This window comes from Aeromonas sp. Y318-3 (assembly GCF_027706185.1).
In the GTDB taxonomy this organism is placed as follows: Bacteria; Pseudomonadota; Gammaproteobacteria; order Enterobacterales; family Aeromonadaceae; genus Aeromonas; species Aeromonas veronii.
On the sequence record NZ_JAPDCN010000013.1, the window covers coordinates 1 to 57,671 of the forward strand.

Sequence of the window (57,671 nt, forward strand, 5' to 3'; positions counted from 1 at the left end):
CCTTTGGTGAGCGCGTGACTGACCGTGGAGAAATGGCCCAAGCGTTGTCAGGCTTTATGGCTCGCGCAGCCGAGAAGCTGCGGGCCGAGGGGATGTGTTGCCAGCGGGTGCACCTGTTCGTGCGAACCAGCCCCTTTGATGAACGAGCTCCTTACTACCGTGAGCAGGCGGGCATCCGGCTGGTCTGCCCTAGCGATGATACCCGGTTGCTGCTGCAGCAAGTGAACGTGCTGCTAGCGCAGATTTGGCGCGATGGTTACCGCTATCAGAAGGGGGGCGTCATGCTGAGTGAGTTCACCCCCAAGGGGCAGCAACAGGCCGATCTGTTTGCCCCGTCCTCCGCTCAATCGGACGCGCTGATGGCAGTGATGGACCAGATCAAAGCCAAGGGATTGGGGCGCGTAGGCTTTGCCAGCCAAGGCGCGGGGTCGCCTGAGTGGATGATGCGACAAGAGCACCTGAGCCCCTGCTACACCACCCGCTGGGAGGACCTGCCGGTAGCTAGGTAAGTGGATACAGTAATGTGCCTACCGTTTGCTAGATGTGGTACCCCACGTGGTACCCCAAGCCCAAAAGCACAAAGTGTTAGCTTCGCCAAGAAGCTAACCCTTTGTTTTATATGGTGCCGATAAGGGGGATCGAACTCCTGACCTTCGCATTACGAATGCGCTGCTCTACCAACTGAGCTATACCGGCTTGTTGCTCTCCACATTCATAAAAAATGACCGGCAAGTCAATTGAGCCAGCTCGATTTTATGAGTTGGCTCATGGTGTTAGAGCCCGATTTACAGATCGACAAACTCGGGGATATGGGCCCGGCCGCGGCTTTCGAGAAATTCGAGCAGGGCACGGGGGGAGCGCACCAGGATCCGCTCTTGCGGGAAGCCCGCTTCGGTCACCAGACGATGGCAGTGGTCAAAATCGCCAAGAGTAAATGCCACGTGGGAATCGGAGCCGAAGGTGAGATAGGCCCCCAGATCTCGCGCGGCTTCGACGATGGCACGGCAATTACCTTCGCTACCCGGGCGCGAGTGAATGAAGGAGGAGTTGTTGATCTCCAGCGCTACCCGATAGTCGGCCGCCGCCTTGACCACTGCCTGAATGTCGATGGGAAATGAGGGGTTGCCCGGGTGGCTGATCATATCGACCCGGCCACTCTTGATGGCGTTGATCATCGCCTGGGTGTGGGTTGCCTGATCGCAGGGAGGGAATACCTGCTCATGAAAGCCCGCCATGATCATGTCCAGACGCGACTCGTAACGCTCGGGAAAATCGATCTCCCCCTCCAGGTTTTTGATGTTGGCCTCGATACCCCGCAGAATCCCTACCCCATCCACCACTCTTGGCAAGATCGGCAAGTTGGCAAAGTGCCAGACATGAGGGGCATCGGCCATCTCGGGCCCGTGATCCGTGGTGGCAAACAGCTTGATCCCCTTGGCCCTGGCTATCGGCAGATAGTCGTGGATGGTGCTGTAGGCATGGGTGCTGGCAATGGTGTGAGTGTGGGTATCGACCGGGTACTTCATCTTCTCTCCCCTCATATTTTGAAAGGGCAGCATAGCAAAGAGCGGCAGCTTGGGCCACGCCAGTGCTTGCCACACTTTGTCACAAAATACCGCGAAGCTGACATAGTCTGAGGGGCTCTGGCTGGCATACTGCCCCCGTCGATACATGCCTGAACTCGCATCGACAGTTTGCTGTCAGGATGACGCGAACTCACTTTCCCCACCGTCGCGCCCTGCGGCGGTTTTTTTTGCCTGCAAACCGCAAACCGGTAACAGACGCGCAAAAAAAGGCCCAACTAGCATGGTGCAGGTTGGGCGAGACTTAATGTTTAATTGCAGTGGCATAGATATAGAGTCCTGCTTTTTGACTAAGTTCCGCCCACTTTGCTTTTTTCATCGAAAAACATTCCGCTAACACTCATTCACATTCCCTTGACACTTCACGTTATGAAACGTACTTTTTAAACATTCGTTTAAGTGAGGTGTCCAGTGAGTAAAATCGATACCAAAAACCGTATTCTCGACGCCGCTGAAGTGCTGTTTGCCGAGCGGGGATTCGCCGATACCTCTTTGCGTCTGATCACCAGTGAAGCCGACGTTAATCTGGCGTCGGTGAACTATCACTTCGGCTCCAAGAAGGAGCTGATCCAGGCGGTACTCGACCGCTATCTGAGCCTGTTTATGCCCGATCTCGATGCGCGCCTGCGGGTACTGATGGAGCAGGAGCAGCTGACCCTGCTGCAACTGTTTGAAAGTTTTGTCGAGCCGCTGATGAAGCTCTCGGCAGTGCGGGCCAACGGCCCGGCCATCTTCATGCAACTGCTGGGGCGCGGCTATATCGACAGCCAGGGCCACCTGCGCCGCTTTATCACCGCCCACTATGGCCCCATTTTGCAGCGGATCACCCAGGCCATCTCCAAGGCCAATCCGGCCCTGTCGCCCGCGGATCTCTTCTGGCGCCTGCACTTCACCCTGGGCACCGTCGTATTCACCATGGCCTCTGCCGATGCCCTGCGCGACATCGCCCTGGCCGATTTTGGCCAGCAACTCGATGTGGAAGGGCTGGTGCGCAACGTTATTCCTTATCTGGCGTCCGGAGTCGGGGCGCCCGTGGAGTCGACCAGGCTCTCCCTGGCCGTGTAACAACCAACAATAAATCAACGGAAACAGTGAAATAGAAGGAACTTCGGTATGATCACATTGCTTGTCCTGCTGGTGCTGGCGATAGCCGTTGTGCTCGGCGTGCCCTCCATCCGTAAAAAGGTGGTAACCAGTCCGGTGTTCGGCATCTTCAAAAAGATTCTGCCGCCCTTGTCAGCTACCGAGCGGGAGGCCATGGAAGCCGGCTCCGTCTGGTGGGATGGCGAGTTGTTTCGCGGCAACCCCGACTGGAAAAAACTGCACGGTTACGGCAAGGCCGAACTGACCGCAGAGGAGCAGGCCTTTATCGACAATCAGGTCGAAACCCTGCTCGCCATGGTTGACGACTTCAAGATCGTCAACGAAACCAAGGACCTGCCGGAGCCGGTGTGGGACTATCTGAAGAAGGAAGGCTTCTTCTCCCTGATCATCCCGAAATCCTACGGCGGCCGCGAATTCTCGGCGATCGCCAACTCCACCATCGTCACCCGCATTGCCACCAAGAGCCTGAGCGTGGCGGTTACCGTCATGGTGCCGAACTCCCTCGGCCCAGGCGAGCTGCTGATGCACTACGGCACCCAGGCCCAGAAAGATTTCTGGCTGCCGGGGCTGGCTAGTGGCAAAGAGGTGCCCTGCTTCGCCCTGACCGGGCCGGAAGCGGGCTCCGATGCAGGTGCCATTCCTGACAAGGGAATCGTCTGCAAAGGGATGCACAAGGGTGAAGAGGTGCTGGGTATTCGCCTCAACTGGAACAAGCGCTACATCACCCTGGCGCCGCGCGCCACCGTGCTGGGACTTGCGTTCAAACTCTATGACCCGGAAAAACTGCTGGGTGACAAGGAAGAGCTGGGCATCACCTGCGCGCTTATCCCCACCAGCCACCCCGGCGTGCGCGTCGGCGATCGCCACTACCCCATGGGTCTGGCGTTCCTGAACGGCCCGACTTTCGGCAAGGATGTGTTCATTCCGCTCGACTGGATCATCGGCGGCCCGGATTACGCCGGCCGTGGCTGGCGCATGCTGGTTGAGTGCCTCTCCGCCGGTCGCGGCATCTCGCTGCCTGCTCTGGGCACCGCTTGCGGTCACATGGCGAGCCGCACCGTGGGCGCCTACTCCTATGTGCGCAAGCAGTTCGGCATGTCCATCGGCAAGTTTGAAGGGGTGCAGGAAGCGCTGGCCCGCATCGGTGGCCTCACCTATCAGCTGGAAGGGGCACGTCGCATGACTGCAGGTTCGCTGGACTTGGGTCAGGCGCCGGCCATCGTCACTGCGATTTCCAAGTACCACATGACCGAGATGGCGCGCCAGATCATGGATGACTCCATGGACATCCACGCCGGCCGTGCAATCCAGCTGGGGCCGAAAAACTACACCGGCTACGCCTACATGGGGATTCCGGTCGCCATCACGGTGGAAGGGGCCAACATCCTGACCCGCAACCTGATGATCTTCGGGCAAGGGGCTACCCGCTGCCACCCATACGTCTTTGCCGAGCTGGAAGCGGCGGCCGATACCGACGTGGAACGCGGTCTCGAGAAGTTTGACGCCCTGCTGATGAAGCACATCGCCTTCGGCGCCGGCAACTTCTTCGGCTCCCTGTTCCAGGGGCTGACTCTGGGTCAGTTCAACAGCGCGCCGGTAGCTGGCGAAACCGCCCGCTACTACAAACAGCTGTCCCGTATGAGTAAAGGGCTGGCCCTGTGCGCCGACGTCTCCATGCTGATGCTGGGTGGCGATCTCAAGCGCAAGGAGATGATCTCCGCCCGTCTGGGTGACGTGCTGAGCCACCTCTATCTGGCCTCCGCCACCCTCAAGCACTACGAGGATCAGGGCCGCATGGTCTCCGATCTGCCGTTCGTGCAGTACGCGGTGGAGCGCAACCTCTACCTGATTGGCAAGGCGTTCGAGGGCTTCTTCCAGAACTTCCCGAACAAGGTGGTGGGTGCCGTACTCAAGCGCGTGGTGTTCCCGTTCGGCGTCGGTTACAAGATGCCGGCCGACGATCGCTGCCACGCCATCTGTCTGGCCATGATGAAGCCGGGCGAGTTCCGCGACCGTCTGACCGCCCTCTGCTATGTGGGCAAAGACGAGGCGGATCCGGTCGGCCTGATGGAGCGCGCCTTCCAGGCCATGGTCGCTGTGCAGCCCTACGAGAAGAAGCTGGTGCAGGCCCAGAAAGAGGGCAAACTGCCCCGCAAACTGGCACTGCCGGAGCTGGTTGCCGCCGCACTGGCCGGTTCCATCCTGAGCAAGGACGAAGCGGACAAACTGCTGGCCGCCGATGCCCTTCGCTACGAAGCGATCCAGGTAGACAACTTCGCCCCGGGCGAGCTGGAAGGCTTCTCCCAGCAAGCAAACAAGCAGCCAAACAAGGTCGAACACGCCGCCTGATCCCCTGGCAACCCTGTACCAAACCGGCCCTCGTGGCCGGTTTTTTTGTTTGTTAACCATGCATTTACAAGCCGGGAGAATTCCAGTTAAATGCTTGAGTCCCTGTTGCAGGGACTTTGGAAGCAAGGCCAGCGGAATGGCCGATAACAACAACTCAGGAAGAGTGAATGAACCTCGCCAAAACGGCGATCGAACGCCCCATCTGGGTGGCGGTCTCGATCGTGCTGATTTTCCTGCTGGGCCTGCTCAGCATCCGGGGACTGCCGATCCAGCTGTTCCCCGACATCGACCGTCCACACCTCAACATCTCGGTGAGCTGGCGTTCAGCCTCTCCCCAGGAGATGGAGTCGGAGATCACCGACCCCATCGAGCAGGAGATGCAGGGGGTACAGGGGCTCAAGAGCCTTGTCAGCAACAGCTATCCCGGCTTTACCGAAATCGACATGGAGTTTGCCCTCGGCACCGACATGCAACGGGCCCAACTCGATGTGATTTCGCGATTGAACCGGGTCTCGGGACTGCCGGACAAGATTGGCGGCCCCTACGTCAACAACTACAGCAGCAACGATACCCTCACCTTCTTCTTCATCCAGCAACTGCCCGGCGCCAAAGGGGTGATCGATGATCATCAGGCGTTGATCGAGGCGCGGGTCAAACCCGAGCTGGAACGCATCGAAGGGGTCTCGACGGTCGCAGTCGAGGGGATCAACGAGCGCCAGATCCAGATCCGCTTCGACCCCTACCGCGCCGCCGAGCTGGGAGTGGAGATCCCGGTGCTGGCCAGCCGGGCCACCACCGGCTGGGACGTGTCGGCCGGTACCCTCGACATCGGGCGCTGGGAGTACAAGCTGCGCTTCGCCGGTCGCTACGATGTCGAGACGCTGGGAGACAAGGTGGTGGACTGGCGCAATGGCCTGCCCATCTATCTGCGGGATGTAGCGGAGGTAAGGGTGGCCAGGGAAGAGAACCCGGTGCTGCGGATCCAGAACGGCAATACCGCCATCGCCGCCCAGATCTTCAAGGAGAGCGGCGCCAATGCCCTGGCATCCCTTGAGGCGATCAAGGCCCGGGTGAACGAGCTCAACCGCGAGGTGCTGGAGCCGGTCGGGCTGCACATGGAGCAGTCGTTCGATGCCTCCCTCTACATCAATCGCGCCGTCAGCATGGTCACTGCCAACCTGGGGCTCGGGGTGCTGCTCTCTTGCGCCATCCTCTGGCTCTTCCTGCGCCAGCTCAAGGCGACCCTGATGATTGCCCTCGCCATCCCCATCAGCATCATGCTCACCTTCTGCCTGCTCAAGGTGATGGACCGCACCCTCAACATCATCTCGCTGGCGGGCATCGCCTTTGCCGTCGGTATGGTGCTCGACGCCGCCATCGTGGTGCTGGAGAGTATCTACCGGCGCCACGAGCGGGGGGATTTGAGCAAGGCGGAGGCGGCGCTCGAAGGTACCAGCCAGGTGTGGACGGCGCTGGTCGCCTCCACCCTCACCACGGTCGCCATCTTCCTGCCGGTGCTGCTGCTCAACGATGTGGAGGGTCAGCTGTTTGCCGATCTGGCGCTCACCATCGCCTGCGCCGTGACAGTCTCCATGCTGGTCGCCGTCATCGTGCTGCCTGCGGTGGCGGCGCGCTGGATGGGGCGTGAAACGCTGACCGATCCCTATGAGTCGCTGTGGCAGCGCACTACCCGTCATGTGATCCGCTGGACCTCGACCTCACGCCAGCGCTGGGCGGTCATCACCCTGATGATGAGTCTGCCGGCACTGGCCACCTGGGCGCTACTGCCCAAGATGGACTATCTGCCGGACGTGAAACGGGACGCGGTGGATGTCTGGATGAACTTCACCCCCGGGGTCAACCTCAAGGCCCAGCGCGAAGAGGTGATCGATACCCTGATCGCCCGCCTCGCCCCCTACATGAAGGGGGAGAAAGAGCCTGCCCTCAAGAACTACTACATCTTGCGCTACCCGGGGGGCGCCCAGATTGGCGTGCGCCCCAAGGACGAGACCCGCATCAAGGAGCTGGAGAGCCTGTTGATGAAACAGCTGCTGGTGGGTATTCCCGACACCCGGGTGTTCGGCGGTCAGGGGTCGCTGTTTGGCGGCTTTGACAGCGAGAACGGCGTCTCCCTGCTGCTGCAGGGAGGCAACCTGCCCGAGCTCTATCAGGCTGCCCGTGCCAGCATGGGGATCCTCAACAAGGACTTGCCGGGAGCACAGATTCGGCCCGAGCCGAGTCTCGACTTCACCGCCCCCGAGCTCAAACTGGTGCCGCAAGATCGGCGTCTCGCCGAAGTAGGTTGGGATCGCACGCCCCTGCCCACCATCATCCAGACCTTTGGCGACGGCTTGCGGGTTGGCGAGTATTTCGACGGCGAGGATCGGCTCGACATCATGCTGATGGGGCAGAGCTCCGCCAATCCGGACGAACTGAAGGCAGTGCCGCTGGCCACTCCCTCCGGGCGCATCGTTCCCCTTGGCGAGCTGCTGCGGGTGGAGCATGACATGGGCCCGGCCAGCATCTTCCGGGCCGATGGGCGGCGCAGCATCAGCCTGCAGATAGCGCCCCCGGCAGGCATGACCATGGAGCAGGTGCTCGACACCCTGAAAAACCGCAGTTTTGCCGCCATCCGCCCCCTGCTGCCCGCTGGTGGCGAGCTGCGCATTGCCGGCAACGCCGACAGCCTGCAACAGGCGCTCGACAATCTGGGGACCATCTTCCTGTTTGCCGTGGTGATCCTGCTGGTGCTGCTGTGGGGGGTGTTTGCCTCCCTCAAGGATGCCCTGCTGGTGTTGCTCACCCTGCCCCTTGCCTCGGTTGGCGGCGTGCTGGCGCTGCAACTGAGCGGGCTGCTGGTGCCGCTGCCGATGGATCTGCTCACCATCATCGGCTTTGTCATCCTGCTGGGACTGGTGGTCAACAACGCTATCCTGCTGGTGCATCAGACCCGCACCGCCGAGCGGGACGGCATGAGCCGTCAGCTGGCGGTAGCTGATGCCTTGCAAAGCCGGATGCGCCCCATCGCCATGACCAGCCTCACCAGCATCTTCGGCATGCTGCCGCTGATGCTGAGCCCGAGCGAGGGGAGCGAAATTTACCGCGGGCTCGCCACCGTCATTGTCGGCGGCATGAGTTGCAGCACCCTGTTTACCCTGATCCTGTTGCCTGCCTTCCTGCGTCTCGGGGAGCAGGTGGCGATCCCACAACCCCTGCGCCAGCGGGCCTGAGCAAGGAGCTCATCGATGACACATATGATTACCCGAATGTTGGCTGGCGCTGCGCTGATTGCAGGCAGTGCGCTACCGGTATTGGCCGATCAGGGCAAGATGGTGACCCTGGCGGATGTGACCCAAGGGGATGCGGCCGCCAATATCTGGGTCAGCGGCACGGTGGCGAGTCGCCAGCAGGCGGCACTCAGCGCCGAAGTGAGCGGCCGGGTGGAATGGATCGCCGAATTTGGCAGCCGGGTCAAAAAAGGGGATGAGCTGCTGCGCCTCGACAGCGCGGCGCTGCGCCTCTCGCTGGAGCAGGCTCGCGCCGAGCAGGCGAAATGGCAGAGCAACTTGCGCTTCGCCCGCGCCGAATCCCAGCGGATCACCCGACTGCACCAGCAAAAGAGCGCCTCCCAGAGCCAATACGACAAGGCCAGTTACGATGTGGAGCAGGCCGCGCTGGCCGAGCGGCTGGCCGCCATACAGGTGAACCAAATTGAGGAACAGCTGCGCCGCAGCCACATCTATGCCCCGTTCGACGGAGTGGTGAACAACCACTTCATCCAGCCCGGCGAGCATGTGGACGCGGGCGAGCAGGCGCTGGAGCTGGTCAACCCGGATCAGCCGGATATCCGCCTGCAGGCCCCCATTCTCTGGGCCCAGCAGCTGGCGCCGCAAACCCGGCTGCGGGTGGAGGGGGAGCAGCTGAGCGGTCACGGCGTCTATTACCAGCGGGCCGCCAGCGCCGATCCCAAGTCGCGCCTCATCGAGCTGCGCCTCAAACCGGAAGCGGGCACTTTCATCATCGGCTCGCCGGTACGGGTTGCCCTGCCACTGGGGGAGCAACAGAGCATGCTGCTGCCCCGGGACGCTCTGGTGCTCGGCACCGATGGCAGCGTGGTCTATCAGGTGGCGCGAAGCGGCAAGGCGCTCAAGGTGAATCGGGTGCCGGTCACCGTGCTGTTTGGCGACAGCCAGCAGGTGGCGGTGAGCGGCGCCCTCAAGCAGGGGGATCGGGTGGTGGTGCGCGGTGCCGGCAGCCTGCAGGATGGCGACACCATAGCGCTGTTCAAGGGCTAACCACGCCCGACGCCGGCTGGCCAATCTTTACCCGCTTGACCCGGAACATACAGCCAAACGGGCCACAGTTTGCTATCTTGGCGGCCATCACTCGCGTTTAGAGCAATCAACACCCATGAGCATTATTTTGGGCATCGATCCGGGTTCGCGGATCACCGGATACGGGGTTATCCGGGTCGTGGGCGGCAAGGCCGAATACTTGGGCTCTGGCTGCATCCGCACCGATTGCGGCGAGCTGCCGGAGCGCCTCAAGCAGGTCTATGACGGGGTATGCGAGATCATCACCCAGTTCAAACCCACCGAGTTTGCCATCGAACGGGTCTTTATGGCCCGCAACGCCGACTCGGCCCTGAAGCTGGGGCAGGCCCGGGGCAGCGCCATCGTCGCCGCGGTCAACGCCTATCTGCCGGTGAGCGAATACTCTGCCACCCAGATCAAGCAGGCAGTGGTCGGTACCGGCGGCGCCGCCAAGGAGCAGGTGCAGCATATGGTGACCCATCTGCTGAAACTCTCAGCCACCCCGCAGGCGGATGCGGCAGATGCCCTCGGCGTCGCGCTCTGCCACCTCCACACCCGCCAGAGCCTGATCAAGATGGCCGGCCGCGCCAGCAGCTCGGTACGTGGCCGCTATCGCTGAGCCCTTGTGTCCCCCCACGGCTAATCTCGGTATCGTTAAATAAAAAACCGCCCCGGAACTCCGGGGCGGTTTTGTTTTGGGCGCGGAATAGAGAGCAATCCGGAGAGCAAGGTCATGCACGCCAGCTCCATCAAAAGTTGCAATCGAGCGACACGTGCGCCGACGTGACGAGCAACTCGATTATCATCGTAAACCCGTACCGTATTGCCATCAGACACAACGCCAAAGAGGCTTATAAATCACACTCTTGGCAATAGATACTTGCTTTCAATTAGTCGTGGCCGCAAACAATACAACCTCGAGTTACAAACTGATATGAATCACGCCAAGGAAGAATTAGATATGGAAAAAATCGGACTTTCCGCTATCGCCCTTCTGCTATGTGGTTGTTCTGCTGCTGGCGTCGTAATAAGCAACGACCCTTGGCAAAATCTGGCCCAAGCAGATGTGCTGATTGAACATGGGCGGGCAACCGCTGCAGAAAAACTTATCGTCGAAGCCAGACACCTTTGCAAGGAAGACGCGGTTTGCCATGCCATGGCAGATAGAGAATATGCCCTGCTACTCCTATCTTCTTCCGTTGGTTCTACTTGGGCAGAACACTATAAAGAACAAGGATTTATAGATCAGACAGTCAACCTGCAAAACAGGACAATCAAGGCAGCAGCATATCTGGAGCAGGCCGCCACTCAGCTAAATACAACAACCGCTTACGACAAGCTGAGCAATGTGCAGCTACTAAAAGCCTCTGTCTATCAGGAACTGCAGGATCAAAAAAGTACCTGTTCATCCCTGGCTCAAGCGCTGACAGCCTACCAAGATAATCTGCGCCATAACCCAGGCGCAGCCCCGCAGGGGGTGGATGGTTACGCCTCGCTGGGAGACTATATCATCGCACGGCAGAAAGCCGTTCGCTGTATGTAAACAGGTATCTTATGGTTCAGTGCCCCTTGCCAGCATTGGCAAGGGGTTCTGTGTTAAACCACCTCCCCCAGCGCGCCGATCAGGGAGTCGAGCCCTTGGTCAACCTTCGAGCGCGGGCAGCCGACGTTGAGGCGGATATAGCCTGTGCCTTCCGGGCCGTAGGTGTCGCCGCGCATGATGGCGACCCGGTATTTCTCCACCAGCAAGGTTTGCAGCGCATCCATCCGTTCGGTGGAGTCGATGCCGAGGCCGCGCAGGTCAATCCAGGCGAGATAGGTTCCCTCGGGCACCCGATAGTCGATGGCGGGGAAGGCGGCGTTGAGTCGCGCCGCCACATGGTCGAGGTTGCCGTGCAGATAGCTTTTCAGGGCATCGAGCCAGGCAGCGCCGTCCCGATAGGCACTGATATGGGCCAGCACCCCGAGAATGGGCGGCGATGAGAGGCCATGGGCCGCCTTGAGCCGCTGCAGATAGGCGGCCCGCGCCGCTGCGTTGGCGATAAAGGCGTAGGCGCCGCCAAGGGCGGGAATATTGAAGGATTTGGAGCCCGAGCTCACCAGCGCCCAGTGATCGTCCGGTGCCACCTCGCTCCACGGCAGATAGCGGGCAAAGCTCACATCCATATGGATGTCGTCCGAGATGACCTTGACCCCGTGGCGCTGGCAGATGGCGGCCATCCGGCCGAGTTCATCCCGCGTCCAGACCCGTCCAGTGGGGTTGTGGGGGCTGCAGAGCAGCAAAATCCGGCAATCGGGGCGAGCGGCTTGCTGCTCGAAACATTGCCAGTCGATCTGGTAACTCCCCTGCTCTTTTTTAAGCGGACAGGGCAACAGCACCCTGTCGTTGGCAGTCAGCATATTGCCGAAGGCATCGTAGGCAGGGGTATGCACCAGCACCCCTTCCCCCGGCGCCGACCAGAGGCTCACCAGCTGGGCAATCACATAGATGACCGAGGGGCCGTAGACCAGCGTCTCGGGGTCGAGGCTCGCCCCGTAGCGGTGAGCAAACCAGTCGCTCACCGCCCCCTTGAAGTCGTCGTGATTCCAGCGGCTGTAGCCAAATACCCCGTGCTCAAGGCGGGTTGCCAACGTCTGGCGAATGCAGGGGGCGGTCTCGAAATCCATGTCGGAGATGGTAAAGGGGAGCAGATCGGCATGGCCAAAACGGTCGGCTACATAGTCCCACTGGGTGCAGTAGGTGCCGTGGCGGTCGACCACGCGGTCGAAGTCATAAATATCGTGCATGAAGTTTCTCCCTCCATAAACAGGAGACATATTGGGAGAGGCAAACAAGGGGGGCTTGCGCCCCCCGTTCGGATCTTATTGGCCGGTTCAGGCCCCCATCAGGCTCTGCAGCTGGTTTTTCACCAGATGCACCTGCGGGCCGATCACCACCTGCAGGTTGTGCTCGTCGAGCTTGATCACCCCGATGGCGCCGTTCGCTTTCAATACCTTGTCATCGACCCGGCTCATATCCTGCACCGACATCCGCAGGCGGGTGATGCAGTTATCAAGCGCGAGGATGTTATCAGCGCCGCCCAGCGCATTGAGGATGATTTCACCGTTGTAACCGCTGTTGCCTGCCTTCTTGCCTGCGGGCTGGGCAGCCTCGCTGGTTTCAATTTCGCGGCCCGGGGTCTTCAGGTTAAAGCGCACGATGGCGAAGCGGAACACGCTGTAGTAGATGGCAAACCAGATAGCGGCCGCGACCGGCACCAGATACCACTTGGTGGCGGTGCCTTGCAGCACGCCGAACACCAGAAAATCGATGAGGTTGCCGTCAGTGTTGCCGATGGTGACGCCGAGCAGCCCCATGGTCATAAAGCCCAGACCCGTCAGGATGGCGTGAATAACGTAGAGCACCGGTGCCACGAACAGGAACAGGAACTCCAGCGGCTCTGTGATGCCGCCGATGGCGCAGGCCACCACGCCGGAGACCAGCAGCGCCTTGATCTTGCCGCGATTTTCCGGGCGAGCGCAGTGATACATGGCGAGCGCCGCGCCCGGCAAGCCGCCGAGGAAGGCAGGCATCTTGCCCTGCGAGAGGAAGGAGGTGGCAGAGACCGAGAAGCCGGAAGTATCGGCGCAGGAGAGCTCGGCGTAGAAGATATTGAGGGCGCCGCTCACCTCGTGACCGCATACCAGCTGGGTGCCGCCCGCTTCGGTAAAGCGAATGAGCGCCACCAGAATGTGGTGCAGACCGAGCGGCAGCAGCAGGCGCTCACCGGTACCGAACAGGAAGGGGCCGAAGGGACCGGCGTGGGAAATGAGTGCCCCGATACCGTTGATACCGGCGGCAAACCAGGGCCAGGCGAACGGCACGACCAGACCGACGACACCAAGCACCAATACAGTGATGATGGGCACGAAGCGGGCACCGCCGAAGAAGGCGAGCGCATCGGGCATCTTGTAGGTGTAGAAACGGGCGTGCAACTTGGCGACGATCACCCCGACGATGATGGCCCCCAGGATCCCGGTGTCGATGGAGCTGATACCGAGGATCGATTTCACCCCGTAGGCCTTCTCCGCCGCCGCGTCACCGATGACGTTGGCCACGGTGAGGTAGAAGTTGATGGAGAGGTTGAGCGCCGCATAGCCAACGAAACCGGCAAAGGCCGCGACCCCCTTCTCTTCCCGCGCCAGCCCGAGCGGAATGGCCACCGCAAACATCACCGGCAGGTAGATAAAGGCTACCAGCCCCACCTTGGTCATCCAGAGGAACAGCAGTTGCAGCACGGTATTGTCGAGGAAGGGCATGCTCTGCTTGACCGCATCGCTGGTGAGCGAGCTGCCGACACCGAGCAGGATGCCCGAGAAGGCCAGCAGGGCGACCGGCAACATAAAGGTCTTGCCGAGGCTCTGCAGGAACTCCCAGATAGTGGATTTGGCTTGAGGCTTGGCCATGAAACGGCTCCTTGTGAATAGACAGCAATATCTGCGGCTGCCCTCCCCCGCTCGAGGCAATCTCGACGCAATCTCGAAGCAAAAGGCGCGGGTCAGCATCAGGTTTTGCTGGATGATAAAACGTTTTATCAAACTACAAGTGCCGACAAGATCACAGAAAAAGGGGGCTGACTGGCAGCAGGTTCCAAATTTGTGAGCCGGATCGGCCCAATGGTGATGTAACGTTTCACTTGAGCATCTGAGCAGGTATGCTGGGGCCTCGCTTTCAACTGTCCGTCGTCCGTTCGCCCTATGTCGCCCAAATCCCTCTCTGCCAAAGCCACCAAGATCACCGATGTCGCCCAGCGGGCGGGAGTGTCGGTCACCACCGTCTCCATGGTGCTCAACGGCAAGGGGCGCATCTCCCCGGCCACCGCCGAGCGTGTGCAACAGGCGATAAAAGAGCTCGACTACGTGCCCAACAGCGCCGCCGCCAACCTGCGCAGCCAGCAGTCCAATCTGGTGGGGCTGATCCTGCGCGACATCACCGACCCCTTCTATACCGAGGTGACCGCCGGGGTGAGCGAGGTGCTGGAGCAGCAGGGCTATCTGCTGTTTCTGACCCAGTGCGGCCACAGTCCGGAGCGGCTGCAGCAGAGCATCCACTCCCTGTCACGGCAAGGGGTGGCGGGCATCATCTTCAATCCGGTGCGCGGCGCGGCGGCAAAAACCCTGGAGACCCTGCTCGACTCCGAGCTGCCGGTGGTGTGCGCCGCCCGCTCCTACTATCGTGATGACGTAGATTTTATCGGCCCTGACAACACCCACGCCGCCAAGCAGGCCACCACCTACCTTATCGAACAGGGCCACCGCCATATCGCCTACGTCGGCGGACGGACCGACTCCCTCACCCGCGCCGAGCGCATCGGCGGCTACTGCGCCAGCCTGCTGCAATATGGCCTGCCCTTCAAACCTGAGTGGGTACTGGAGTGCGAACGCACCCAGCGCAGCGCCGCCGACACCATCGCCCAACTGCTGCACCAGCACCCCAAGGTGACCGCCGTGCTCTGCCACTACCCCGAGGTGGCGCTCGGCGCCATCTATGGCGTTGAGGCGAGCGGCCGCACCGTGGGCAAGGATAACTACATCGGCCAGCAGGTGGCCCTGCTCGGTTTTGACGACGTTGCGGAGGCCGAACTCACCTCCCCCGCCCTCACCTTTGTCAGCTCACCGGCCCGCGAAATCGGCCGTCAGGCGGCAAGGCGCCTGCTGACCCGGATGCAGCAACCCGAGCTCGCTCCCAACCGCCATATCATCACCCCCAACTTGCAGAAGCGAGAATCAGCCTGAACTAGCTGGACAAGCCCGAGCTCACCCCACCCGCCATATCATCATCGCTCACCAGCAAACCGCAGAAGCGGGCATCGGCCAGAAGCACACGGCTGCGGCGCGCGGGCAAATAACAAAGAGGGGGCGCAAAATGTGAGCCTGCTCACTGCGCTGGCAAGGAGAGATTGAGAGTCAAGTGGAGAGGAATATGATGGGCGCCCGCATCTCTTTACGAGCCCCTTTATGAGCAACCCGCACGACCAGAATCCGCCAACTGAAATCCATCGCTGTGACAAATGCAGGGAGCGTACCCGCCATATCGTGGTGCTGGTCGCCCGCGATCACAGCCAGGACATCATGCCCAAGGATCCGCGCAAAGCCTTCTGGCAAGCCTTTACTTCCAGCAGCATCACCAACTGGGCGTTTGGTGAAACACTGGCCCACCAGACCACCCATGTAAAACATCTGATCTGCGAACGCTGCGGGGAGAAGTTTCTGGAGTATTGAGTGGCTGCTGCCCCTGACAAGAGGCAAAGCTCAGCTTGCGGTCGCCGCACCAAGCGGACATATAACACCCACTTAATGAGCAATTTATTGATCTTTGGCAGGTTTTTGCCCGACTGCGGTTTTACCCTGCCCCTCTCTCGATTAATATGCCCCACTTGGCAACCACTCTTGCAGAGATAACCCTGTGCAGCCGTTTCGCCATCCACCACATCGCCGGAAAACAGCAGCAGGCTGGAGGCTGTAATCCACGGGCGGTAGCGTGGGGTTTGTAGGTTGGTGCAGGGCGAAGCCCAACAACCGATATATTGATAGAATATTCGCTAACGTCCGATTACGCTTCGCTAATCAGACTTACGGTTCTTAACCAACATGCTTGCGATTCCTTAATAGTAACTAAAAAAAGGATATTTATGAAATTCAAAACCGAACAAGAAGAATTCTGGGCTGGAGATTTTGGTAACAGTTATATCTCTAGAAATAAAGGCCATGAATATTTAGAGTCCAATGTTGATTTTTTTAAAAAAGTCTTTTGCGCCACTAAAAATATAAATACAGTTATTGAATTGGGTTGTAATATAGGCTTGAATTTACAAGCATTACATCAGATAAACTCAAAATTAAAGCTGTGTGGATATGAGATAAATGAAAATGCTGTTAACAAAGCCAGGGAATTAAATATTGCATCAATTCACCATGAAACAATTATAGAAAATATCCCAGCTAACATTAAGTATGATTTAAGTTTCACTAAAGGGGTCTTGATTCATATCAACCCAAATGAATTGGATAATGTATATAACAACCTGTATAACTTATCAAATAGATACATTTTGATTTGCGAATATTACAACCCAACACCTGTTACAATAGAGTATCGTGGACATGGCGAGCTATTATTTAAGCGAGATTTTGCAGGAGAATTGATAGATAAATACAATTTAAGACTGGTTGATTACGGATTTATCTATCATCGCGCCCCCCGCTACCCACAAGATGACAATACATGGTTTTTACTTGAAAAAAGTTAAAGCAACTTACTTAAAAATGCAAATTCCATTAGGGGCTAATATATTAATGTTCATCTAATAAACTAATCCTAATAGTGCGACACCTTCATTGTGCCATAACCATTACTAGGGAAAAGAGACACTGCATCCATGAAGAGCTTCACTCCAGGCACTATGCTCGTGATCGGCGTCGCAGCGGCAATGGCGGGAATTGACTGGCTCGTGCATCGCTATCGAACCAAACGGCTGCAGCAAAGGGCTCGGTTGGGCCAAACGGGTAGGTAAGATCGGGCTGCCAAAGATATGGCAGCCCCACGCCATCAAGAGAGCATGCTTCTTAGCATCCAGGCGGTTTTTTCATGAATATCGATACGCTGGGTCAGCACATCGGCGGTGGGCTGGTCATTAACGGCATCGACCAGATCGAACAGTTTTCTGGCGGTTCTCGCCGTGGCTTCTTGCGCCAACACCAGATGTTTGAGCATTTCACTGGCACAGGGCACCCCTTCGACCTCCTCAATGGAGGAGAGACGGACAAACTCCTTGTATGTGCCGGGTGCGGGGAAGCCCAATGCGCGGATCCGCTCGGCGATAACATCCAGCGCATTCCACTGCTCGATGTATTGATCCATAAACATATTGTGCAGGCTGTTGAACTGCGGGCCGGTTACGTTCCAGTGAAAATTGTGGGTCATCAAATAAAGGGTGTAACTATCGGCAAGCAGTGCCGACAATCCATCTGCAATTTTCTTGCGATCGGCGGCTGAAATACCTATATCCATTTCTGGTAAAACCACACTCTCTTTTTTCATCACGCTAACTCCTGTTATTGGCTTTCGGCTTGATAAATTTGGCCGATGCTTTTGCAACAATCATCCCGCCGACCGACGCTACGGCATTCAGGCGATAGATACCGTGACGCTGGTCGACTATTCTGGCCGACAGCGCTACTTTGCTGCCGATATCGATGGGAGCAATAAAACGAACGGTCAGCTCCGCTGTTAATCCTCTTATTCCCCGTTGCAGCAACGCATGTGTCATCACCGCATCGAGCAGGGTGCTGGTCATGCCGCCATGCAAAATATCGCTGTAACCCTGATGGCGCTGGTTGGCAATAAACAGCCCTTCCGTCGTCCCTTCCTCCCCCTGATCAAAGCGAATTCCCAGTGAATCCGGATTATGAGTGCCACACACCATGCAACGGGCGTGGGACATCATGGTCTGTTGATAGTTCTCTGATTGATATTCATCCACTTGATCTATTCACTCGCTATTTGGCCACTCGCATGTTGAGAACAGAGTGCTAGGAGAGCAGCTCTTCGATGGCGGCATGTGCCTGGGTGCCATAGATGATGGAGGGGCCGCCTCCCATCAATACCGCGACATCCACGGTGGCAATCAGTTCCGCTCGCGAAGCGCCGGCCTTCACGGCTCCGGCAACATGGGCGGCAATGCAGCCATCGCAGCGGGAAGCGATACCAATACCGAGGGCGATCATTTCCCGATATTTCAACGCCAACGCCTCGTCCTCTTTCATAACGGCTTTGTGCAGCGCAATAAACGCATTCATGGTATCCGGGCTGCTCTTGCGATAAGCAGAGCCAAGCTGGTGTTGTTCTTTATTGATCTCTCGATAATTTTTCATCACGTTATTTCTCCGGTGTGAAAATCTCACCTTTATAGAATGACTGCACTGTCATGCTGATTAACCAGATGATCAATACAATCAGGGCACACACCACTGTTTTGGCCAGATAATATGGAATGATATTCCCGGTTGCGTCGGCAAACATGGCCGAGGCTGCGGAAAACGCCGCCAGTGGAAATGAGTACGCCCACGAAGAGAGAAAAAATTTCAGTTTAAAAAAAAGTGAGGGTGTTGTACATCAGCAAGATAAATACAAACAGCGCAAAATAATAAATGACATGGGCAAACAGGTCGCTGGAACTGGCTATTTCGCTATACGAGATAAATCCGATGGAAGGTGGTGCCAGCAGAATAAACATGGTGGGCATCAGCTTCTCGGGCAGGCTCTCATGAAAGAACAGCCGATAGAGCACTATGGTCAGCAGAGAGAACCTGAAAATAAGGCCAATGCTGAAGAAGAACAGGCTGATCTCGTGAAAGCCAAGCGGCACGCCCCCCAGGGGCACCACGATATTGCCGACAATCGGTATAAACCATGCCGGGTTGGTGTGGGTGATTGTGAAATGGTCGCGATGGATCCAGTTGCTCATGATGTAGAGGGTGAAGAGCAGCTGCAAGCTGGCGCCCGCCGACCAGAGGGCCAGCGCTGCATCATGCCAGCTGGCCCAGTAGGCGGATTGCAGCAGCAAGCTGATTGAGATGGTCGGGAAGAAGTTGATCCTGACCGGGTGTTTCAGCTCATGCAGGAACTCGTCATTGTGTCTGAGAATTTTCCAGCCATACATCACCAGAAACGTCACAAGTAGCAGGGAAGACAAGACCCCGAACAGGAACCCTGCCGACTGCAACAGCAGCAGATCCGGAAACGCCTTGCGACAGGCAATCGCCGCCCCCGTCAGCCCCATGATGATTGAAAACAGTGTGACAGGCATATGTGCAATCTTGGTTATGGAGGGGATTTGCTTACCCTCTTGATTCAGGTTTTCCATCAACGTTCCCCTCCAGTTCGGCCTAGCGGTTGTGCTTACTCTTCACAACATTTCTTGTGGTTGTGCTGACGGTTACCCTGACAGCCCTGCTGTTGTCCGGAGGCTGACTTGCAGCAACCCCCTTTGCCAAGGCGGCCACGGGGAGCGCATTGACGGCTTCCCTTGCCGTGATGGCCAGCCCCCTCTGCGCAGCGCGATGCACTGCCCTGTTCAGCGGATGTCAGCTCGGTCAGATTGCCCGACTCATTGCTCAGCATGTCGGCCATAGCGAGACGCCCCTGACTGGCCTGATAGACGGCAAGCCCACTGCCCAGCAGCTTGCCAAGCATCTTGCTACCAATATTTTTCAACACGATACGACGGGCCCCCTGCGCCTGAAGCAGCTCCGCCAACGCACTTTTGCACTCGTTGCCAGCCACCGGATTGGCGATCTCTGCCAGGGTGCTCCTCTGTTCATCTACGAATACAAAGCGCTCTGCCTTGGCAAAATGTCCTGCGATATGGTCGTCATTCATCGGAATGGCTGTGATGATGGTCATTTGACCTCCTGCTATCACTGTTGATATTCCGGCCCTGCCCCTTGCCATTCTGCACTCGTCCCCTTGTTCAGGATCTTCCCGCAGGCTTGTCGGTTGGCATGGCCATGTTCCCAGCCTCTTGCAGCAACCAGATGAAGAGCCGTACGCATCAACTTTTACTGGTTTAGTCACGCATCATTCGGCTCGATAAGCGTCTGCTCATGATGCTGCCGTAATTGGCATATGCCATGTATACGCTCGGTTTATGGCATATGCAACAAACTATTTTTACCAACGAAGAGGTTCAGGGACTCGTTAAGGCCCGCCCAAGCATCATTCCAGGGCGCGCCAATCCGCTATCCGCGAGGGCAAAAGGCAGGGGGAGAAATGGCGCATAAAAATCCTAATCCGCCCGGCGAAATGGCGACTTTTTGTGAGAAGGGTCACATCTGACGGCCCCGTTTAACCACATATAAATCCAGACCATGCTGATGATTAATTTATTGATATGGCGTATTGCAAATCTGATGGCGAGCCTAACATCAATTCATTTATCTGTTTTTAAAGAAAAAATGAATGGTTGACTAAAAATGGCGAGTCCTGCCTGAAAACGGGATCTTCATCACATCGCGTTTTACTGCGCACAAAAATCCAGTGATTAGCACATTTGTCCGATAGGGAGGGGGCGGGCGAGCCGCGATAATGATCAGGTCATTTTTATCCAGTACGTCGATACGTACTCACGCATAGCTTCCGTCACCGGAAGCGGGGAGAGCGCTATGATCACCACCTTGATCAATGAACATCTGATCAACCTCGATTTGAAAGCGACGCGTAAGGAAGAGGTCTTCACCGAGATGGCCCGCCTGCTGGCGTCGCAAGGCAAGGTCAGCGACGAGCAGGCCTTTATCAAGGATCTGTGGGCCCGCGAAGAGCTGGGCAACACCGGCTTTGAAGAGGGCGTGGCCCTGCCCCACGCCAAGAGTGCAGCGGTCTGCAACCCGGCGGTCGCCATCGGCATTAGCCGCAACGGCATCGAGTACGGCGCCGAAGATGGCAAGCCGTCCCACATTTTCTTTATGATCGCCTCCCCCGATGGCGGCGCCAATCACCATATCGAAGTGCTGGCCGAGCTCTCCGGCAAGCTGATCGAAGAGGGCTTTATCGCCAAGCTGCTGGCGGCGAAAACTCCGGCCGATGCGCTGGCGCTGCTGCTGGCCAAGAAAGAGGAGCAGAGCGCGGCCCCGACCACCAGCAAGGGCTTTATCATCGGTGTCACCGGCTGCCCGGCCGGTATCGCCCACACCTATCTGGCGGCCGAGTCGCTGGAGCGCGCCGCCAAGGAGCTGGGTTATGAGGTGAAGGTGGAGACCAACGGCTCCATCGGCGTCAAGAACAGCCCAACCGCGGACGAGATCGCTCGCGCCAGCGCCATCGTGGTCGCCTGTGACAAGCAGGTGGACATGGCCCGCTTCGCTGGCAAGCCGCTCATCAAGACCGGCGTCAAGGCCCCCATCAAGGATGGCAAGGGTCTGATCGAGCAAGCCCTGAAAGCCCCCGCCTATGTGGCTGGCAAAGAAGATAAAAAAGGTGAAGAGAAGAGCGCGGGTGGCAGTTCCGATCTCTATCGCTACCTGATGAACGGCGTCTCTCACATGATCCCGTTCGTGGTGACCGGCGGTCTGTTGATTGCGCTGGCACTGGCCATCGGCGGCAACCCGACCTCGAGCGGCATGCAGATCCCGGAAGGGAGCATGTGGAACCAGATCCTCAACGTCGGCGTGGCCGCCTTCACCCTGATGATCCCCATACTGGCGGGCTATATCGCATACGCCATCGGTGATCGTCCGGCGCTGGCACCGGGCTTTATCGGTGGCTGGATCGCCAACAACGGCAGCTTCTACGGCGCGGATGCCGGTACCGGCTTTATCGGCGCCATCATCGCGGGCCTCCTGGTCGGCTATCTGGTGCGCTGGATTGCCACCCGCCAGTACCACAAGATGGTGCAACCGCTGGTGCCGATCCTGATCGCCCCCATCGTCGGTTCCCTGTTTATTGCTGCGGTATTCATCTTCATTATCGGCGCCCCGATTGCCGACATGATGACCGGCCTCAACGCCATGCTGCTCTCCATGAGCGGTGGCAGTCTGGTGCTGCTGGGTATCGTGCTCGGTGGTATGGCCGGCTTTGATATGGGTGGCCCGGTCAACAAAGTGGCCTTCCTCTTCTCCGTCGGCATGATCGCCTCCGGTCAGACCCAGTTTATGGGTGCCATGGCCTGCGCCATCCCGGCTGCGCCCCTTGGCATGTCGCTGGCGACCGTGCTCGGTCGCAAGCTGGGTATCTTCGATGCCTCTGAAATCGAAGCGGGCAAAGCCGCCGGTGCCATGGGTCTGGTGGGGATCTCCGAAGGGGCGATTCCGTTCGCCGCCCGTGACCCGCTGGCCGTTATCCCGGCCAACATTCTGGGCAGCATGACCGCCGCCGTGATGGCCTTCCTGTTCGGCATCACCAACAGCGTTGCCCACGGTGGCCCCATCGTGGCCCTGCTGGGTGCGGTCAACAAGCCGCTGCTGGCCCTGCTCTGCATGGTCTGCGGTGCCATCGTGACCGGCGTGGTGGCGGTTGCCCTGAAAAAACTGCGGGTCAAAAAGAGTGATGAGGTAACTCTGGCCAAGGCGGCCTGAGTACCCCTCGCCATCGCGGCTCGTAGAGCATAAAAGAGGCCACCCCACGGGGTGGCCTCTTGTTTTTTGGGGATGGCTGGTGGGCCGTATTCCCCAATATCGACACTCACGAAATGGTGGTCGATAAGCACTCTTCCTCGTCTCTCCCCTTTCCTTTCCCTGGCTCCCTTCTGGCCTCTCCCCTCCTCAGCCCAGCACTCACACAGAGCGCCAAACTGGCTGAAATGGCAGCAATCCGGCGTCAGCGGTGTGATGTTTCTCACGCTTTGTCCGCGAAAGCGCAAAAACTAGGAAAATTTCCTAGCCCCACTAGGGATGGCTCTCAAGCCATTTTTTGCCCCTCTTATTAGAGTCATCCCACCTGATGTCGTGACCCGCACCGCGACGGGCAATGTGCCCCGTCATCCCGTGCCGGGCCCGGGTTTATATGGATGGAGCGTCGAGCGCAGCAACGGCTGACAGCCCCGACGTTCCGTTCCCCCTTCCGTGGCGTGACCTCGAACAACCTATCTACAAATGAGGGGCGCGGCGGAAATACCGTCTATCTCGCAGAGGATGAACGAAGATGTTGAAATTGCTCCAACAGGTCCGGGTCCCCACCCTCGACCTGCCGGTCGAAGCCCGGCGCAAGCTCTGGTTCAAGCCGTTTATGCAATCTTATCTGGTTGTATTTATTGGCTATTTGACCATGTATCTGATCCGCAAGAACTTCAACATTGCGCAAAATGACATGATCCAGGAGTACGGTCTCTCCATGACCGAGCTTGGCATGATCGGCCTTGGCTTCTCCATCACCTACGGGGTGGGCAAGACCATCGTCTCCTACTATGCCGACGGCAAGAACACCAAGCAGTTCCTGCCACTGATGCTGATCCTCTCCGCTCTGTGCATGCTGGGCTTCAGTGCCAGCATGGGCGGCACAGGTTTCAGCCTCTACTTCATGATCTTCTTCTATGCCCTGAGCGGTTTCTTCCAGAGCTGTGGCGGTTCGTGCAGCTACTCCACCATCACCAAGTGGACCCCTCGCAACAAGCGCGGCACCTATCTGGGTATGTGGAACCTCTCCCACAACGTGGGCGGTGCCGGTGCAGCCGGTGTGGCGCTGTTCGGTGCCAACTACCTGTTCGATGGCAACGTGCTCGGCATGTTTATCTTCCCCTCCATCATCGCGCTGATCGTCGGCTTTATCGGCCTGCGCTTTGGTAGCGATTCACCGGAAGCCTATGGCCTTGGCAAGGTGGAAGAGCTGTTTGACGAAGTGGCGAGCGAAGAGGATATCGCTACCGAAGAGCAGCAGCTGACCAAGTGGCAGATCTTCGTGAAGTACGTGCTGCTCAACAAGGTGATCTGGCTGCTCTGCTTTGCCAACATCTTCCTCTACGTGGTGCGTATCGGTATCGACCAATGGTCTACCGTCTATGCCCACCAGGAGCTGGGCTTCTCCAAAGACGTGGCCATTCAGGGCTTTACCTTCTTCGAAGTGGGCGCTCTGGTCGGCACCCTGATGTGGGGTTACCTCTCTGATCTGGCCAATGGCCGTCGTGGTCTGGTTGCCTGTGTGGCACTGGCGCTGATCATCGCCACCCTGGGTCTCTACCAGCATGCAACCACCCAGTTCATGTTCCTGGGCTCCCTGTTCACCCTGGGCTTCCTGGTGTTTGGTCCGCAACTGCTGATCGGCGTCGCCGCCGTGGGCTTCGTCCCCAAGCAGGGCATCAGCGTGGCCGATGGCGTCAAGGGCACCTTTGCCTACCTCATCGGTGACAGCTTCGCCAAACTGGGTCTGGGCATGATCGCTGATGGCACCCCCATCTTTGGCTTGACCGGCTGGACCGGCACCTTCGCCGCGCTGGATATCGCAGCCGCCGCCTGTCTGGTACTGATGGGTTGTGTCGCGGTCGCCGAAGAGCGCAAGATCCGCCGCATCAAGCGCGAACTGAAAGCCGCCGAACTGGCCGCCCAGACCGCCTGATAGCCATAACAACAGACGCAGATTGTTCAGGGCCACCCACCGGGGTGGCCCTTGTTGTTTGAAGCAACTAGACACCCGACTGGCCCGGCATGAACCTGCACTGCCGTTCAAGGGGCAGGCATATCCCCATCAAGATCCCACTTTTCATATGCGCTTTTGGTAAAAGCCCCCCGCAGGCGCTATCTTGTTGCTCCCCCTTGTCAGCATCACAGAGAGCAGATGAAGATCGTCGCCGTCACCGCTTGCCCGACCGGTATCGCCCATACCTATATGGCTGCCGATGCCCTGCAAAAAGCCGCCACTGGGTTGGGACTCAAGATCAAGGTCGAGACTCAGGGCGCCATGGGCATGGAGAACATGCTGACCGCCCGCGATATTGCCAGCGCCGACCTGGTGCTGATTGCCTCCGATATTGAGATTGAGCAGAAAGAGCGCTTCCTCGGCTGCACCATCCATCAGGTGAGACTGGAAACTGTGTTGCTGGATGCCAACGCCGTACTCAAGGCCCTGCCGATCCCGGCCTGATGCTGACCCGCGAGATCACCTTCTACTGCCAGCAGGGGTTGAGCATCACCCAGGCCAAGCAGTTGAACCGGCTGGTGGGGATGTTCAAATCCACCATCCGCTGTGCCAACCTCACCCGGCGTCAGACCGTTGCCGCAAGCAACCAGCTCTCCCTGTTGACCCTCGCCACCCAGCCCGGCGATCTCTGCCAGTTGCAGATCGAAGGATGCGATGCCGAGCTCGCCCACATGGCCTTCACCTGCTGGTGCGGGGAGCTGGGTCAACCGCTGGTGCGCCCGCGCACCGCCGCGCTGGCGGAGTTGCGACTGGCCAACGCCCTGCCCGACTACCATTTTGCCCTGTGCCAGCTGGCCCACAGCCCCGAACCGCTGACCAAAGCCGAGGCCCTCGAGCATCTAATCGATCTGCTGCCCGCCGAGCTGATCACCGACCGCGCCACACTGACCGCTGCGGTAGAGCGGCGCGAGCAGGTATCGGCCACCATCATCCGCCCCGGCCTTGCCATGCCTCATGTATTGAGCGAAGGGATCAGCCAGCCAGCGCTGACCCTGCTTAGCTGCAAGGAGCCCATCGAGTGGGGCTCTCAAATCGGGCAGGTGCAGACCATTATTCTGCTGGCGGTGCCGGTCGGTAGCGGACGGGAGACCCTGCGGCCCCTCACCCGACTGACGCAGGCGATGATCGACGATGTGGTCAGCCACGCCCTGCTGCAGGCAGGCTCGGCCCCCGCCCGTCAGGCTATCGTGATTGAGAGCTTGCTGAGCTAGGCGAATTGGCTCTGGGCACTGCTTGTTGTGACGCCACAGCCATTCATCCTGCCCTCAGCACCCTGTGGTACACTCGCTGCCATCGTCTGTCTGAAGTGTGTATCCGATGAAATCTCCCCGCTCCCGTCTCTCTGTCAGCCGCGCGCCGCGCGATAACGCCCCGCGCACGGCGGCCAAACCAGCCGCACCCCGCCATGCATCCCCCCGCAAACCGGAGCTGGCCCCAGAGGATCGCAAATTGCTCCTGCTGAACAAGCCCTATATGGTGCTCTGCCAATTCACCGACGAGGCGGGCCGCGAGACCCTCAAGGATTACATCAAAGAGCCCGGCATCTATGCCGCAGGGCGGCTCGATCGCGACAGCGAGGGGCTGCTGCTGCTCACCAACGATGGCAAGCTGCAGGCACGCCTCACCCAGCCGGGGGAAAAGACCCCCAAGACCTACTGGGTGCAGGTGGAAGGGCTCCCGAGCGAGGAGAAACTGGCCGCCCTGCGCGCCGGTGTGGAGCTCAATGACGGCATGACCCTGCCCGCCGGGGCGCGCATCATGGATGCACCTGCGGTGTGGCCGCGCAATCCGCCCATTCGCGAGCGCAAGGAGATCCCCACCAGCTGGCTGGAGATCAAGATCATCGAGGGGCGCAACCGGCAGGTGCGGCGAATGACCGCCCATATCGGCCACCCCACCCTGCGCCTTATTCGCTACGCCATCGGCGACTGGACCCTGGATGGTCTGGCACCCGGCGAGAGCCGCAGCCTGCCCGCCCCCGAGCTGGCGCCGAGCTCCAGCAGCCGCCCGCGTCCCTCCTCATCCCGTTCAGGCGCTCATACCGCCAGGGATGCGCCACGGCGGGCCAGCCAGCCGAGACGGGACGAGCGCCCCCGCACCACTCACCCAACCGAGCGTTCAACTTCAAACCCGACCGGCGGCAAACCCCGCAGCAGCGGGCGAGGAACGGCACGCAGACCCGCCCGTGCGGGCAATCCCGATAGCAACGACAAGGAGTCATGATGAGCAATCAGGCAGAGCAATCGACCACCAGCCACGCCCGCATGGAGGCGCGCCTGACGGTCGCCGCCCTGGTGCAGTGGCAGGGCCGCTTTCTGGTGGTTGAAGAGGAGATAAAAGGCAAGCGCCGCTTCAACCAGCCCGCCGGTCATGTGGAGGCCGGTGAAGATCTGCTCACCGCCGCCTGCCGCGAGCTGAAAGAGGAGACGGGGCTGACCGCCACGCCTACCGCCTGGCTTGGCACCTATCTCTACAAACCGGCCGACAGCGAGGCCACCTATGTGCGCACCGCCATCATCTTCGACCTTGAAAAAGCGCCCGGTCAGCACCATCCAGAGGATCCTGATGGCGACATCCTCGCCTGCCACTGGCTCACCCTGGAGGAGATCGCCGAGTGCAAACCGGCCCTGAGAAGCCCGCTGGTGTGGCAGTGCATTCAGGATTATCTGGCGGGGACACGGCTGCCGCTGTCGGCACTCAAGGCCTTCATCTGAAAGCCTGCCCACGCTCTTACTACGAGGCCGTGATCAAGGCTCATGTGCTGCTCGCTTGTTTGCAATCAGGAAAGCTCACGTATATCTATACGTTCCGGTTCCTGCGCTGCTCTTTACCTTGCTGACGGCCTCTCGTGACAGATCGTAAACAGGCTATACGGGACCGTTTGGCGCCACTTTTTCATCATGGTGCCAACAAATAGAAAAACGATTTCCTGCTATCAGGCTCCTGATGGGAACTGCGGCATGGATATGTGACCGGGGGCGCAAAACTCTGGTAGAATACGCCCCGTTTAAACGAACTGGTAACTTCGACTAATGACAGACAACAGCCAAATCAAGGTGATCGTCGGCATGTCCGGCGGCGTGGATTCTTCCGTCTCGGCCTACTTGCTCCAGCAGCAGGGCTATCAGGTCGAAGGCTTGTTCATGAAGAACTGGGAAGAAGACGACACGGACGAGTACTGCTCTGCCGCCCAGGATTTGGCTGATGCCAAGGCCGTCTGCGACAAGCTGGGGATGAAACTCCACACTATCAACTTCGCGGCCGAGTACTGGGACAACGTGTTCGAGCACTTCCTCGAAGAGTACAAGGCTGGCCGCACGCCGAACCCCGATATCCTGTGCAACAAGGAGATCAAGTTCAAGGCGTTCCTCGAATTTGCCGCCGAAGAGCTGGGTGCCACCTACATCGCTACCGGCCACTATGTGCGCCGTGACGACAGCACCGGCCGCCCGCGCCTGCTGCGCGGTCTCGATACCAACAAGGATCAGAGCTACTTCCTCTATACCCTGAGCGAGAAGCAAGTGGGTCAGAGCCTGTTCCCGGTTGGCGACCTGGAAAAGCCCGAGGTTCGCCGCATCGCCGAGCAGCTCGATCTCATCACCGCCAAGAAGAAAGACTCCACCGGCATCTGCTTTATCGGCGAGCGCAAGTTCAAGGACTTCCTGGCCAAGTTCCTGCCCGCCCAGCCCGGTAAAATCGAGACCGTGGATGGCAAGGTGATCGGCGAGCATCAGGGTCTGATGTATCACACCCTGGGCCAACGCAAGGGGCTCGGCATCGGTGGTCGTAAAGATGCCACCGAAGAGGCCTGGTACGTGGTCGACAAAGAGGTCGAGCGCAACGTGCTGGTGGTGGCGCAGGGCGAGCATCCCCGTCTCTACTCCGATGGTTTGATTGCCAGCCAGTTGCACTGGGTGGATCGCACTCCGATCCGCGAGCCGCGTCGCTGCACCGTCAAGACCCGCTACCGCCAGCAGGATATCCCCTGCCTGATCCAGCCCATCGACGACGAGACCATCCGGGTCATCTTCGACGAGAAACAGGCTGCGGTCACCCCGGGCCAATCCGCCGTCTTCTACGACGGGGAAGTGTGTCTGGGCGGCGGCATCATCGAACAACGTTTCAGCCATCCGGTTTGAATCCTTAACAGAAGGCAGCAGACGTGAGCGATAAATTCCAAGACAGAACAATGGCCTTTGCCGGCATCTGCCAGGCCGCGTATCTGGTGCAGAAGGTGGCCCGAGACGGCAGCTGTGACGAGGCCGCCCTGCGCGAGAGCCTCTCCAGCATTCTGGTGACCAACCCGAGCCAGCCGCTCGAGGTGTTCAACAACACCCATCTGGCCATTCGCGACGGCTACCGTGCGCTGGTCGAGCAGCTGGGTGCCGACGGCAGCCAGAAGAATGCCGAGCTGACCCGCTACGTGGTGAGCCTGATTGCGCTGGAGCGCAAGCTGGCCAAGCGCAAGGACATTCTCAATATGCTGGGTGAGCGGATCAGCCAAATTGGCCGCCAGCAACAGCACTTCGATCTGCTCGACGAGCAGATTTTGGCCAACATGGCGAGCATCTACAGCGATCTTATCAGCCCCATCGGGCCGCGCATCCAGGTGGCGGGTACCCCGCTGTTCCTGCAGCAGCCGCTGGTGCAGCACAAGGTGCGCGCCCTGCTGCTGGCGGGCATTCGTGCCTGCGTGCTGTGGCGTCAGCTCGGTGGCAGCCGCACCCAGATCATCTTCGCCCGCAAGAAGATGGTGGAGCTGGCCAAACGTTACTAATCATCGGCTCGCGCGCGGGCAAGCGAGGTCAACATCAGGGTGAACAGCCGCACATCCGCCTTGATGACGACTCAGCCCCACGCGCGAGTGGATACGGATCCCCCACACAAATCATCAGGAGTTCACCCCATGGAGCTGTCCGCGCTGACTGCTGTTTCCCCGATTGACGGTCGTTATGGCGACAAGGCCGATGCCCTGCGCCCTATCTTCTCCGAATTCGGCCTGCTGCGTTTTCGCGTCGAAGTCGAGGTGCGCTGGTTGCAAAAACTGGCCAGCCACGCCGGGATCCCGGAAGTCCCTGCCCTGAGCGCGGCAGCCAACGCCCTGCTCGACGGCATCGTCAGCAACTTCAACGAGAGCGACGCCGCCCGCATCAAACAGATCGAGCGCACCACCAACCATGATGTGAAAGCGGTGGAGTACTTCCTCAAAGAGAAGGTTGAAGTGAACCCGGAGCTGGCGGCTGTCAGCGAGTTCATCCACTTCGCCTGCACCTCGGAAGACATCAACAACAACTCCCACGGTCTGATGCTGAAAACCGCCCGCGAAGAGGTCATCAAGCCTTATTGCGAGAAGCTGATCAGCGAGATCAAGCGTCTGGCTCACGAGTACCGTGACATGCCGCTGCTCTCCCGCACCCACGGTCAGCCGGCAACCCCGAGCACCATGGGCAAGGAGATGGCCAACGTCGCCTACCGTCTGGAGCGCCAGTTCAAGCAGATCATGGCGGTGGAGATCCTCGGCAAGATCAACGGTGCGGTCGGCAACTACAATGCCCACCTCAGCGCCTACCCGGATGTGGACTGGCACCAGTTCTCCGAGGAGTTTGTGACCTCCCTGGGTCTGACCTGGAACCCCTACACCACCCAGATCGAGCCGCACGACTATATCGCCGAGCTGTTCGATGCCATGGCCCGCTTCAACACCATCCTGATCGACTTCGACCGCGATGTGTGGGGTTACATCTCCCTGGGTCACTTCAAGCAGCGCACCATCGCCGGTGAAATCGGCTCCTCCACCATGCCGCACAAGGTCAACCCCATCGACTTCGAGAACTCCGAAGGCAATCTGGGTCTGGCCAACGCTGTGTTCCAGCATCTGGCGAGCAAGCTGCCCATCTCCCGCTGGCAGCGTGACCTCACCGACTCTACCGTGCTGCGCAACCTGGGTGTGGCGGTGGGTTACTCCCTGATTGCCTATCAGGCGACCCTCAAGGGTATCTCCAAGCTGGAAGCCAACGACGCCGCCATGGCCGCCGATCTGGATGCCAACTGGGAAGTGCTGGCCGAGCCGATCCAGACCGTGATGCGCCGCTACGGTATCGAGAAGCCTTACGAGAAGCTCAAGGAGCTGACCCGTGGTCGCCGCGTCGATGCCGAAGGGATGCGTACCTTTATCGACACCCTGGAGCTGCCGGAAGCGGTCAAGGTTGAGCTGAAGAAGCTGACCCCGGCCAACTACATAGGTGACGCCCAACGTCTGGTTGATCTGCTGAAGTAAGCCAACCGGCAGTGACGAAGGGGCCCTGTGCACGATACGCCACAGGGCCCCTGTTATTTTCCCTGCCACGGCAGGCTCCCGAGTGGCTTTTCCCAAGCCTGCCTTGGGCAAAACCTCTTTGCGAGACACGAGAAACAGCATGTACGAACTCAATCTGGATATCGCTCACTTCCTTGAGCACTACTGGCAGAAGCGCCCGCTCCTTATCAAAGGTGGCTTCACCGACTTTCAGGATCCCATCAGCCCGGACGAGCTGGCGGGTCTGGCCATGGAAGAGGTGGTAGAGTCCCGCCTCGTCACCCGTTTCGACGGCAAGTGGGATGCTGCCCACGGCCCCTTCGAATCCTACGACCATCTGGGCGAAGAGAACTGGACCATTCTGGTACAGGCTTGCAACCACTGGGCCCCAGAGGTGAACGAGCTGGCGGTACCGTTCCAGTTCATCCCGGGCTGGCGCTTTGACGATGTGATGGTAAGCTTCTCCACCCCTCACGCGGGTGTCGGCCCCCACATCGACAACTACGATGTGTTCATCACCCAGGGTCTGGGCAAACGCCACTGGCGGGTTGGCGATGCCAAGCCGCTCAACGAGTTTGCCGCCCACGCCGCCCTGCTGCACTGCGAGCCGTTCGAGGCGATCATCGACGTCATCATGGAGCCGGGCGACATCCTCTACATTCCGCCCGGATTCCCCCACGAAGGCTACGCCATCGAGCCCTCCATGAACTTCTCGGTGGGCTTCCGTGCGCCGGATGCCAAAGCACTTATCTCCTCCTTTGCCGATCACCTGATCGACAACGAGGTGCGTACCGAGCGTTACGGCGATGCCGATCTCAAGCCCCGCGCCCGTCACGGCGAGATCCAGCCCCACGAGCTGCACCGTCTGCGCGAGCTGATGCAACAGGCCCTCGATGACGAGACCCTGTTCAAGGAGTGGTTCGGCACCATGATCTCCGAGGCCAAGCACGATCTGGACGTCAATCCGGTCGAGCCGGACTACAGTGCCGAGGAGGTAGCCGACCTGCTGACCCAGGGCGAGCCCGCCATCAAGGTGCCGGGTCTGCGCAGCGTCTGGTTTAGCGGCGAGAGCCAGCAGTGCTTCATCGACGGTGAAGCCTGGACTCTGCAGAGCGAAGATGCGGAAGCCATTTCGCTGTTGTGTGACAAAGACATCATCACTCAAGCCGACATGGTGGAGCTGGCCGATCAGGCCGGTTTCCTGCAACTGCTGACCCGTCTGGTCAACCGCGGTTACTGGTTCTTCAACTGATCCGGCGGTAACTGAAGGATAAAAAGGCGCCTTATGGCGCCTTTTTTGTCACTCAGAGGCGGTTCAATTAACAATCGATGCGCGAAGCTGAACCCACTCTTGACGAACCGATAAGTGGTGATTTATTGAGCTAACATGGATGAGTATCATGCGTCCGTCCCTGTTCACAAGAGAAGCGCCACCATGCAAATCACCTCCCGGCCCATGCCACTGCCCGATTACGGCAAATATCCCTCCTCTCCGGCTGTCACGCCCGAACAGGTCAATCAGGCCCGTAACGAAGCGCTGATCAAGAAGGATGAATTACAGGCACAGAGCGAAGAGAAAGCAACGGCTCGCAGAACCCTGGCTGTCTCTTATACGGCTAACCAGCAAGATAAAGCCGTGGTGGAGCGCTACCTGGAGGCCAGCGGTCAGGAGAGCGACAGCAAGTCGGGCCCGAGCACGGCTGATATGTATCAGGCTGCGAATCGCTACCAGCGCCAGCAGAATCTCAGCGACTACATGCAATTCCAGCAGAGCCCGCTCGCCCAGCAGATGGGGGACATGGTGGGTGAAGATAATCGCAAGGGTACCCAGCTCGATATCATTGCCTGAGCCAATTTGCTCGAATAAGCCCGGCAGGGACCAATACAAGATGAAAAAGCCCTCGATGAGGGCTTTTTCGTTATGGCTTGTCGCTGTGACGTCTCGCTATAAATGGGACACTTCTGCCTGCGCGTCCGGCAGCTCGTCGGGGAGTTCATCAAACAGGGGGTGATAGAGCACCTCACCCTGCACACCCGCAAAACCGTGCTCCTGCAGCTCCATCGCCATAAAGCAGTCGGCAGGCACCTCATAGATGCAGTGCAGGCCAAACTCGCTGGCCGGGCGGAAACCGAAACGGCTGTAATAGGCCGGATCCCCGAGAACTACCACCCCTTTCCAGTCCATCTCAAGCGCCGTATCAAGCCCTTCACGGATGAGATCCGAGCCAATCCCCTGGCCTTGCCAGTCGGGATGAACCGCGACCGGCGCCAGACCGAGCCAGGGCCCTTCCATGCCGTTAATGGTGATCGGGCTTAGCATCAGGTGCCCCATGAACTCGTACTCTTCCTCTTCGACCATGGTCACCACGGCAGCGCCACATTCGCGCAGGCGGTTGACCAGTTCGGCCTCATCGGAACGACCGAAGGCGGCACTCAGCAGCTCATAGACCGGCAGCATGTCACCGGGGCGCTCGGTTCTCAACATCAGGTATTACTCCTCGTACAGCAGAGCGGGCATTATTCCACACAACGGCTGGTCATTCTGAGTACCTTTGTCCAAAAATGGGAGGGTGCACTCAGGAAAACGAGCTGCAAACTGTTGCTGCAAAGCGGTTAGCGTAGCCGGGGTGGCCCTGTTCATCGCCTCCCGGTAGGCAAGCCAGAGGGCGGGAGCCTCCCGCGCCAACCGCTCAAAGGTCAGTTCGGGCGTTTGATGCCAACAGCCATCCAGCTCGTCGACCAGCTCCGGCAGCTCCACCAGCAGCCGTAACTGCTGATAGCGTATCTGCGAAGAATCACCGTTGCCGCCCAGCGCCTGCGCCATCAATTGTTTGAACCAGTGGCGCCGTGATGCGCGCTCCTCGCGGCTGAGCAGCTCGGGCCCTTGACGCTGCAGCGCGGCCAGTTGCAGCAACCACGCCAGCCCCTGTTCATCCCTGTCTTTCAGCAAGACGCCGCCAAGATGGGACAACTGCTCCGGTTCGGCCTGCTCCAGCAGTTCGACGGGGTAACAGTGCACCTCCAGAGACCTCTCAAGATGCGGCGGGCAGCGAATAGAGCAGGACTCCTCCCCCGCGCCCCTCTCATCCACAAAGAGCGAGATGGCCAGCTTGCCGTTGGCACTCTGCCGATCCAACGTTACAGGATCCCACAGGATCACCACGGCGATCCGCTCATCAGCCAGCCAGCGGGAAATCTCCTCGGGCAAAGGATTGGGTAAGGAGGGAGCGCGATCCAGCCGCCAGTAACTCACCTCACACGGCTGGCGACCACTGATATGGCGCCGCCCGCGATAGTGCATCCCCACTTTTGCCATCACCCGGCCGGAGGCTAAATTGTCCGGCATATGGCGAGCCGTCAGCGCCGGCAGTTGCAGTTGGTCAAAGGCAAACTCCTTGACCAAGCCAGCGGCCCGAGTCGCCAGACCGCGATTCTGCCAGGGCACGCCCACCCACCAGGCGAGCTCGCCATTCCAGTGCAGGGAGATCACCCCAAGCAGCGCCGCACCTTGCTCCTCTGGCAAGGTGATGGCCCAGCTCCAGCCAAGCCCAAGCGCCGCCTTGCGCCAGCTGAGCGCCAGCCAGTCGAGGGCCCCCTCCGGCGGATAGGGGTGAGGAATATTGAGGGTGTAGCGGGCCAGCGCCTCGTCGCTGCAGTAGCGCACTATCTCGCGCTCATCGGCGGCCTGCAGTGGTCGCAGCACGACGCCTGATAGCGGATGACCCTCAGCCAGGGTCGGCACCGTCACGCGGCGCGCCAGCAGGCGATTGAGCACGGCGCCCAAATCGGCCTCGGGGGTGAGCGGCAGATCGGCCCCCACAGGGCCAAGGGTGAGCAGTCCCTGCTCCCTGGCGAGGGTCAATAGGGAGGTAGAGGCGCTGATCAGGATCTGGCGGCTGGGATCAACATGAAAATCCGCCAGCAGATCCCCATCGAGCCAGGCAGCCAGCAGGGCTCCCGGGCAGAGCACCCCGTCTGGAGGGCTGCTCGCCCAGGGTACATCGGTTTGATCGAGGGCAGCCGCCGCCTCTTTGCCCAGTAGCAGCTGCCAGCGATGACCCTGCTGCTGCCAGTGCAACAACAGCGCAGCCCACTGCGGTTGCCACAGACTGGCCTCGATCAGCAGTTCCATCAGCTGGCCTGACAGGCCGCTGGCAGCGTCAGGTGACGGGGATGGGCTTCGATACGGGCGATCCAGCTACGGATAGCTGGCCACCCCTGCAGGGAGAAGATCCCCTCCTCTGCCACATGGGTGTAGGCATAAAGGGCGATATCGGCGATGGTAGGCGCATCACCGCACAGGTAGGGGCTCTGTTTCAGCTGCTGCTCCATTACCGCCAGCGCCTTCTCGCCACCGGCTTTCAGACCGTCGAGCCTCGCCTCCTGCGACTCGGGTCGGCCGAGATAGTGAACGATAAAGCGGGCCACCGCGATGTAGGGCTCATGGCTGTACTGCTCAAAGAACATCCATTTGAGCACCTCGGCCTGCTGGCGCGGATCGGTTGGCCACAAGGTACTGCCTTGCGCCAGATAGAAGAGGATGGCGTTGGATTCCGCCAGCGTATCGCCCTGGCCAATCTCCAGCACCGGGATCTTGCCGTTGGGGTTCATGGCCAGAAATGCGGGGGTACGGGTATCCCCCGCCTGAATATCCACCTCTACCCACTCAAGGGGCAGCTCCAGCCAGCGGGCCAGCAGCCACACCTTGTAACAGTTGCCGGAACGCAGATCACCATACAGACGCATACACACTCCTTGTGAAAACAGATTTGAATAGCGCGCTCAGGGAGCCAGACGCTCGATATGCCAGCCATCCCCGTCGCGGGTGTAGTAGAAGCGGTCGTGCAGCCGGTGCTCGCCCCCCTGCCAGAACTCCACCGTCTCGATCATCACCCGGAATCCGCCCCAGAAGCTCGGCAGCGGCACTTCGCCATTGGCAAACTTCTGCTTGAGCTCGAGGAACTTGGCCTCCAGCACGCCACGGGCCGATATGCGGGTCGACTGCTTGGAGACCCAGGCTGCGATCTGGCTATCCTTGGGACGGCTGTGGAAGTACTTCATCACCTCGAAGGTGCTCATCTTCTCCACCCGACCGGTCACATGTACCTGACGGTCGAGCGTATGCCAAGGGAAGAGCAGACTGATACGGGGATTGCCTTCCAGCTGCTGCGCCTTGCGGCTACCCATGTTGGTGTAAAAGACCATCCCCTGGGCGTCGTAGTGCTTGAGCAGCACAGTGCGCTGCCAGGGCTGACCATCGGCATCGACGGTCGCCACTACCATCGCGGTGGGATCGGTCAGTTTGGCCTCACAGGCCTGCGCCAACCACTTCTCGAAAAGCGCCAGCGGCTCGGCCGGCAGATCGGCCCGGTGCAGACCGCCACGGGTATACTCACGGCGCAGATCAGCAACATCCATCATCTTGATTTTCCTTCAAATAAATAATGGTTCCACGACCATCAAGAGAGTGACGCAGGCATTGTGCGCTCGATAAAGCGACCTTGTAAACCATACAAAAAAAGCGAAGAGGCTAACGCCTCTTCGCTTGGTTCATCAATTTGCCAAAGATGGGTAATCTCACCCTTGGGTTATCTGGTTTAGTAGCTCATGATCTCACGACGACGCAGCAGCGCAGCGATACCAAGGCCCAACAGCGCGAACAGACCGGTCGAACCGCCACCACCACCGCCGCCATTGCTTTCAGGCTGGGGAGCCGGTGTGTTACTGCTCTTAGTCGCCAGTTTTGGCGTAATGGCATAGAAGATATTGTCGCTACAGGCCAGCTTGAGGCGAACAGCGCTGCCAGCATTGGCCGGAATGGTTACCTCATGAGCGCCATTGTTGCTCACGCCATTGACCAGCGGCTGCCAGCTCTTGCCTTCATCGTTGCTATAACTGATATCGACCCGCTGGCAGTTGATGCGGCCACCATCGGTTCCAGCTACTTGCCAATTCACTGTGGTCGGGCTACCAACCAGAATACGCTGGTCAGGGGCTGGCAATATCTTGAAGGTTTGTGAACCTGTATCGACCACTTCGACCGAGGTCTCACCATAGGCACCACCGCCTTTGCCATCACGGGCGACCAGACGGAAGTTAAGGGTGCGCGGCACATTGACCCAGACATCACCTTTCTCAGCTTCCCCTTTCAACTGGGTAGCCAGCGAAGGAAAGTGACGAACCGGGGATGTTGTCGGCGCGGCGTAACGATAAAGGGGACCGGTAGCAAGGAACCCGGAGCTCAATTGATGGCCACTCGTCGTTGCATCATCACTCAGGTCAACCTGCTCCCAAGTGTAAACAAGTGCATCACCATCAGGGTCACTGCCCTTACCACTCAGGCTAAACGCCACACCTTTAGGGATCACATGCACTGGCGGCACTTCGGTAATTTCCGGCTCCAAATTGTCCCCATTCTGTCTCGGAATAGAGGCGCCACAACGCGATGCGATAGTCGGTGCAAGAATCGCTGCGTCCTTGATTTCGATCTCCCCTTTCTGCGCTTTGGCTTCTCTCGCGATGATATGCTGCAGCATCTGCTCAATCGACTTGCTATGAAAATAAGCCTCGCTGTTGAGATGTACGTTTTGCTCCCCCATCAAACCCGCATAACCCATTATTGAACTACCACTGCCTGGCTCCCATGCCATAGATGGCTCTCTTTGTGTCCCATTTGCATTGTAGGTATGATTGGCGCCAAATTGATGGCCAATTTCATGCGCAACGAAGTCAATAAAAAATGCATCACCAACAGGATTGATATTTCCTGTAACAGCTTGAGACCTGGATGAATAAAAATATCCTATGTCATCACATAATGACCCAACCCTCGCCGAACCTGCATCTTTACCCGCGGTCAATACATGGCCAAGGTCGAAATAACCAATCTCTCTACTAATCAGTTTCTCTCTCTGAACTCTAGCATTTATAAGAGTATCTCTTGTTTCACCTGGATATCTACCATTCACAAAAGGATCGTCAGCAAGATTTTCGAATATAATATTGTGATTTCCCTCTGCCAATACGAAACGAACACCCAAGTCCCTTTCATACACCTCATTTAAACGGTTAACCAATACAGCCAGTGAATCCAAGGCTTGCGCCTTGCCGCCAAAGAACTTGGTATATGCACCAGTGGTAGAGAATGCAATGCTGTACTGGGTAAGCGCTGCCTTGCTATAACTAGCCTCGTTACGAGCCGCTTCAGTATTATTTTCTAGATTTTTTTTCGGCTCGGACTTGTCAATGATCTCATTGATATTCTTGCCACTCATTGAATGTGCATCTTTTTTGTAATAGACAGCGTAGGTACCGTTGCGCTGAATATCGACAAACACCTGCTCTCCAGCATGCATAAACATGCCGTTAAAACCGCGTGGAGAAATATTAAAGCGACCGGTATTGCTGGCGGTACCCACTTCATGCCCTTTATAGGTCATGATATCTGGGTATTTTGCTGCCAGCGCAGGCGGTAATACGGAATAGGCTTCCAATTCATATTGCACCATCTTGCCATCAGGCAATGGTAGCGCAATCACGGTTTGGCCCAAGCGCAGATTTTCTAAAAAATCCGGTTCTACCTCAAAGATATTGTATGCGCGAGCCCTTACAGGTTCATCGGCCTGCTTGCTGCGTTTTTCGATCATATGCCATGGGGATGCCAGCGCGATATTGGCTGACATTGCGATGACAACTGAGATTGCATTTATTGTGAACTTCATCATTATTAATCACCTGACTGAACAGCCGGCGAGAATAACGTGACGCAAATCACAATTCAACTTTTTCAATAAAAATTAAATGGATTTTATTTCATTTAAAATCATAAAGTTAGTGAGTCATAGTTTATAAACAGCTCATTTTGTTAGCATTTTCAGCAGTTCTTTTTAATAGAGTTAAAACTCCAAAAAAGTATATAGGGGCTCATATGTGAGTCATCGAATCATTCCCATGAGACTATCACTATGTTTGGAATATTAGAGTTATAACTCCAATCATGCCGATTTACACGCCGTTGTGAAACAGCCACTACGGCCTTGAAATCGCCTCCGGCATGCACCTTTCCAGCATCTGTCGGTTATATCGGGTGGCATAGTCAATCCGCTGCTCAAACTCAGACTCCTTGCCCATCTCAATTACATCACCGAACCCTTTCAGATAACGGACTCCGCACCGGGTTCTCGCTTCTGCTTGCAATGACTCCACAACCCCCGGAGCCATACCGCCGCGCCCGCCACGCACGATGAGCCGATAATCCTGAGCAGCAAGACTTTCATCTATTGCCTCGGTCAGTGATGCGGCCACAACAGGCGCTGCGCAGATATATAGAAACAGCAAACTGACGGCTAACCGTAATACCTGCGCCATCCGGCTGCCCCTCCCATCAGGAGGATCACGATAAGATTCACTGCACCACCACCACCGCCGCCACCCGCATTGTTGTCGGTAATGACAGTTGCACTTTCCGTAGTGGCAGACGCATTACCTCTTATCCCATTGATAGAAAAAAAAATATTATTGCTGCATGCCAGCTTCAGCCTGGCCGTGCTGGTCAACGGTGCAGGCAACACCACACTGGCCGAACCGTTATTGGCAAGCCCGCTTGCCAGCGTAGTCCACGTAGAACCACCATTCTGTGTCAGTGCCAAATCCACTCTGGGACAATTGATAGGAGGCTGATCGGTCCCGGCAACATTCCATGTCACTAGCTGAGTGCTACCCGCCACCATGGCGCCGATCTGCGGAGCTGTGATGGCAAATGCCGCGCCGGTATTGATCACCTGAACCACCATTTCATCACTGCTCACCGCCCCCTGACCATCACGTACGGTAAGGCGGAACTGGAGATTGCGATTGGTCGCAGGCCACGCCTCTCCTTTGGCCAAGACACCCGATATCAGAGAGCTCATGGCGGGCAATGTTCTACGGGGATCCGATGTTGGTGAAACAAAGCGAAACAGCGGGCGGGTTCCATCATCCACCATGGTTGCCACGCTGTAGGATGCATTGCCAAGATCAACCTGCTCCCAGGTGTAACTGAGGGGATGACCATCCAGATCCAGCGCACTACCGACAAGAGTGAAAGGCGTATTGGCGGGGATCACCCTATCGCCCCCCGCATCCACAACCGGCGCGTTATTGGCAAGCGCCAGGTCGGTGCCGCAGGAGGGCAGAGAGGCCATCAGAGCCCGCATCTGCTCGATCGACTTGCTGTGAAAAAAAGGTGTGCTGTTAACCTGCAGATTCTCCTCACCACAGATCCCGGCATAGGCCATGATGGTCGAGCCACTGCCCGGTTCCCAGGCTGAGCTAGCCTTGCGACCTGTTGCACAACTGTCGGCCATGCCATTGAAGGAGTGCTCGGCCCCCAGCTGGTGCCCCAATTCGTGAGCCACATAATCAATAAAGAACGCATCACCGATAGGCTGTGAGCCTCCGGTCATGCCCCGTGAACGGCTGAAAGGGTTGCATAAAGATCTCAGGGTCGCCACCCCGCCGCCTGATGTCGCCAGCAGATGGCCCAGATCAAAAGAAGGATTGAGCAACACCCCCTGTTGGGTCTGGTTGATTGCGATATCCTGAGTCGAGTTGGTGAAAGGATCCGTCGCAGGATCGGTGAAAATCACATTATCCGTATCAGCTGCAAGCTGAAACTCGGCCCCCACATCACGGCGATAGACTTCATTGACCCGATTAAGCAGTGTTGCAATGGCCGAGAGTGCTGCAACCTTGGTACCACCGTGATACTGAGTATATTCCCCGGTTGCCGAGATGGCGATGGTGTAGCGCTTGCGCAAATTGCCATCGACCAGCACAGCTCGCTCACGCTCGATACCATGAGGATCAATCACCTGATCCACATCCTGTCGCCGCCAGGCATCTTGCTGTTCATAAACGGCATAAGAGAAACCGTCCTGAAGCGGATCGACATAAAAGGTACGCCCCTGATGGGTAAACATACCGTGAAAACCATGTATGGTGACATCAAATCGGCCTGTATCCGCTGCCCGATCGATAGCCTTCCCACTGTAAGTATTGATAGAAGGGTAGCGCTGGGCCAAAGGCTCCGGGAGCAAGGCATTGGGATGAACATCAAACTGCACCGTAGTGCCATCCGGCAATGGCAAGGTCAATACACTGGCGAGATGCCCGGGTTCAAAAGGCTTGTCAGGAACCACCACTCTGACCTTTTCAGCTCGCACATCATAGACCCCTCCCCTTTCCAAGTTTTCATCCATGAAGGTCCACTGTGGTTCTGCTGCAACCTGAACAGACAAACTGGTGATAATCACCGCAATGCCATGCTTCATAGAGCCTCCTTGCCCTACCTTGGTGACAACAAGTATGGTGCAGCGTCAATTGACGATCTGCGTGACAGACAGAAAAGAAAATTCGCACAAAACTTCTGTCACGCTGAAAAATCGTGCTACACCCGCGCTCCCCCATCTCAGGCAATACAGACTGGCCCCATTCAACAACGGAAAAAGTGAAGGCGCCATTGGCGCCTTCACGGATAGATAGGGGGATGAATATCCCCTCCATTTGGATTGGTTCATTGGTGTATTACTGCTTGCCAGCACCCGATGCTATTGGGCAATGAATCACCATACGCTGGTTATACTCGCTGGCGTAAGCGCTCAACTTGGCATGTATCTCTTGCTGACCGGGCCTTATCACATCGCCCAATCCATCCAGATAACGCTTGCCACAGCGCGCCTTGGCCTCTGCCTGCTGCTCGGCTGCAATACCGGGGGCGAACTCTCCCCGCCCTGCTATCACTATCAGGCGGTAATCCTGCCTGGCGAGGTTTGCACTCAGCTCCTGTTCCAGCGTGCTGGCATCGGCCTGACAACCGCCGAGCATGACAAGCAGCAACAGAGGGACTCCCTTCATGTACGCCTCCGTTGCCAGCCGAGCAGTGCCAGAGCCAGCGTCCACAATCCGAGCGCCCCGCCACCACCGCCGCCACCTGAAGTCGAGCCACCTTGCACCAGAGGCAATTTGAGGGGACTGATGGCAAAGAAGATATTGTCGCTGCATGCCACTTTCAGCCTGACGCTGCTGGTGAGATCGGCAGGCAACGTTACCGTTGCTGCGCCGTTATTGGGTTGTCCGGCGGCAAGCATTGTCCAGCTTACGCCCTCATCCTGAGTCACCGAGATGTCCACCTTGCTGCAACTGATCGGCGCCACAGTTGTGCCCGCCACATCCCATGCTACGGCCTGACTGGCCCCCGGAGTGAGAGTCACCCCGTAAAACGGATTGGTGATGCGAAATGCCGCGCCGGTATTGATCACTTGCACTTTCATGTCATCACTGGCAACGCCACCCTGACCATCACGCACCGTCAGTCTGAAATTGAGATCCCGGTTGGTAGTCGGCCAGGCCTCTCCTTTGGCAAGCGTGCCGGAGAGCAGGGATGGCAAACTCGGCAGGATCCGCTCCGGCGATGCCGTGGGAGAGACAAAACGAAACAGCGGCCGGGAGCCATCGTCAATCATGGTGGCGGCACTACTCGATTCAGTACCCAGATCGATCTGCTCCCAGTTGTAGAGCAGAGAATCATTATCCAGATCTCCACCAGCCCCTTTTAACATAAAGGCCGTATTGGCAGGGATCACATAGTCCCCCCCTGCTGCTGCCTGCGGGGCATTATTGCTCAACACGAGTGTGGTTCCACAAGTCGATACGGTCGCCATGTGCGCACGCATCTGCTCGATGGACTTGCTATGAAAATAGGGGTCGCTGTGAGTCTGGATATTCTCATCACCACAAATACCGGCATAGGCCATGATGGAGCTGCCACTACCAGGCTCATAGGCTTGACTCGCAACCCGGGTCCCAGCACCGCAACTCCCGGTAGTGCCGTTGAAGGTATGATCGGCACCAAACTGGTGGCCAATTTCATGAGCCACATAGTCAACGAAGAAGGCGTCTCCCACCGGTGTGGGTGAACCCGACATCCCGCCAGACTTCTGATTGGTGCAGAGCACTGCCAAACCGGCCAGACCACCGCTACCGGTATTGAGTACATGGCCGATATCAAAATTACCGAGCTGCATATTGGTAAAGTAATAAGCCTGTACCCCGATATTGGTCTGCGCATCCGAATTATCATTGGCAAACAAGTCGCTGGCTGGATCGGTAAAGATCAGGTTGTCATTGCCACTGGCCAGCACGAATTCGGCGCCCACATCCCGTTGATAGACCTGATTGACGCGGTTGAGCAAGGTCGCAATCGCCGCCATGGTAAGCGCTTTGGAGCCACCGTGGTATTGGGTAAATTCTCCTGTCGCCGAAATGGCAATGACGTAGCGCTTGCGAACATTGCCATCCACTTGCACCTTGCGCACCAGTTTGCTGAGCTTGGGCCCGATCACCTCATCTGCAGCCTCTTCCAATCGACTATGGGCATCCTGCTGGTAATAGACGGCATAGCCTTCGGCATTGCGCAGCGGATCGACAAACACCATCCTGCCCTGATGGCTGAACATGGCGTGGAAACCTTGCGGCCCCAGATCGAAGCGCCCCGTCTCTATCGGATGCGCCGGGTTGTGACCCTTGAAGGTGCGGATCTGCGGATACTTGGCGGCAAGATCTGCAGGCAGCAAGTCGTAGGCTTCCAGAGCAAAGGTGACCTCCCCCCCATCGGGCAGCGGCAGGGTCAGCTCACTCGCCCCGGCTTGCAGCCCGGCAAAATAGTCGAGCGGCACCTTGGCCACCCGAAACTGATTGGCCCGCACCTCATAACCTTGCTCCGCAGTCGCTCTGGCGGCTACCGTACTCCACTCGCTGGCCATCAGGCTGGTTGACCCCAACAAACTGGCCACCAACAAGGCCAACGAACACTTACTGGTCACATGCATCTTTGTCATCCTTGTAGTCATGCACTTTTTTGAACCATTACCGGCATCATTATCCCGCCGAATCAAAAAGCCCGGCGCCACTGTTTCAGCCACTCACCCATGGGGAGTGTTGCGCCAACCCCATCTAACCCCTATCATTGCGCGGATTTGTCAATTTTAGAACTGTCCCTCTTCACAAAGGTGCGGTTCATCTTTATCTGGCCAAGGTTAATCTCATGCTCAAATCCCCACTGTTGCCCCGTTTCGGGGATCTGGTCGTTGCCATTATTGACGATGTGCTCGGTCAGGGTCTTACCCTCGACCGCGCTTATGCCCGTCACTTCTCCGGCATCGAACTCAAACCGCAAGAACAGGCAAGGATTGCCCTGGTCACCGGCGACCTGCTGCGCCGTCTCAGCCTCTATTGTTTCCTCACCGGTATTCAGGTGCGTCAGGCCGAAAAGAATGTCTGGCCGCTGCTGCACAGCTGGCATGCCTTCCACAAAATTGCCCAGCCCAACCACCCGACCCTGGATCGCTTCAATGAAGAAGCATTCCGCCGACGTCTGACCGAGGCGAAGAAGAACCCGGTATTGATGGATGGTTGCCCGAGCTGGCTGGAGAAACTGGGTAGCGAGCAGCTGGGGGAAGCCTGGCCTGCCGAGCGTGCCGCTCTGGCCTGGATGCCCAAGCGCTACCTGCGGGTCAACACCCTCAAGTGCCCCCGTGATGAGCTGCAAGCCATTCTAGCCAAAGAGCAGGTCACCACCATTCCGGTTGATGGTGTGGAGACTGCCCTGCAGGTCACCTCGGACGCCGCCCTGTTCCGTACCAAGGCCTTTGCCGATGGTTGCTTCGAGCAGCAGGACGCAGGCTCCCAGCTGGTTGCTGCGGCTCTGGAGGTCACCCCGGGCATGCGCGTCATCGACGCCTGCGCCGGTGCCGGTGGCAAGACCCTGCACATCGCCGCCATGATGCAGGGCAAAGGCCGTCTGCTGGCGATGGATGTGGAAGAGTGGAAGCTGGAGAACCTCAAGCAGCGCGCCCGTCGCGCCGGTGCCCACAACGTGGAAACCCGGGTCATCACCAGCAGCAAGACCGTCAAGCGCCTCAAAGAGAGCGCCGACCGCGTACTGCTGGACGTGCCCTGCTCCGGTCTAGGCGTACTCAAGCGCAATCCGGATGCCAAGTGGCGTGATACCGCCGAGCGTCTGCCGGTGCTGGTCGCGCTGCAAGAAGAGATCCTGCAGCGTTACAGCCAGATGGTGAAAGTCGGCGGCCTGCTGGTCTATGCAACCTGCTCCATCCTGCCCGAGGAGAACCGCCAGCAGGTGGACAAGTTCCTCGCCGCCAACGAAAACTTCCGTCTGCGTGACGATCACACCGTGAGCCCGTCCGAGACCGGCTTCGACGGCTTCTACATGGCTCGTATCGAACGGATCGCCTGATCCAGAATGACCTGCTCCTTGCGCCCTTATCGCGCACGGCGGGTTCGATGAAAAAAGAGCGGCAGCCCTCGGGCTGCCGCTCTTTTTATTGATAAGGATCGCCGCGTCAGGACTCCAGCGCAGCAATCGCCTCTATCTCGATCTTCACATCCTTCGGTAACCGAGCCACTTCTACGCAGGAGCGAGCCGGATACATGGCATCGTGCTCGGTGAAGAAGTCGTTGTAGACCTGATTCACCGCAGCAAAGTCGTTCAGATCCGAGACAAACACCGTGGTCTTGAAGATGTTGCGCACCTCGCCGCCTGCCGCCTCGACAATCGCCTGTACGTTTTGCAGGGAGCGCAGGGTCTGCGCTTCGATCCCTTCCGCAACGTCGCCGCTCACCGGGTCCAGCGGGATCTGACCGGAAGTGTAGAGGATGTTGCCAATCCGGGTGGCCTGCACATAGGGGCCGATGGCGCCCGGCGCCGCTTTGGTAGTGATAACCTGTCGCATCTGTTACTTCCTCGTGCTGACAAACAAAAAGTAGGCCCGGAGCAAACCTGCTCACCCCGGGCATGAGAGTTACATCATGTTGGTGAAGGTTCTGGAGATGACGTCCTGCTGCTGCTCGCGGGTCAGGGCGTTGAAGCGCACCGCATAACCGGAGACCCGGATGGTCAGGCTGGGGTACTTGTCCGGATTCTCGATGGCATCCAGCAGCATCTCGCGATTCATCACATTGACGTTGAGGTGCTGACCCCCTTCCACATCCCGCTCATGATGGAAGTAGCCATCCATCAGCCCCACCAGATTGCTCTCGCGATTGGCCGGCTCCTTGCCGAGCGCCCCCGGCACGATGGAGAAGGTGTAGGAGATCCCGTCCTTGGCGTATTTGAACGGCAGCTTGGCCACCGAGGCGAGCGAGGCGACCGCCCCTTTTCGATCCCGACCGTGCATAGGATTAGCCCCCGGCGCAAACGGCGCGCCAGCGCGGCGGCCATCCGGGGTGTTGCCGGTCTTCTGGCCATAGACCACGTTGGAGGTGATGGTCAGGATCGACTGGGTCGGTACCGCATTGCGGTAGGTCGGCAGCGCCTGGATCTTCTTCATGAAGCGCTCGACCAGATCGCAGGCGATGGAGTCGGCCCGCTCGTCGTTGTTGCCGTACTGGGGATACTCCCCCTCAATCACGAAATCGACCGCCAGCCCGTCAGCATCGCGCACCGGCTTGACCCGAGCGTACTTGATGGCCGCCAGCGAATCGACCGCCACCGACAGACCGGCAATGCCGCAGGCCATGGTGCGATAGACGTCGCGATCGTGCAGCGCCATCAACGAAGCCTCGTAGCTGTACTTGTCGTGCATGTAGTGAATAAGGTTGAGCGCGCTGATGTACTGCACTGCCAGCCAATCCATAAAGCTGTCGAGGCTGGCCATGACGGTGTCGTAATCCAGCACCTCGTCCATGATGGGCGCCACTTTCGGGCCAACCTGGATCTTAAGCTTCTCGTCCACCCCGCCGTTGATGCAATAGAGCAGGGTCTTGGCGAGGTTGGCGCGGGCACCGAAGAACTGCATCTGCTTGCCGATCACCATGGGACTCACGCAGCAGGCGATGGCGTAATCATCGCTCTCGAAGTCGGTGCGCATCAGGTCATCGTTCTCATACTGCAGGGATGAGGTATCGATGGAGACGCGAGCCGCATAGGTCTTGAAGGCCCGCGGCAGCCCTTCCGCCCAGAGGATGGTGAGGTTGGGCTCAGGCGCTGGCCCCATGGTCTTGAGGGTGTGGAGGTAGCGGAAGGAGTTCTTGGTCACCAGAGTACGACCATCCAGCCCCATGCCACCAATCACCTCGGTCGCCCAGATGGGATCGCCGGAGAAGAGGGAGTCAAACTCCGGGGTACGCAGGAAACGTACCATGCGGATCTTCATGATGAAGTGATCGACCAGCTCCTGGGCATCCTGTTCGCTGATAAGCCCCGCCTTAAGATCCCGCTCGATATAGATGTCGAGGAAGGTGGCAGTACGACCGAGGGACATGGCCCCGCCATTTTGCGACTTCACCGCCGCCAAATAGGCAAAGTAGAGCCACTGCACCGCCTGCTGGGCAGTGCGCGCCGGCCCGGAGATGTCAAAGCCGTAGCTGGCCGCCATCTGCTTGATCTGCACCAGTGCCCGCTTGTGCTCGGCCAGCTCCTCGCGCTGGCGGATCACCTGCTCCAGCTGCTCTCCCCGCTCGAGCGCCGGTTGCAGATCGGCAAACTGCAGCTCCCGCTCACGGATTAGATAATCTATGCCATAGAGCGCGACCCGACGATAATCTCCGATAATGCGACCACGGCCGTAACCATCCGGCAAACCGGTCAAAATTCCCGATTTTCGACAGCGCAACATCTCGGGAGAGTAGACGTCGAACACGCCCTGGTTATGGGTTTTGCGTAATTCGCTGAAGGTATATTCAAATTCGGGATCCATCTCCCGGCCATATGCTTCAAAAGAGCTGCGGATCATATTTACGCCGCCAAATGGATGCAGTGCTCTTTTAAGGGGCTTGTCGGTTTGCAGGCCAACAATCTTTTCCAGCCCCTGCTCGATATAACCTGGCCCGTGGGCAGTAATGGTCGTGGCAATATTGGTATCAAAATCGACCGGTGCGTGGGTGGCGTTCTCGATACGGATCCCCTCCATCACCTTGTTCCACAAAGTGGTGGTCGCCTCGGTCGCATCTGCTAAAAACTGTTCGTCACCTTCATAGGGGGTGTAGTTCTGCTGGATAAAATCACGGACGTTGATCTCGTGCTTCCAGTTTTCACCGGTAAACCCTTGCCATGCCTGACGGAATTTATCCTGATCCAATTGCATATCAACTTTCATCAAATAAACCTCATTCACTACTCATGACACAAGAGTGGAAGATGTCAGACGCACTCGGCCTGACGAACCAGCTGCCCCAGACGAATGGCATCCAGCGCGATCATTTTCTCTTCATTGGTGGGAATAACCGCCGCCAGTACCATGGACTCTGCCGCCGAAATTACCCGGCAGCCCTCGCTATTGGGACGCTGGTTAAACGGCTCGCTGATCGCTACGCCAAATACCTGAAGTCGTTCGCATACCAGCTTTCTGATAAAGGCCGAGTTCTCGCCGATCCCGCCGGTGAAAATAACGGCATCCAGCCGGCGCAATGAGGTGGCATGGCCGCCGATATGGCGGGCAATACGATGGACAAAAGCGTGAATGGCCAATTTTGCCCCGGGATGTCCTTCGTGATAGGCAGCTTCCAATACACGCATATCCGAGGAGAGCCCCGAAATGCCCAGCAGGCCGGACTGCTTGTTTAATACCCGCTCGATATCCTCGATGGATTGCCCCGTCTTGCTGGCGATATAGGCCAGCGCGCCAAAATCGATATCACCGCTGCGACTGCCCATGATCAGCCCCTCCAGCGGCGTCATCCCCATCGAGGTATCGACGCTCTTGCCATCCTGTACCGCACAAACAGAGGCGCCATTGCCCAGATGGGCGATAACCAGACCGGCATGCTGCTCATCCAGCCCCATGAATACGCAGGCCTGCTCGGCAACATAGCGATGGGAGGTGCCATGGAAGCCATAGCGGCGCACGCCGTAATCCTGCAGATATTGGTAAGGCAGCGCATAGATATAGGCTTCCGGCTTCAGGGTCTGGTGAAAGCCGGTATCAAATACCGCAATTTGGGGCTGGTCGGGAAATAGCTGGCGGGCGGCCATCACGCCGCTTAAATTGGCGTGATTGTGCAGGGGGGCCAAGGGTGACACCTGCTTTATTTTGGCCAATACATGTTCATCAATGATCACGGCTTCGCTAAATTCACTACCACCATGCGCAATCCGATGACCAATCAGCACAATCGAATCCAGCAGATCGCGCTTTTTCAATTCAGCCGCGATGGCAGCCAATGCACAGGTGTGGTTATTTTCAGCTAATGACATTGCGGGCTCTTTACCCACTTGCAATTGTGGATGGGCCGTCTCAATACCATCCGCCATACCGGATATCACCACCTCACAGGATTGACTCTCCAGTACCGAGAATTTGACCGACGAAGAGCCGCAATTGATAACCAGAACCAACGAATCACACTTCATTACATCGCCTCGATATTTATAATGTCGAGTCACTGCAGTCAGAACATATTTACCACTGTGTGTGGTGGCCAAATCACGGATAGCCTTGCCCTGGGCCTACATAATTGGGCCAACCAAGAACAGGTTATTGCGCACTTCTGACTGCGCCATGCAGACCCGCCAGGGGGCCTGAATGGCTGATGACTTGCAGAAAAGGTTTTCAGAACAGCTTGGAAACTATATTCAGGATGGTCAGCACACCGATGATGGTGACAAACAGGTTGCTGGCCTGACCTTTATATTTTGCCAGTGCCGGTGTCTTGCTCACCGCATACATCGGCAGCAGACAGAGCAGGGAAGCGATGATCGGCGCCCCCATGGCCTCAATCAGGTCGAGGATGTTGGGGTTCACATAAGCGACCAGCCAGGTCGACCCCATGATGAACAACATACTGACCATGTTGAGTTTTTTACTGGAAACCTTGCTCTTGTCGCCCTGGTAGCCAAAGCGGAGGATGAGGCCGTTCAACCCTTCCAGCGTCCCCAGATAGTGGCCAAAGAAGGATTTGAAGATGGCAACCAGCGCAATGATGGACGCCGCATACTCCAAAGTGGTGGCAAACGCAGACTTGCTGCCCGTCATTGAGGAGAAGTGGTTGGCCAGATAGGAGAGCACCGGAATGTTCTGGGCTTTGGCTTCCGCCATATTTTGCGGTGACAGGGTAAAGAGGCAGCTGAAGGCAAAGAACATCACCACGGTCACCATCAGCATGCTGGCACCGGAGATAATCTTCGAGCAGCGCTTCTCGGTAAAATCACGCCCGAACTCCTGCTCATACTCTTCCCGTTTGGAGACAATGAAAGAGGAGACAATCGGCGAGAAGTTGAAGGAAAAGACCATAATGGAGATCCCCAGCCAGACGGTAACCAGAATACCATCGTGACCAAACATCGATATCTCGCTCAGATTGACCTGATCAAAGACGGCACTGTTCCAGTACGGGACGAGGGAGAGAGAGATAACGATCAGACTGGCAATAAAGGGAAAGACCAGATAGCTCATCACCTTGACCATCAGATCTTTACCGAAGTAGATCACGAATGCCATCAACATCAACAATGCCAGTGCAACCACACCTCGATTAAGCGGAACCAACTGTAGTTGATGCTCCCAAAATGCCATAAAGGTATTGGTGATCGTCACACCATATATCCACAGCAGTGGGCAGATGGCAAAGAAATAGAGGAAGGTAATTACCACTCCACCCATCTTGCCAAAATGTTCTTCAACGGTTTCGGTAATATTTGCCGATGGATTACTGCCAGAAAGACATAATCTGGCCAACGCCCTGTGGCAATAAAATGCAATGGGGTAAGCCAGCACCAGCATGATTAATATTGGGATCAGGCCACCATATCCGGCCCGGATGGGAAAGAACAAGACCCCCGCCCCGATAGCAGTACCGAAAAGACCTAATCCCCATGTGGTATCCGATTTACGCCATGCACGCGTATTCTCTTTACTGCCGGTGACAACACTGTCTAATATCATGACTGCATTCCTTACAGGCTAAATTGACGAATATTGTTCTGTTCGATAATTTCGGCGATCCGGGTCAGATCAATATTGCCACCCGAAATAATGCTGACGGTCTTTTTACCTTCGACATAATGTTTCAGCTTGCCACTGAGCAGCGCTGCCGAGGCCAGAGCTCCCGCCCCTTCGGTAATCACCTTGTTGCGCTGAATAAGGTCAACCATGCTGTGACGAATATCATCCTCGGTGACCAGTACAATATCATCCACCAATTGTTTGACGATTTCGAAGGTCAGTGAACCGGGTCTTGCCACATCACAGCCATCGGCCAGCGTGCTGCTGGTTCTGTGATTGGTCATGGTGCCGGCATAGAAAGAAGCCGCCATACCGTGCACATTCTCGGATTGCACACCAATCACCTTGATGGTCGGATTAATAGATTTGATAGCCATGGCAACACCGGCAATCAAACCACCGCCACCGATCGGCACTATAATGTTATCGACATCATACAAATCTTCGATAATTTCCAGGCCAATGGTGCCCTGGCCGGCAATCACTTTTGTATCGTCGAAGGGGGGGATAAATACGCGACCTTCCATCTCCACGATTTCGCTGACTTTGGCAATGGTGTCATTGAAGTTATTTCCATGGAGGATCACTTTGGCTGAATAGTCACTGGTTGCAGCAATTTTTGATTTGGGGGCACAGCAAGGCATGACCACCTTGGCATCAATTCCCAGCATAGCACTGGAGAGTGATACACCTTGGGCATGATTGCCCGCCGAGCAGGCGACAACACCTTTTTGTCGGTCTTCCAGACTTAATGAACTGAGCTTGTTGAAGGCGCCACGAATTTTAAAAGAACCTGTACGTTGCATGTTTTCAAGCTTGAGGTAAACCTCGCCATGGCAACGTTCACTGATGTAGTTAGAGGGTAGTTGCGCGGTCTTGTATATATGATTGGTCAGTCTTTTTTTGGCTTCAGTAATATCATGAAGACCAATGGGCAGATTGCTATACATCTTCATCGCAAATCTCTTTTTATTTATTAATTTGTAGGGTTTTATTTCACAGGGCGAAGCGATACTAGGTTCTATCACTTGCAATTAATGTGAGCATAAACACAAAAAAATCTACAAAGAGACTGCGTTTAGGTGAAATTATCAAAAAATGTGATGGCAGCAACACTTGAATCCAAATGGATTAAAAAAAGTAATCAGATATTGGCAAAGTATATAATTAACAACTCCAAAACAAAGCCGTAAAGATTAGATTTTTCAGGGCAATTGCGTTGCTTTTTGCAACCGACAATCAGTTGCTTGCCTGCCAGAACCGAGACAATAAAAAAAGGAGCCCATATGGCTCCCCCTCGACAACACAGAACCGATTACTCGGCTGCAGCATCATCTTTCTTGTACTTGGCAGCAGTCTCTTTGATCAGAGCCTGCAACTCGCCAGCCTGGAACATCTCGATCATGATGTCACAGCCACCGATCAGCTCACCTTCAACCCACAGTTGGGGGAAGGTCGGCCAGTTGGCGAATTTTGGCAATTCGGCGCGGATATCCGGATTTTGCAGGATATCAACGTAGGCAAACGGCTCGCCGCAGGACATCAGAGCCTGGGAGGCCTGGGCAGAGAAGCCACAGCTGGGTAGCTTGGGGGAGCCCTTCATGTAGATGATGATGGGGTTGTCAGCCAGCTGCTGCTTAATCTTTTCAATAGTTTCCATAGGTGCCTCACTAGAGCGATTTCGGCGGCCATTCTACTGCAATCTTGCCCGAGCACAAACTGACAAAGAGGTGACCCGGCTTGAATTGTGCAAAGAACCCACACAGGATTGATCGCGATCATGGCGCCAATCAAGAGTTGTTAGGCCATCTTTGATACTGCTACAATCCCTTGGCTTTGGGCTACCCAGCCCCATCATTTTAAAAACAACTCTTTTCACATATAGAAAAGAGTACGCAATGTCTTGCAACCGTCGCCTTCGCACGGTCCAGCCAATGGAGAGTAGAAAATGGCATTCGAACTTCCCGCTCTGCCCTATGCAATCAACGCTCTGGAACCGCACATCTCCCAGGAAACTCTGGAATATCACCACGGCAAGCACCACAACACCTACGTGGTCAACCTGAACAATCTGGTGCCGGGTACCGAGTTTGAAGGCAAGTCTCTGGAAGAGATCATCAAGACCTCCAACGGCGGCATCTTCAACAACGCCGCCCAGATCTGGAACCACACCTTCTACTGGCACTGCCTCTCCCCGAATGGCGGTGGCGAGCCGACTGGCGCCCTGGCTGATGCCATCAACAAGGCATTCGGCTCCTTCGCCGAGTTCAAAGATGCCTTCACCAAGTCTGCCATCGGCAACTTCGGTTCCAGCTGGACTTGGCTGGTGAAGAAAGCTGACGGCTCTCTGGCTATCGTCAACACCTCCAACGCCGGCTGCCCGCTGACTGAAGCCGGTACCACCCCGCTGCTGACCGTTGACCTGTGGGAGCACGCCTACTACATCGACTTCCGCAACCTGCGTCCGAAGTACATGGAAACCTTCTGGGCTCTGGTTAACTGGGAATTCGTGGCCAAGAATCTGGCTGCTTAATCAGCCTCGCTTGCCAAAACGCCCCGCACTGCGGGGCGTTTTTTTATCTCGATAGGGCTGCGTAAATGAATAAGGCGCCCGCAGGCGCCTTTTACATATCGAGATGACCCGCTTACTGGTCCAGCTCGTCCATGTATTCATCCAGATTGGCATCGTCAGCCTGCTCTTGCTGAGACGCTTTCAGCTCGGTCTGCTTGCCCGTCACCTTGCCCTGGTTATATTGCAGGTAGAAGTCCTTGGTCAGCGCATAAGGATCGAGGGAGTTGTCGATGATCCGCTCCTGATCGATCAGCTTGGCACGTGTGCCCAAGCCATCCAGTGCCCAATGTGCAACCTTCATCGGGAAGGTTAACAAGGCATAGGGGAAGTAGAAGCTGTCAATCGCATCGCCAACCAGCTCCCGGGTGGTAGTCGGGCCGTAAACAGGCACCATGATGTAGGCACCATTACCGATATCGGCCCTGCCCAGCACGGTATCCATCTCCAGCTTGTTGCGCTCAAGGCCGGCATGTTTGGCCACATCGAAGATACCCAGCAGACCGACCGTGGTGTTGAGTGTAAAGCGCCCCAGGTTGGTGCCTGCCCCTTTCAAATCACCGGTGATCAGATGGTTCACCATGCTGCTTGGCTCATCAAAGTTGGCAACAAAGTTGGCAATGCCATCCTTCACCCCTACCGGAATGTAGCGGGCATAGGCATGTACCACAGGACGTGCCACATAGGGCTCCAGCACATCATAGTTGACCGCCCACATGGCCCGGTTGGCCCCTTGGAAGGGATCGCGCGGATCGGCCGCCGTACTGGTGGCTCCCGGATTATTCATGCCGGGATTGAGATCCAGACTCTCTGGGCCAGGCTTGGGTGGGCCACCGGCACAGCCAGCCAGCAAGAGGGCTGCCAGTATGGCCCCTGAACGAAGATACATATGATTGTCCTGACGTTTTATTTTGATTTATCAGAAGTATAGATAACCCGGCTCCTATCCAGGAGCCGGGTTATCCAAAGGCATATTAGAGGGCGTGATCGATGCGGATGTCAATCGGAGCAGCAGGGATCTCGGCCGTCTTGACCGGCCCGGATACCCCTTCGAAGGCTCCTTCCTTGTTCATCACATTGCCACCGCGCGAGAGACGTGCCTTGAACTGCAGCTCCGGATAGGCCGCCAGTTTGCTACCTTCCATCATGGCATCGCCATCCCCGAGTGACAGGGTAACAGGCAAGGTTGGCCCTGCGATACGCTTCACGGCGATGGGCATAGGCGGCCCGTTGGGCACCACGGCAAAGACGAAGAGATGGGCATCTTCCGGCATCTGAATGCCCGCCGCCAACGTGACGTGGATGGGGAATTCCCCCTCCTTCACCGCCAGCGGTTGTCCCTCAACTGCGCCCGCTTTGGCTGCGCCTGAATTCGTCACCTCGATGCCGCGCTGTTTAAGTTGCGCGCGGGCATACTCCATGGAGCGCTCGACCATCACGTAACGGGGGGTACCTTTCTCCATCAGTGGCAACATCGCCTGCCAGCGAGCCAGCGCGGTCTGGAAGTCCTCTTTTTGCAGCGCCATAAAGGCATAGACGGAACGCGCTTCAATATTGTCCGGATCCTGCGCGATAGCAGCCTGCAACAGGGCATCCGCTTGCGCCTCATCCCCCGTCATCATCAGCGCCTGCGCGTAAGGCACCGCCACCAGCGACTTCTGGGGGGCAAGCGTGTAGGCCCGCTCCAGCGCCTCGCTGGCCATCTCGGGATCATTGCCATCCAGCGCCAAACGTCCCAGCAGCAGCCAGCCGCGGTAGTCGTTAGGTTCATCCTTGAGGCGGGTACGCAGTGCCAGCGTGAAATCCAGCAGGTCCTGCTCGGTCACCTGGGCATCCCGCTCCACCAAAATGCGGTTGCTCAGCTCGCCAAGACGGCTGCTGGCATCTTGCCAACGGCTCACATCTTGCCAGGAGCCCAACTTGTAGTAGAGCCCCAGACTCACCACCAACAGCACCAGCACACCCGGGATCCAGATCAGACTCTTGCCACTGCGGGCAGTCTGCTCCACATCGGGAATATCATCCAAGAGACTTCGTTGCAGCTCGACCAGCGAGTCGGACTCCTCAGCCAGGACACCCTGCTCGCGCTCTTCGCCAATCTCCAGCAGCCGCTGGCGATAGAGCTGTTTGTTGAGCGCCGAGCGACTGATGCTCTGTTTGCCTTCACCACGCCACAGAGGCACGACGAGCGCCAGACTCACCAGCACCAGCAAGCCCGCAATCACTATCCAAAAAGCGGTCATTGTTTCTCTTCCTCTTTGAGCAGCTCGGCCAGTCGGCGCTGCTCCTCCTCGCTCAAGGCGTTATCCAGTTGTTTTTTCACCGCAGGGGGCCGGCGACTGCGCATCACGACCACGGCGCCACCAATCAGGATCACCAGCAGCGGACCGAGCCAGAGGATCAGGGTGGAGGCCATCAGGGGCGGGTTATAGAGGATAAAGTTGCCGTAGCGGGCCACCATGTAATCCACGATCTCCTCTTTATCCTTGCCCTCGCGCACCATCTGGTAGGTCTTGTCGCGCAAGTCCTTGGCCAGCCCCGCATTGGAGTCGGCGATATCCTGGTTCTGACACTTGGGGCAACGCAGCTCCTTGGTCAGTTCGCGAAAGACCTGCTCCTGATTGTCGTTGTCGAAGGTGTAGACATCGATAGCGGCCATGGCCGGCGCTTGCACCCCCCATCCCAGCAACAGCAGCAGGGAAGCAATAAATACTCTCATCAGGACTCCCCTCACTTCATGGCATCAAAGATGGGCTTGAGGGTCGATGCCCAGTTCTCGGGGTTGATGTCCCCCACGTGGCGATACCGGATGATCCCCTTGCTGTCGATAAAGAAGGTCTCCGGCGCGCCATATACCCCGAGATCCAGTCCCAGCATGCCGTCCGGATCATAGAGGTTAACCTGATAGGGGTTGCCCAGCTCCGCCAGCCACTTGATCGCCTTGTCGCGCTCATCCTTGTAGTTCATGCCAATGATGGGAATGCCCTGCCCCGCCAGCTGTTTGAGGTAGGTGTGCTCGCCATAGCAGGTCGGACACCAGGTAGCCCAGACGTTGAGCAGCATGGGGCGACCAGTCAGGATACTGCGATCGTGCTGCTTTTTCAGATCGTAAATGTCCTGCAGGGTGAACACCGGCACATCTTTACCCACCATCACGGACTCAAGCTTGGTGGGATCTGAGTAGAGCCCCTTGAACAGGAACACCGCCCCCAGCAAAAAGACGATAAAGGGGATTAAAAACAACCAGGTCTTTTTGTTCATGCCTTGGCCTCCTCCTCACGACGGCCGAAACGGTAACGCTTGTCGAGCATCGCCAGTACGCCACCAATGGCCATAAAGACGCCGCCGAACCAGATCCAGCGCACGAACGGCTTGTAGTAGATCCGCACAGCCCAGGCTCCGTTGTCGAGCTGTTCCCCCAGCGCCGCATAGAGATCGCGGGTGATACCGGCATCGATGGCCGCTTCGGTCATCGGCATCCGGGTCACCTTGTACATCCGCTTCTCGGGCTTGAGCAGGGCGACCTGCTTGCCATTCTTGTGCACTTCCAGCACGCCCTTGAAGCCATCGTAGTTGGGGCCGTTCTTCTCCTTGATCCCGGCAAAGACGAACTCGTAATCGGCAAAGTGCACCCGATCACCCGCCTGCATTCGCAGATCCTTCTCGATGCTGTAGTTCTGGGTGCAGGCGATACCAATGATGCTGACCGCCAGTCCCACATGGCCGAGGATCATGGCCCAGTGGCTGTTGCCAAGCTTGCGCACACCGACTGCAAAGCTGTGCTTGTGGGTCGCTCGCGCCCAGGTCTCCTGCACGCTGGTGACGATGATCCAGGCGCCCAGACCAATCCCTACCGCCGCCCACGGCTTGAAGGTTTCGGCAAAGAGCAGCGGCAACAGCAAGGCTGCGGCCAGACTCAGCACCAGTGCCACAACCACCTTGCTTTTGAGTTCCCCCAGCTCCTGACGACGCCAGCGAAACAACGGGCCAACCCCCAGCAGCAGGGCAAACGGGATGATCAGCCAGCTGTAGATGTGGTTGAAGAAGGGGGTACCGATAGAGATGCTCCCCAGCCCCAGCTCCTTGTGCACCAGCGGCAGCAAGGTACCGAGCAGCACGGTCAGCAGACCCGCTACCAGCATGATGTTGTTACAAAGCAGCAGGGTCTCGCGGCTCCACAGCTCGTGTTTGCCGTGGCTCTTCACCTGCGAGCCTTTAAAGGCAAACAGCAGCAAGGAGGAGCCGATCACCGCCAGCAGGAAGCCGAGAATAAACAGACCACGGGTCGGATCCGAGGC

General features: G+C 57.6%; 51 protein-coding genes and 1 tRNA gene (1 of these 52 running past the window's edge). 23 read left to right on the forward strand and 29 right to left on the reverse strand.

Annotation, left to right across the window (positions count from 1 at the left end):
* The coding region (locus OKB77_RS16815) for a DinB/UmuC family translesion DNA polymerase (RefSeq protein ID WP_270817990.1) at positions 1 to 509 on the forward strand (509 nt) is incomplete at its 5' end.
* Positions 510 to 620: 111 nt separating this feature from the next.
* Here the strand turns inward: OKB77_RS16815 and OKB77_RS16820 are convergent.
* Together OKB77_RS16820 and OKB77_RS16825 are read right to left on the reverse strand one after the other, a co-directional pair.
* Positions 621 to 696 (reverse strand) — tRNA-Thr (locus OKB77_RS16820).
* An 89-nt stretch (positions 697 to 785) separates the two neighbouring features.
* Complete coding sequence (locus OKB77_RS16825) at positions 786 to 1,526, reverse strand: phosphatase (protein ID WP_088869562.1); 741 nt, start codon at positions 1,524 to 1,526, stop codon at positions 786 to 788.
* Between the two features lie 468 nt (positions 1,527 to 1,994).
* Here OKB77_RS16825 and OKB77_RS16830 point away from each other — a divergent pair, with 468 nt between their 5' ends.
* The 6 genes from OKB77_RS16830 (at position 1,995) to OKB77_RS16855 (ending at position 10,892) form a co-directional block, all read left to right on the forward strand.
* A complete protein-coding gene (locus OKB77_RS16830) occupies positions 1,995 to 2,648 on the forward strand; it encodes a TetR/AcrR family transcriptional regulator (protein WP_005334507.1) in 654 nt (217 codons plus the stop codon).
* A gap of 48 nt (positions 2,649 to 2,696) precedes the next feature.
* Positions 2,697 to 5,036 carry an acyl-CoA dehydrogenase gene (locus tag OKB77_RS16835; protein WP_270817991.1) on the forward strand — a complete coding sequence of 780 codons (2,340 nt, stop codon included), beginning with the start codon at positions 2,697 to 2,699 and terminating at the stop codon, positions 5,034 to 5,036.
* 167 nt (positions 5,037 to 5,203) lie between these two features.
* Positions 5,204 to 8,266 carry an efflux RND transporter permease subunit gene (locus OKB77_RS16840; protein ID WP_270817992.1) on the forward strand — a complete coding sequence of 1,021 codons (3,063 nt, stop codon included), beginning with the start codon at positions 5,204 to 5,206 and terminating at the stop codon, positions 8,264 to 8,266.
* 15 nt (positions 8,267 to 8,281) lie between these two features.
* On the forward strand, positions 8,282 to 9,331 hold the full coding sequence (locus OKB77_RS16845; RefSeq protein ID WP_270657464.1) for an efflux RND transporter periplasmic adaptor subunit: 1,050 nt from the start codon (positions 8,282 to 8,284) through the stop codon (positions 9,329 to 9,331).
* Between the two features lie 115 nt (positions 9,332 to 9,446).
* The gene (ruvC, locus tag OKB77_RS16850; RefSeq protein ID WP_005334512.1) at positions 9,447 to 9,968 is read left to right on the forward strand and encodes a crossover junction endodeoxyribonuclease RuvC; all 522 of its coding nucleotides are present in this window, start codon (positions 9,447 to 9,449) and stop codon (positions 9,966 to 9,968) included.
* A 342-nt stretch (positions 9,969 to 10,310) separates the two neighbouring features.
* Entirely contained in the window at positions 10,311 to 10,892 is a 582-nt protein-coding gene (locus tag OKB77_RS16855) for a hypothetical protein (protein WP_270817993.1), read from the forward strand.
* A 53-nt stretch (positions 10,893 to 10,945) separates the two neighbouring features.
* On the opposite strand, the gene OKB77_RS16860 is transcribed toward OKB77_RS16855, so the two are convergent.
* Positions 10,946 to 12,136: a MalY/PatB family protein gene (locus tag OKB77_RS16860; protein WP_270817994.1), complete on the reverse strand. Its 1,191-nt coding sequence runs from the start codon at positions 12,134 to 12,136 to the stop codon at positions 10,946 to 10,948.
* Between the two features lie 87 nt (positions 12,137 to 12,223).
* Positions 12,224 to 13,795: a maltose/glucose-specific PTS transporter subunit IIBC gene (malX, locus tag OKB77_RS16865; protein WP_270817995.1), complete on the reverse strand. Its 1,572-nt coding sequence runs from the start codon at positions 13,793 to 13,795 to the stop codon at positions 12,224 to 12,226.
* A 291-nt stretch (positions 13,796 to 14,086) separates the two neighbouring features.
* Between malX and OKB77_RS16870 the strand changes: the two genes are divergently transcribed.
* The 3 genes from OKB77_RS16870 to OKB77_RS16880 all read left to right on the forward strand — a co-directional run bounded on the left by OKB77_RS16870 (position 14,087) and on the right by OKB77_RS16880 (position 16,638).
* Positions 14,087 to 15,124, forward strand: coding sequence for a Mal regulon transcriptional regulator MalI (locus tag OKB77_RS16870; protein ID WP_270817996.1), 1,038 nt, complete (start codon positions 14,087 to 14,089; stop codon positions 15,122 to 15,124).
* A gap of 222 nt (positions 15,125 to 15,346) precedes the next feature.
* Positions 15,347 to 15,610 (forward strand): hypothetical protein, encoded by a 264-nt coding sequence (locus OKB77_RS16875; protein WP_270817997.1) that lies wholly within the window; start codon positions 15,347 to 15,349, stop codon positions 15,608 to 15,610.
* Positions 15,611 to 16,020: 410 nt separating this feature from the next.
* The gene (locus OKB77_RS16880) at positions 16,021 to 16,638 is read left to right on the forward strand and encodes a pseudaminic acid biosynthesis-associated methylase (RefSeq protein WP_270817999.1); all 618 of its coding nucleotides are present in this window, start codon (positions 16,021 to 16,023) and stop codon (positions 16,636 to 16,638) included.
* A 299-nt stretch (positions 16,639 to 16,937) separates the two neighbouring features.
* Here OKB77_RS16880 and OKB77_RS16885 read toward each other — a convergent pair whose 3' ends face one another.
* From OKB77_RS16885 to OKB77_RS16905, 5 genes are all read right to left on the reverse strand, one after another.
* Positions 16,938 to 17,429, reverse strand: a complete 492-nt coding sequence (locus OKB77_RS16885) for a Dps family protein (RefSeq protein WP_270818000.1) — start codon at positions 17,427 to 17,429, stop codon at positions 16,938 to 16,940.
* A 4-nt stretch (positions 17,430 to 17,433) separates the two neighbouring features.
* Positions 17,434 to 17,871 carry a PaaI family thioesterase gene (locus tag OKB77_RS16890; RefSeq protein ID WP_270818001.1) on the reverse strand — a complete coding sequence of 146 codons (438 nt, stop codon included), beginning with the start codon at positions 17,869 to 17,871 and terminating at the stop codon, positions 17,434 to 17,436.
* A 49-nt stretch (positions 17,872 to 17,920) separates the two neighbouring features.
* Complete coding sequence (locus tag OKB77_RS16895; RefSeq protein ID WP_005353600.1) at positions 17,921 to 18,262, reverse strand: carboxymuconolactone decarboxylase family protein; 342 nt, start codon at positions 18,260 to 18,262, stop codon at positions 17,921 to 17,923.
* A gap of 215 nt (positions 18,263 to 18,477) precedes the next feature.
* Positions 18,478 to 19,197, reverse strand: coding sequence for an SLAC1 anion channel family protein (locus OKB77_RS16900; protein WP_270818002.1), 720 nt, complete (start codon positions 19,195 to 19,197; stop codon positions 18,478 to 18,480).
* A 92-nt stretch (positions 19,198 to 19,289) separates the two neighbouring features.
* Positions 19,290 to 19,793 (reverse strand): NifB/NifX family molybdenum-iron cluster-binding protein, encoded by a 504-nt coding sequence (locus OKB77_RS16905; protein WP_270818003.1) that lies wholly within the window; start codon positions 19,791 to 19,793, stop codon positions 19,290 to 19,292.
* 758 nt (positions 19,794 to 20,551) lie between these two features.
* Here OKB77_RS16905 and OKB77_RS16910 point away from each other — a divergent pair.
* The 11 genes from OKB77_RS16910 to OKB77_RS16960 all read left to right on the forward strand — a co-directional run bounded on the left by OKB77_RS16910 (position 20,552) and on the right by OKB77_RS16960 (position 32,656).
* On the forward strand, positions 20,552 to 22,459 hold the full coding sequence (locus tag OKB77_RS16910) for a PTS fructose transporter subunit IIABC (RefSeq protein WP_270818004.1): 1,908 nt from the start codon (positions 20,552 to 20,554) through the stop codon (positions 22,457 to 22,459).
* A 565-nt stretch (positions 22,460 to 23,024) separates the two neighbouring features.
* Entirely contained in the window at positions 23,025 to 24,431 is a 1,407-nt protein-coding gene (gene uhpT, locus OKB77_RS16915) for a hexose-6-phosphate:phosphate antiporter (RefSeq protein WP_005353611.1), read from the forward strand.
* 219 nt (positions 24,432 to 24,650) lie between these two features.
* Entirely contained in the window at positions 24,651 to 24,956 is a 306-nt protein-coding gene (locus tag OKB77_RS16920) for a PTS fructose transporter subunit IIB (RefSeq protein ID WP_005334611.1), read from the forward strand.
* On the forward strand, positions 24,956 to 25,723 hold the full coding sequence (locus OKB77_RS16925) for a PTS sugar transporter subunit IIA (protein WP_270657467.1): 768 nt from the start codon (positions 24,956 to 24,958) through the stop codon (positions 25,721 to 25,723). The genes OKB77_RS16920 and OKB77_RS16925 overlap by 1 nt, the downstream gene beginning before the upstream one ends.
* 106 nt (positions 25,724 to 25,829) lie before the next feature.
* Complete coding sequence (locus tag OKB77_RS16930; protein ID WP_270657468.1) at positions 25,830 to 26,735, forward strand: pseudouridine synthase; 906 nt, start codon at positions 25,830 to 25,832, stop codon at positions 26,733 to 26,735.
* Complete coding sequence (locus OKB77_RS16935) at positions 26,735 to 27,226, forward strand: NUDIX hydrolase (RefSeq protein ID WP_270818048.1); 492 nt, start codon at positions 26,735 to 26,737, stop codon at positions 27,224 to 27,226. The genes OKB77_RS16930 and OKB77_RS16935 overlap by 1 nt, the downstream gene beginning before the upstream one ends.
* A gap of 318 nt (positions 27,227 to 27,544) precedes the next feature.
* Complete coding sequence (gene mnmA, locus OKB77_RS16940) at positions 27,545 to 28,651, forward strand: tRNA 2-thiouridine(34) synthase MnmA (RefSeq protein WP_005353619.1); 1,107 nt, start codon at positions 27,545 to 27,547, stop codon at positions 28,649 to 28,651.
* A gap of 23 nt (positions 28,652 to 28,674) precedes the next feature.
* Positions 28,675 to 29,289: a high frequency lysogenization protein HflD gene (gene hflD, locus OKB77_RS16945; protein WP_005334622.1), complete on the forward strand. Its 615-nt coding sequence runs from the start codon at positions 28,675 to 28,677 to the stop codon at positions 29,287 to 29,289.
* A 129-nt stretch (positions 29,290 to 29,418) separates the two neighbouring features.
* Entirely contained in the window at positions 29,419 to 30,789 is a 1,371-nt protein-coding gene (gene purB / locus OKB77_RS16950) for an adenylosuccinate lyase (protein WP_088868772.1), read from the forward strand.
* Between the two features lie 139 nt (positions 30,790 to 30,928).
* The gene (locus OKB77_RS16955; RefSeq protein WP_270818006.1) at positions 30,929 to 32,059 is read left to right on the forward strand and encodes a ribosomal protein uL16 3-hydroxylase; all 1,131 of its coding nucleotides are present in this window, start codon (positions 30,929 to 30,931) and stop codon (positions 32,057 to 32,059) included.
* Between the two features lie 183 nt (positions 32,060 to 32,242).
* Positions 32,243 to 32,656, forward strand: a complete 414-nt coding sequence (locus OKB77_RS16960) for a hypothetical protein (RefSeq protein WP_270818007.1) — start codon at positions 32,243 to 32,245, stop codon at positions 32,654 to 32,656.
* A 96-nt stretch (positions 32,657 to 32,752) separates the two neighbouring features.
* On the opposite strand, the gene OKB77_RS16965 is transcribed toward OKB77_RS16960, so the two are convergent.
* The 9 genes from OKB77_RS16965 to OKB77_RS17005 all read right to left on the reverse strand — a co-directional run bounded on the left by OKB77_RS16965 (position 32,753) and on the right by OKB77_RS17005 (position 43,673).
* Entirely contained in the window at positions 32,753 to 33,292 is a 540-nt protein-coding gene (locus OKB77_RS16965; protein ID WP_270818008.1) for a GNAT family N-acetyltransferase, read from the reverse strand.
* A gap of 6 nt (positions 33,293 to 33,298) precedes the next feature.
* Complete coding sequence (locus tag OKB77_RS16970) at positions 33,299 to 34,939, reverse strand: GNAT family N-acetyltransferase (protein ID WP_270818009.1); 1,641 nt, start codon at positions 34,937 to 34,939, stop codon at positions 33,299 to 33,301.
* Entirely contained in the window at positions 34,939 to 35,553 is a 615-nt protein-coding gene (locus OKB77_RS16975; RefSeq protein WP_204385224.1) for a glutathione S-transferase family protein, read from the reverse strand. Before OKB77_RS16975 ends, OKB77_RS16970 begins: the two co-directional genes overlap by 1 nt.
* 36 nt (positions 35,554 to 35,589) lie before the next feature.
* On the reverse strand, positions 35,590 to 36,228 hold the full coding sequence (pdxH, locus tag OKB77_RS16980; protein ID WP_204385223.1) for a pyridoxamine 5'-phosphate oxidase: 639 nt from the start codon (positions 36,226 to 36,228) through the stop codon (positions 35,590 to 35,592).
* Between the two features lie 176 nt (positions 36,229 to 36,404).
* Positions 36,405 to 38,531: a reprolysin-like metallopeptidase gene (locus OKB77_RS16985; RefSeq protein ID WP_270818010.1), complete on the reverse strand. Its 2,127-nt coding sequence runs from the start codon at positions 38,529 to 38,531 to the stop codon at positions 36,405 to 36,407.
* Between the two features lie 304 nt (positions 38,532 to 38,835).
* On the reverse strand, positions 38,836 to 39,174 hold the full coding sequence (locus tag OKB77_RS16990; RefSeq protein ID WP_080768659.1) for a hypothetical protein: 339 nt from the start codon (positions 39,172 to 39,174) through the stop codon (positions 38,836 to 38,838).
* Positions 39,153 to 41,117 (reverse strand): reprolysin-like metallopeptidase, encoded by a 1,965-nt coding sequence (locus tag OKB77_RS16995; protein ID WP_270818011.1) that lies wholly within the window; start codon positions 41,115 to 41,117, stop codon positions 39,153 to 39,155. Before OKB77_RS16995 ends, OKB77_RS16990 begins: the two co-directional genes overlap by 22 nt.
* Before the next feature lie 253 nt (positions 41,118 to 41,370).
* Complete coding sequence (locus OKB77_RS17000) at positions 41,371 to 41,700, reverse strand: hypothetical protein (protein ID WP_120415664.1); 330 nt, start codon at positions 41,698 to 41,700, stop codon at positions 41,371 to 41,373.
* Positions 41,697 to 43,673: a reprolysin-like metallopeptidase gene (locus OKB77_RS17005; RefSeq protein WP_270818012.1), complete on the reverse strand. Its 1,977-nt coding sequence runs from the start codon at positions 43,671 to 43,673 to the stop codon at positions 41,697 to 41,699. Before OKB77_RS17005 ends, OKB77_RS17000 begins: the two co-directional genes overlap by 4 nt.
* A 215-nt stretch (positions 43,674 to 43,888) precedes the next feature.
* On the opposite strand from OKB77_RS17005, the gene OKB77_RS17010 reads away from it, so the two are divergent.
* Complete coding sequence (locus OKB77_RS17010; protein ID WP_270818013.1) at positions 43,889 to 45,100, forward strand: RsmB/NOP family class I SAM-dependent RNA methyltransferase; 1,212 nt, start codon at positions 43,889 to 43,891, stop codon at positions 45,098 to 45,100.
* Positions 45,101 to 45,206: 106 nt separating this feature from the next.
* Here the strand turns inward: OKB77_RS17010 and OKB77_RS17015 are convergent, their stop codons facing one another.
* The 6 genes from OKB77_RS17015 to OKB77_RS17040 form a co-directional block, all read right to left on the reverse strand.
* Positions 45,207 to 45,596, reverse strand: coding sequence for a RidA family protein (locus OKB77_RS17015; RefSeq protein WP_108541336.1), 390 nt, complete (start codon positions 45,594 to 45,596; stop codon positions 45,207 to 45,209).
* Positions 45,597 to 45,665: 69 nt separating this feature from the next.
* Positions 45,666 to 47,960: a formate C-acetyltransferase gene (pflB, locus tag OKB77_RS17020; protein WP_270818014.1), complete on the reverse strand. Its 2,295-nt coding sequence runs from the start codon at positions 47,958 to 47,960 to the stop codon at positions 45,666 to 45,668.
* A gap of 44 nt (positions 47,961 to 48,004) precedes the next feature.
* Positions 48,005 to 49,213, reverse strand: coding sequence for a propionate kinase (tdcD, locus tag OKB77_RS17025; protein WP_270818015.1), 1,209 nt, complete (start codon positions 49,211 to 49,213; stop codon positions 48,005 to 48,007).
* 199 nt (positions 49,214 to 49,412) lie between these two features.
* Complete coding sequence (gene tdcC, locus OKB77_RS17030) at positions 49,413 to 50,744, reverse strand: threonine/serine transporter TdcC (protein ID WP_270818016.1); 1,332 nt, start codon at positions 50,742 to 50,744, stop codon at positions 49,413 to 49,415.
* A gap of 11 nt (positions 50,745 to 50,755) precedes the next feature.
* Positions 50,756 to 51,760 carry a bifunctional threonine ammonia-lyase/L-serine ammonia-lyase TdcB gene (gene tdcB / locus OKB77_RS17035; protein WP_270818017.1) on the reverse strand — a complete coding sequence of 335 codons (1,005 nt, stop codon included), beginning with the start codon at positions 51,758 to 51,760 and terminating at the stop codon, positions 50,756 to 50,758.
* 359 nt (positions 51,761 to 52,119) lie between these two features.
* Entirely contained in the window at positions 52,120 to 52,464 is a 345-nt protein-coding gene (locus OKB77_RS17040; RefSeq protein WP_005353650.1) for a Grx4 family monothiol glutaredoxin, read from the reverse strand.
* A 288-nt stretch (positions 52,465 to 52,752) separates the two neighbouring features.
* On the opposite strand from OKB77_RS17040, the gene sodB reads away from it, so the two are divergent.
* A complete protein-coding gene (gene sodB / locus OKB77_RS17045) occupies positions 52,753 to 53,337 on the forward strand; it encodes a superoxide dismutase [Fe] (RefSeq protein WP_005334664.1) in 585 nt (194 codons plus the stop codon).
* 112 nt (positions 53,338 to 53,449) lie between these two features.
* Here the strand turns inward: sodB and OKB77_RS17050 are convergent, their stop codons facing one another.
* The 5 genes from OKB77_RS17050 to OKB77_RS17070 form a co-directional block, all read right to left on the reverse strand.
* Positions 53,450 to 54,262: an MlaA family lipoprotein gene (locus tag OKB77_RS17050; RefSeq protein WP_005334673.1), complete on the reverse strand. Its 813-nt coding sequence runs from the start codon at positions 54,260 to 54,262 to the stop codon at positions 53,450 to 53,452.
* 85 nt (positions 54,263 to 54,347) lie between these two features.
* Positions 54,348 to 55,616 (reverse strand): c-type cytochrome biogenesis protein CcmI, encoded by a 1,269-nt coding sequence (ccmI, locus tag OKB77_RS17055; RefSeq protein ID WP_270818018.1) that lies wholly within the window; start codon positions 55,614 to 55,616, stop codon positions 54,348 to 54,350.
* Entirely contained in the window at positions 55,613 to 56,092 is a 480-nt protein-coding gene (locus OKB77_RS17060; protein WP_139433172.1) for a cytochrome c-type biogenesis protein, read from the reverse strand. The genes ccmI and OKB77_RS17060 overlap by 4 nt, the downstream gene beginning before the upstream one ends.
* A gap of 11 nt (positions 56,093 to 56,103) precedes the next feature.
* Positions 56,104 to 56,634, reverse strand: a complete 531-nt coding sequence (locus OKB77_RS17065) for a DsbE family thiol:disulfide interchange protein (RefSeq protein WP_270818019.1) — start codon at positions 56,632 to 56,634, stop codon at positions 56,104 to 56,106.
* On the reverse strand, positions 56,631 to 57,671 hold the 3' portion of the coding sequence (locus OKB77_RS17070) for a heme lyase CcmF/NrfE family subunit (protein WP_270818020.1). The gene runs 915 nt beyond the window's last position; only the last 1,041 of its 1,956 coding nucleotides appear in the window; the start codon falls outside the window, past its right edge — the gene reads right to left on this strand; its stop codon occupies positions 56,631 to 56,633. Before OKB77_RS17070 ends, OKB77_RS17065 begins: the two co-directional genes overlap by 4 nt.

Bases quoted from the DNA above. Each gene is read 5' to 3' on its own strand.
- OKB77_RS16825 (WP_088869562.1), bottom strand. From the start codon at position 1,526: ATGAAGTACCCGGTCGATACCCACACTCACACCATTGCCAGCACCCAT.
- OKB77_RS16835 (WP_270817991.1), top strand. From the start codon at position 2,697: ATGATCACATTGCTTGTCCTGCTGGTGCTGGCGATAGCCGTTGTGCTC.
- OKB77_RS16840 (WP_270817992.1), top strand. From the start codon at position 5,204: ATGAACCTCGCCAAAACGGCGATCGAACGCCCCATCTGGGTGGCGGTC.
- OKB77_RS16845 (WP_270657464.1), top strand. From the start codon at position 8,282: ATGACACATATGATTACCCGAATGTTGGCTGGCGCTGCGCTGATTGCA.
- ruvC (WP_005334512.1), top strand. From the start codon at position 9,447: ATGAGCATTATTTTGGGCATCGATCCGGGTTCGCGGATCACCGGATAC.
- OKB77_RS16855 (WP_270817993.1), top strand. From the start codon at position 10,311: ATGGAAAAAATCGGACTTTCCGCTATCGCCCTTCTGCTATGTGGTTGT.
- OKB77_RS16860 (WP_270817994.1), bottom strand. From the start codon at position 12,136: ATGCACGATATTTATGACTTCGACCGCGTGGTCGACCGCCACGGCACC.
- malX (WP_270817995.1), bottom strand. From the start codon at position 13,795: ATGGCCAAGCCTCAAGCCAAATCCACTATCTGGGAGTTCCTGCAGAGC.
- OKB77_RS16870 (WP_270817996.1), top strand. From the start codon at position 14,087: ATGTCGCCCAAATCCCTCTCTGCCAAAGCCACCAAGATCACCGATGTC.
- OKB77_RS16875 (WP_270817997.1), top strand. From the start codon at position 15,347: ATGAGCAACCCGCACGACCAGAATCCGCCAACTGAAATCCATCGCTGT.
- OKB77_RS16880 (WP_270817999.1), top strand. From the start codon at position 16,021: ATGAAATTCAAAACCGAACAAGAAGAATTCTGGGCTGGAGATTTTGGT.
- OKB77_RS16885 (WP_270818000.1), bottom strand. From the start codon at position 17,429: ATGAAAAAAGAGAGTGTGGTTTTACCAGAAATGGATATAGGTATTTCA.
- OKB77_RS16895 (WP_005353600.1), bottom strand. From the start codon at position 18,262: ATGAAAAATTATCGAGAGATCAATAAAGAACAACACCAGCTTGGCTCT.
- OKB77_RS16900 (WP_270818002.1), bottom strand. From the start codon at position 19,197: ATGCCTGTCACACTGTTTTCAATCATCATGGGGCTGACGGGGGCGGCG.
- OKB77_RS16905 (WP_270818003.1), bottom strand. From the start codon at position 19,793: ATGACCATCATCACAGCCATTCCGATGAATGACGACCATATCGCAGGA.
- OKB77_RS16910 (WP_270818004.1), top strand. From the start codon at position 20,552: ATGATCACCACCTTGATCAATGAACATCTGATCAACCTCGATTTGAAA.
- uhpT (WP_005353611.1), top strand. From the start codon at position 23,025: ATGTTGAAATTGCTCCAACAGGTCCGGGTCCCCACCCTCGACCTGCCG.
- OKB77_RS16920 (WP_005334611.1), top strand. From the start codon at position 24,651: ATGAAGATCGTCGCCGTCACCGCTTGCCCGACCGGTATCGCCCATACC.
- OKB77_RS16925 (WP_270657467.1), top strand. From the start codon at position 24,956: ATGCTGACCCGCGAGATCACCTTCTACTGCCAGCAGGGGTTGAGCATC.
- OKB77_RS16930 (WP_270657468.1), top strand. From the start codon at position 25,830: ATGAAATCTCCCCGCTCCCGTCTCTCTGTCAGCCGCGCGCCGCGCGAT.
- OKB77_RS16935 (WP_270818048.1), top strand. From the start codon at position 26,735: ATGAGCAATCAGGCAGAGCAATCGACCACCAGCCACGCCCGCATGGAG.
- mnmA (WP_005353619.1), top strand. From the start codon at position 27,545: ATGACAGACAACAGCCAAATCAAGGTGATCGTCGGCATGTCCGGCGGC.
- purB (WP_088868772.1), top strand. From the start codon at position 29,419: ATGGAGCTGTCCGCGCTGACTGCTGTTTCCCCGATTGACGGTCGTTAT.
- OKB77_RS16955 (WP_270818006.1), top strand. From the start codon at position 30,929: ATGTACGAACTCAATCTGGATATCGCTCACTTCCTTGAGCACTACTGG.
- OKB77_RS16960 (WP_270818007.1), top strand. From the start codon at position 32,243: ATGCAAATCACCTCCCGGCCCATGCCACTGCCCGATTACGGCAAATAT.
- OKB77_RS16965 (WP_270818008.1), bottom strand. From the start codon at position 33,292: ATGTTGAGAACCGAGCGCCCCGGTGACATGCTGCCGGTCTATGAGCTG.
- OKB77_RS16970 (WP_270818009.1), bottom strand. From the start codon at position 34,939: ATGGAACTGCTGATCGAGGCCAGTCTGTGGCAACCGCAGTGGGCTGCG.
- OKB77_RS16975 (WP_204385224.1), bottom strand. From the start codon at position 35,553: ATGCGTCTGTATGGTGATCTGCGTTCCGGCAACTGTTACAAGGTGTGG.
- pdxH (WP_204385223.1), bottom strand. From the start codon at position 36,228: ATGATGGATGTTGCTGATCTGCGCCGTGAGTATACCCGTGGCGGTCTG.
- OKB77_RS16985 (WP_270818010.1), bottom strand. From the start codon at position 38,531: ATGATGAAGTTCACAATAAATGCAATCTCAGTTGTCATCGCAATGTCA.
- OKB77_RS16990 (WP_080768659.1), bottom strand. From the start codon at position 39,174: ATGGCGCAGGTATTACGGTTAGCCGTCAGTTTGCTGTTTCTATATATC.
- OKB77_RS16995 (WP_270818011.1), bottom strand. From the start codon at position 41,117: ATGAAGCATGGCATTGCGGTGATTATCACCAGTTTGTCTGTTCAGGTT.
- OKB77_RS17000 (WP_120415664.1), bottom strand. From the start codon at position 41,700: ATGAAGGGAGTCCCTCTGTTGCTGCTTGTCATGCTCGGCGGTTGTCAG.
- OKB77_RS17005 (WP_270818012.1), bottom strand. From the start codon at position 43,673: ATGCATGTGACCAGTAAGTGTTCGTTGGCCTTGTTGGTGGCCAGTTTG.
- OKB77_RS17010 (WP_270818013.1), top strand. From the start codon at position 43,889: ATGCTCAAATCCCCACTGTTGCCCCGTTTCGGGGATCTGGTCGTTGCC.
- OKB77_RS17015 (WP_108541336.1), bottom strand. From the start codon at position 45,596: ATGCGACAGGTTATCACTACCAAAGCGGCGCCGGGCGCCATCGGCCCC.
- pflB (WP_270818014.1), bottom strand. From the start codon at position 47,960: ATGAAAGTTGATATGCAATTGGATCAGGATAAATTCCGTCAGGCATGG.
- tdcD (WP_270818015.1), bottom strand. From the start codon at position 49,213: ATGAAGTGTGATTCGTTGGTTCTGGTTATCAATTGCGGCTCTTCGTCG.
- tdcC (WP_270818016.1), bottom strand. From the start codon at position 50,744: ATGATATTAGACAGTGTTGTCACCGGCAGTAAAGAGAATACGCGTGCA.
- tdcB (WP_270818017.1), bottom strand. From the start codon at position 51,760: ATGAAGATGTATAGCAATCTGCCCATTGGTCTTCATGATATTACTGAA.
- OKB77_RS17040 (WP_005353650.1), bottom strand. From the start codon at position 52,464: ATGGAAACTATTGAAAAGATTAAGCAGCAGCTGGCTGACAACCCCATC.
- sodB (WP_005334664.1), top strand. From the start codon at position 52,753: ATGGCATTCGAACTTCCCGCTCTGCCCTATGCAATCAACGCTCTGGAA.
- OKB77_RS17050 (WP_005334673.1), bottom strand. From the start codon at position 54,262: ATGTATCTTCGTTCAGGGGCCATACTGGCAGCCCTCTTGCTGGCTGGC.
- ccmI (WP_270818018.1), bottom strand. From the start codon at position 55,616: ATGACCGCTTTTTGGATAGTGATTGCGGGCTTGCTGGTGCTGGTGAGT.
- OKB77_RS17060 (WP_139433172.1), bottom strand. From the start codon at position 56,092: ATGAGAGTATTTATTGCTTCCCTGCTGCTGTTGCTGGGATGGGGGGTG.
- OKB77_RS17065 (WP_270818019.1), bottom strand. From the start codon at position 56,634: ATGAACAAAAAGACCTGGTTGTTTTTAATCCCCTTTATCGTCTTTTTG.